The organism is Aquitalea sp. (assembly GCF_030150775.1).
GTDB lineage: Bacteria > Pseudomonadota > Gammaproteobacteria > Burkholderiales > Chromobacteriaceae > Aquitalea > Aquitalea denitrificans.
Window position 1 is genome coordinate 56,973 of sequence record NZ_JASLFG010000042.1, and the last position, 57,671, is coordinate 114,643.

The window sequence follows — 57,671 nt, forward strand, 5'->3', positions numbered from 1 at the left end:
CAGATTGGCTGCCGAGAAGGTGATATGGCGGATATCCAGCGGCAGGCCAAGCATGATGCCAATAGTGCCGGTCAGCCCCAGAAACAGGCCGAAATAGAAATTGCCCGCCAGTGCACCCAGATTGTGTTCCACATAGTGCCCAAGTTTCCAGGCCCGGTGGCGGCCCAGCAGCTTGTTCAGCAAGGGGTGTGCTGCCAGCCGCTCCGGTATGCGGCGGTAGATGGCCTTGTTGTCGTAGTAACCGGCAATCAGCCCCGACAGAAAGAGAAATACACCGGCAATCGCTGCATGCGGCAAGGCCAGGCTGGATGCCGGGTCCAGGTCGTGCAGCAGGTGGCGAGCCTTGTCGGGCGATACCACCGTGCTGCCTGTCAGTGCGTGCCAACCAAAGGCGATGATGGCGGCGGTAGGAATGGCCAGCAGCACATTGCCCAGAATGGCAATGAACTGGGTGCGCAGCACCTTGATCACCAGCTCTGCCAGATCATCCAGTGCTACACGGCTGGCGCTCTTTTCCTGCTGGTGCAGAGCGGCGGCAATGCGGGCGGCGGTCATGGCCGGCTGCTTGGTGGCAATGGTGAAATGTAGCAGCTGCACGATGATGAAGCCGATGGCGTAGTTCATGCCATAGGCCAGCCCTTCCCACAGCAGGGGAAGGTGTGCCTGGGCCAGCAGCAGCTTGATCAGGGCCATGATGCCAACGATGAGGCCCGCGCCCATTGCCGCCCTGGCCATGCTGCCCCATTCCCGGCGTGATTCGGCAATATAGTGTTCGCCATGACGGCCTGCATGTTCGGTTACCTGCAGGGCCAGCAGTTCAGTATTGGATTTGAATACATCACTGACGCTGTACTTGCGGTTTTCTGCACGGGCAAAATCGACCAGCAGATGGAACAGGGCCGGGTTGTGTGCCGGGTCGTGTTCCGGCTCCAGCAAGGCTAGCAGTGCGCGCAGCCGGTTCATGCTTTGCAGCAATCGCAGTGCCTGATAGGTGAGATTGATGGAAATGCCATTGCGGGAAGCATTCTTGCGAATTTTTCCCAGAATCAGCTCGCACTGCTCCAGCAATACCAGAATGTGCTTGTCGTCTTCATGCGGATGCGTGTGTTCGGCCAGTGCCCGCCGGTAGCTGTCGGCATACTTCAGCACTTCGGCATTCAGGTGCAGGAACGGGGATTCGAAACGCTCGATGTCCGGATAGACCCGTACCAGTTCCGGCTCCAGACCAATGGCGGTTACCCGTGCACTGAGTATCTGCACCGACTCCAGCATTTGCAGACGGGTCTGAATCCAGCTGCTGCGGTCTTGCTCTTCATGCCAGGCCATGGCCTGCCACAGTTGCTGCCAGGTTTCATCCGGAATGGCTGCCAGCCAGATGTGATCCTGCTTCCAGCGGAAGAGGCGGCCAAAGCGGTCCTGTAGCGAATCTTCCCGAGTCGGCATGGGCAGCAGCCGCTCGCCGATACGCTTGGATAGCGTGGTGAAAAAGCCGGTATTGGCCAGAATCCCGGATTCGGTATATAGCGGAATCTGTCTGGTTTGGGTCAGCAAGTCGAGAAATGCACTGCGCAGGGCCTGACGGTGGTCGGCGTGATGTTCCAGCAGCCAGGCCAGCGCGCGAAAATTCATGATGGCCTGTTCGTGGTTGTCGGCACTGCTGGGCCGCAGGCTGCGTACCAGGTCTGCCAGTGCGGCAGCTGCTGTGGTTTCACCCTGTTGCAGGCTGAGAAAAATGGCATCAAGCGTGGGATTGGGCAAATGTGGTATCCATTCTGGCGGCAGCACTGATCTGCGCTACCTGTCTATCGACGTCGTATGGTGTGTATGTTCCGGCTTAGTGCTACTTCCATACCATGCGCTGTGGCGGCATGTGCCGGTGCTGCAGATTCGCAGCCAGTGATCATGCAATATACATTAAAAATCAGACTATTCTTATATGTTGTAAGTTCAAACAAACCTGAAATATCGATTCAACTTGATGAGAAATCATCATCAGGATGATTCTGTTTCTGCCTGCTGAATAATCGCCTGAACGGCTTTGTGCTGCAATTTGCGACGGTTGGTAATGGCGTAATAATGTTCTTCCACACCGCTTATCCGGCCTAGCAGGCGCAGCTTGCCACCGCCGGTGATGTCGTCCTCCGAAAAAGCCGGTACCGGAAACAGCCCGGCACCTTGCTCGCCAAAGGTTTGCAACAGTGCGCCGTCCTTGAACTCTCCGACAATTTCCGCGCGTATGCCTTGTTCGTCCAGCCAGTGCTCCAGCTGGCTGCGCAAGACATTGTCACGGCTGGGCAACAGCAGGGGGGCACGCTGCAGGCTGTGCGGGAAGCCATCCTGATAGCGTGCTGCCAGTTGCGGAGTGGCAAAAATCATCACCGGGCAGCGGGCCAGCAGGTGGGACTGCATGGCTTGCTGGCCTGCGGCTGGTGCCGGACGGTCGGCCAGCACCAGGTCCAGGCTGTGGCTGGCCAACTCGTGCAGCAACTGATCGAAAGCGCCTTCAGTGCATTGCAGACGCAGCCGTTGTGGCAGGGCCAGCGCTGGTTTGAGCAGGCGGTAGGCAATGCTCTTGGGCAGCACATCACTGATGCCGCTGCTCAGGCGCAGGGTATGGTCCAGTTGTTCATCCGCCAGCATTTCCTGCAGCTCCTCACCCAGCTGGAAAATTCGGTCGGCGTAGGTCAAGGCCATGCGCCCGGCTTCGGTAAGTATCAGCCCGCGTCCTTGCTGGGTGAACAAGGCGCGGCCAATTTGCTGCTCCAGGCGCGAAATCTGACCGCTCACCGTTTGTGCGCTCATGCCCAGTTGCTGGGCTGCTGCCGTCACACTGCCGGCCCGCGCCACGGCCCAGAAATAATGCAGATGCTTGTAGTTGAGCTGATTGAACATGATTATTCGAAATTTCCGTATGGATATTACTATTTTATTTGATTTTTTCGTGTTCATGAAACATCTATCATGCAGCATCTGAACGTCGTGGCCTGTCTCATGTAATAGGTCATCAACCAACCACCACCGAGGGGATAGATCATGAAACGTGTGATTCTGCTGATCGCCACCAATATTGCGGTGATGCTGGTGCTGAGCATCGCCGCCCAGTTACTGGGCATCAACCGCTTCATCACTGCCGGCGGCCTTAATATGGGCAGCTTGCTGGCCTTTGCCGGTCTGATGGGTTTTGGCGGTGCCTTCATTTCGCTGTGGATGTCCAAGACCATGGCGAAGTGGAGTACCGGTGCCCGTGTGATCGAACAGCCAAGCAACGAAACCGAACGCTGGCTGCTGTTTACCGTGCGCAAACTGGCAGACCGTGCCGGCCTGCCGATGCCGGAAGTTGCGGTGTACGAAGGTGAGCCTAATGCTTTTGCCACTGGTGCCAGCAAATCCAATTCGCTGGTGGCGGTATCCACCGGTCTGCTCTCATCCATGACCGAGCAGGAAGTGGAAGCGGTGCTGGCCCACGAGATTGCCCACATCCAGAATGGCGACATGGTGACGCTGACGCTGATTCAGGGCGTGGTGAACACCTTCGTGTTCTTCCTGGCGCGCGTGGTGGGCTATCTGGTGGACAACTTCCTGCGCCGCAATGACGAGGAATCGTCCAGCGGCACCGGCATTGGCTATTTCATTACGGTGATTGTGTGTGAAATCGTGTTCGGCATTCTGGCGTCCTTCATCGTGATGTACTTCTCGCGTCAGCGTGAATACCGTGCCGATGCCGGTGCGGCGAAACTGCTGGGTAGTCCGCAGCCGATGATTGCCGCGCTGCACCGCCTGGGTGGCGTGCATGCCGGCGAGCTGCCGCAGAACATGGCTGCATCCGGTATTTCCGGTGGTGCCGGCCTGATGGGGCTGATGTCCAGCCACCCTTCACTGGAGTCGCGCATTGCTGCCTTGCAATCAGCACACTAAGTCAGCGCAACTGAAGCTGGTGTGAACGGTGAGCAGGCTGGTCCTGCTCATCTGCGTTTTACCCGGATGGTGCGGCGGGTTTCTACTGAAAGAATCGATTGATGGAATGGCTTAATCTGTTGTTTGTCGGCACGCCGCTATGGATGTGGCTGATGTTCATGGGCATTGTGGCCGCGTTGCTGGTGTTTGATCTGGGCGTACTCAACAAGAATGATCACGAAATCGGTGTAAAGGAAAGCCTGAAACTGTCGGCCTTTTATATTGCCATGGGCCTGGCGTTTGGCGGCTGGGTATGGTGGTACCGTGGCGGTGATGCCGGCATGCAGTACCTCACCGGTTATTTGGTGGAAAAATCCCTGTCCATGGACAACATCTTCGTGATGTCGCTGATTTTCAGCGGCATGGCGGTGCCGCGGCTGTATCAGCACCGGGTATTGTTCTGGGGCATTCTGGGTGTAATTGTGCTGCGGGCTGCCATGATAGGCTTGGGTGCGGTACTGGTAACCGAGTTCAAGTGGGTGCTGGTGCTGTTTGGTCTGTTTTTACTACTGACCGGGGTCAAGATGCTGTTCAGCAAGGAGGAGGGCCACCCGTCGCTGGAAGACAACAAGCTGTACCAGTGGCTGCGCCGTCACCTGCGGCTGACGCCCACCTTGCATGGCCATCATTTTCTGGTGCGTGGAGAGCAGCACGGGCTGAGCCGTGGCTGGTGGGCCACCCCCCTGCTGCTGACGCTGTTGCTGGTGGAAAGTGCTGATCTGGTATTTGCGGTGGACAGCATTCCGGCCATCTTTGCCATCACCCAGGACCCCTTCCTGGTGTACACCTCCAACATCTTTGCCATCCTCGGCCTGCGCGCGCTGTATTTTGCCCTGTCCGCCATGGTGCACCGCTTTGAATACCTCAAGTATTCACTGGCCATCGTGCTGGTGTTCATCGGGGTGAAAGTGGGGCTGGTATACCTGAACGATATCCAGCTGGTGCAGTTCCATATCCCCACCGGTGTGTCGCTGGGGGTGACGCTGGCTCTGCTGGTGAGTGGTGTGCTGTATTCGCTGTACAAGACCCGTAACGACGGGGGTGACAGCCTGTCATGAGGCTGTGCTGACTGCTCCGTTACCGAGCTGACGCTGCTTAGGCCGGGCTGCCCTACATGGGTTGCCCGGCTTTTTGCTTGTCGATTGCCTGCTTTCCCGCTAGCATGGCTTTTCTTCGGGAGATGGCATTCCTCCCGCCTGTCCCTTACTGCCAGCATGGGAGTAAGGGCAGCAAACCGCCCATCCGGGCTGATGATGTCTGCATGATTCCCGTTGCCGGGAGCTGCAGGCGCGTCTGTGCTTTCCGGCCGGGTGGTGATTATGTGTTGTCATTCAGAAGAATTCCATGTCTGCCATTTCCCGTTCCGAAACCCTTGCCATGCTACCGCGCATGAGCAAGCTGCTGTTCCTGGCCTGCCTGGTCGCCTTGCTGGCCGGTTCTGCTTCTGCCTTCTTTCTGCACAGCCTGGTGTGGGCCACGTCCCTGCGCGTAAGCCAGCCCTGGTTGTTGTTTCTGCTGCCGCTGGCCGGTTTTGCCGTTGGCTGGGTCTACCTGCGCTATGGCCGTCAGGTGGAGGCCGGTAATAATCTGCTGATAGACGAAATCCACGACCCCACTCGCATTGTGCCCCTGCGCATGGTGCCGCTGGTGTTGTGGGGCACGGTAATGTCCCATCTGTTTGGTGCATCGGTCGGGCGCGAAGGCACGGCAGTGCAAATGGGCGGCGCGCTGGCTGATCAGGTCACCCATTGGCTGCGGCTGGGCAATGCGGATCGGCGCATCCTGCTGATGTGCGGGATTGCCGCCGGTTTTGCCTCGGTCTTTGGCACCCCGCTGGCCGGGGCGGTGTTTGCGCTGGAAGTGCTGGCCATTGGCCGCATGCGCTATGACGCGCTGTTTCCCTGCCTGCTGGCGGCTATCGTGGCCGATCAGGTGGGCTTGGGCTGGGGCGTGCAGCACACCCATTACGCCATCAGCCAGTTTCCCGTGCTCAGTGCCTGGACCTTGCTGGCCACGCTGGTGGCCGGCGCGCTGTTCGGTCTTACTGGCAAGCTGTTTGCCAACAGCACCCATGCCTTGTCGGCACTGATCAAGCGCCATGTGTCCTATGCGCCGTTGCGGCCCTTGCTGGGCGGTGTGTTGCTGGTGGCCATTGTCTGGTCCAGCGGGGCCGATCGTTTTATCGGGCTGGGCATTCCCACCATTGTGGACGCGTTCACCCAGCCGCTGCCTGTCTATGACTTTGCCGCCAAACTGGGGCTGACCGTGCTGTCGCTGGCCAGCGGCTTCAAGGGCGGGGAAGTGACGCCGCTGTTCTTTATCGGTGCCACCTTGGGCAATGCCTTGTCGCCGCTATTGCATCTGCCGTTCTCCTTGCTGGCCGGGCTGGGCTTTGTGGCGGTGTTTGCCGGAGCGGCCAATACACCATTGGCCTCCACCATCATGGCGATGGAGCTGTTTGGCAGTGAGGTGGGCATTTATGCCGCGCTGGCCTGTGTGGCCAGCTACACCTTCTCTGGTCATACCGGTATTTATCGTTCCCAGCGCATTGCCCATGGCAAGCACCGGCCCTTTCCGCGCGGGCTAAAGTTGAGCGAGTTGGCTGCCTGGCGGCGTCGCCAGGAGTGAATGAGCCTGCTGGGAATGCAGGTTTTTCCTGTTGAGCTGACTGTCCAGTAAGGCAGTAAATTTCATGGGTGAAATTAAATATTCATCTATGGAGTTACTTTGACCTTGGGATGGGTGGCTGGTTTGATGGTGCCAATACTCTAGTCGAGGAATTTGGTCCCATGCAGTGCTATCAGAATTTCATCAACAACAGCTTTATCCAGCCCGAAAACGACGTCAGTTTCATCGTGTCGGACCCTGCCACGGGCCAGCCTCGTGCGCAGGTCTGTGCTGCGACCACTGCCGAGGCGCTGTCGGCAGTCGAATCCGCGACTGCGGCACAAAAAGGCTGGGCTGCCTTACCTGCCTGTGAGCGCGCACAGTATTTGCACAAACTGGCTGATGCCTTGCAGGCAAGATCAGCCGAAATTGGTGCCGCACTGGCGGATGAGTCTGGCAAGAGTCTGAGTGATGCCATGGCCGAAGCAGTCTATGCGGCTGAAATCACCCGCTACCATGCCGAATGGGCCAGACGCATCGAAGGGGAGACCATTCCCAGCGATAACCCGCAGGAAAACCTGCTGCTGATGCGCGAGGCCATCGGTGTGGTGGTCTGCCTCATCCCGTTCAATTTCCCTGTCTACACCTTGCTGCGCAAAATTGCGCCAGCACTGATCACCGGCAATACCGTCGTGGTTCGGCCCAGCAACAACACGCCGTGCTCGGCCTTTGCAATTGCCCAAGCGGTGCTGGATGCCGGCCTGCCTGCCGGGGTGATCAATATCCTGACCATGACGCATGCGGTGGCAGAAACCGTTTGCACCCATCCCAAGGTGGGGATGATTACCCTGACCGGCAGTGTCGGGGCAGGCCGCAAGGTGTTGGAGTACTCCCAGGTGAATATTGCCAAGTCATCACTTGAGTTGGGGGGCAAGACACCGGCGATCATCGAGCCGGATGCCAAGCTGGTGCAGGCAGCCAATGACATTGTGGCATCCGCCCTCAGCCACTGTGGCCAGCTGTGTACCTCGGTGGAACGGGTGTATGTGCAGGACAGCGTGTACGACGATTTTGTGCGCTTGCTCAAGGAGCGCTTTGCGGTACGCCAGTACGGCAACCGAGCCCGGCATCCCAACTATATGGGTCCTTTGGTCAATGCCAGCACCCGGCTCAATATCCAGCAGATGGTAGAGCGGGCTGTCGATGATGGTGCGGTGCTGGAAACCGGCGGTTTCATTCCGGAAGGCCCCGGTTATTTTTACCCGCCTACCTTGCTTACCCAGTGCCGTCAGGACATGGAAATCGTACAGGAAGAAATTTTCGGCCCTGTACTGTGCGTCCTGAAATACAGCACGGCAGAAGAGGCCTTGCAGCTGGCCAACGACCACCAGTTTGGTCTGGCTTCGGTGCTGTATACCGAAAACTACCGAACCGCCATGCGTTTTGCCAACCACATCGAAGCGGGCGAGCTGTATGTCAACCGCACGCCGGCAGACCCCTATCAGGGTTATCACGCCGGCTGGAAACGCTCCGGCCTGGGGGGCGACGATGGCAAGCACGGCATGCTGGAGTTCACCCAGACGCGGCTGGTCGTCCTGAAATACTGAGCTTCCCCTCAGTCACTCATCCGGAATCACAATAAGTCTGCACACGACAGGATGGCCAACGCATAAGGCCTGCCACAAGTCCTGCGGTGCAGCAGGAGACACCATCAAGATGAATCATGCTGACACTCTGGTCGCAGCGTCGCCGCTGCATGCCCGCAATCGTTTGCGCTTTTTCCAGTTTGGCTTGCTGCTGCTGGCCGCGGGTGCCATCTATCCATTGCTGTATCTGCGGCAGAATTTTGAAACCACCATCCTGCAAAGCTTCCAGATCAGCAGCAGCGATCTGGGCGTGTTTTATTCCATGCTGGGCGTCGTCTACGCCGTCAGCTATTTGCCCAGCGGCTGGTTGGCAGACCGCTTTCCGCCGCGTTTGCTGATTGCTTTCTCCTTGTCGGCGGTGGGTAGTCTGGGGCTGTGGTTTGCCACTTTCCCGGCGTATCAGGCTTTGGAAATCATCTTTGTCGGCTGGGGACTGGCTGCCGGGCTTACCTTCTGGGCAGCGCTGCTCAAGGGCGTGAAGATGCTGGCGGCGGCCAATGAGCAAGGGCGCTTCTTTGGCATTCTGGATGGTGGCCGCGGCCTGGTCGAAGCCGTGCTGGCCTCCATTGCGCTGGCCATCTTTGCCTTTCATGTCGAGCAGGGCGGAGAGGCAAAGCTGGCGTTGCGGCAGGTGATTTATCTGTATTCCTTTACCTGCCTGGCCATTGCCGTGCTGATTCTGTTGTTTCTGGACAAGGGCGTGGCAGAGCGCGACAGCGGGGCGGCGCGTCAAAACAGTGTCCTTACTGATTTGCGGCTATTGCTGGGCATCCCGCAAGTCTGGCTGCTGGCCGTCATCATTTTCTGTGGCTATCAGCTGTTCTGGGCTACCTATTCCTTTTCGGCCTATTTGCAGCAGGGCTATGGCATGAGCGCGGTGGCTGCCGGTTTCATTACTGTCACCAAATTGTGGATGCGTCCCATCGGTGGGATTGGCGGCGGTTTCCTGGGCGACCGTTTTTCCAAGGAGGGGATGCTGGGACTGTGCATGCTGCTTGCTTCACTCAGCCTGTTTGGCCTGATTCTTTTCCCCGGCAGCGCAGGTATTTACTTCTTGCTGGCCCTGGTGTTGTTGATCGGCGTGCTCACCTATGCCATTCGCGGCTTGTACTGGTCCTTGCTGGATGCCTGCCGGGTGCCGCTTTCCGTTACCGGCCTGGCCATCGGCCTGATATCGGTCATCGGCTATTTGCCGGACATTTTCCTGCCCATGATCAATACCGCCTTTGCCGCACATTACCCCGGTGTCGATGGTACCCGTTTCTATTTCGCCTATATCGCCTGCTGTGGGCTGCTGGGTACTGCTGCAGTGTTTTATTTCAAACAACTGAATAAACAAGGGGAGTCTGTGTGATGAAAATCATTTCCTTGGAGACCCATGTAGTCGCGGTTCCTCCGCCACACCTTGGCGGTATGTACTGGATTTTTGTCACCCTGAAAACCAACTGCGGTATTGAAGGCGTGGGGGAGGTCTATGCCGCCAGCTTCCATCCCTCGGTGATGGTCCCGGCCATTCAGGATGTATTCGAACGCTATCTGCTTAACCACGATCCGCATCAGGTAGAGCGCTTCTTCCGCGAGTGTTATTCCAGCGGTTTCACCCAGCGCCCCGACCTCACCATGATGGGTATTACCAGCGGCCTGGAAATGGCCTGCTGGGACATCATCGGCAAGGCGGCCAATCAGCCGGTTTACCAGTTGATTGGTGGCAAGGTAAATGAGCGCCTGCGCTCCTACACCTATCTTTATCCCAGGAATGCCCACGGTCAGTACGATTATGACAACCCTGATCTGGCCGCAGAATGTGCCGCACAGTACATGCAGCAAGGCTTCACCGCCCTGAAGTTTGACCCGGCCGGGCCTTATACCGTGTATTCCGGCCATCATCTGTCACTGGAGGCGATGGACCAGTGCGAGTTGTTCTGTCGCAGGATTCGCGAGGCCGTTGGCAGCAAGTGCGATCTCTTGTTCGGCACCCATGGCCAGATGACGCCAGCCTCCGCCATCCGTCTGGCGAAACGGCTGGAAAAATACGACCCGCTATGGTTCGAGGAGCCGGTACCGCCCGGTCAGGCAGATGCCATGGCGCAAGTGGCCAGCAAGACCAGCATCCCGATTGCCACCGGCGAGCGCCTGACCACCAAGTATGAATTCCTGGAGCTGCTGCAAAAAGGCGCGGCGTCGATTTTGCAGATGAATCTGGGACGGGTGGGCGGCATTCTGGAAGCCAAGAAAATTGCCGGCATGGCCGAAGCTTATTACGCCCAGATTGCCCCGCATCTGTATAACGGGCCGGTTGGTGCCGCAGCCAGCATACAACTGGCGGCTGCCACGCCCAATTTTCTGATTCAGGAAAGCATCATGACCTGGGATGGTTTCCATTCCCAGCTGCTCAAGCAGCCTATCCGCTGGGAAGATGGTTTCATCATTCCGCCGACCGCGCCTGGCCTTGGCGTGGAGCTGAACATGGACGTCGTCAGGGCGCACTCGCCCTATGTGGGGGAGCGTTTGCACCTGTTGATGGACCCCAAGCCGTTTGATGTGCGGACGCAGTCATCCGACGCCTGGAAAAACCGCTGGAATACGGATAAAAGCCTATGAGCCAGCAATTCGACTTCATCATCGTGGGGGCGGGTTCTGCCGGATGCATCCTGGCCAGTCGCCTGAGCGAGTCCGGCCAGCATCGCGTGTTGTTGCTGGAAGCCGGCGGCAAGGATGATTCCTTCTGGTTCCGCCTGCCGGTGGGCTACGTCAAGAACTACTACAACCCGCAAACCAACTGGATGTATTACACCGAGCCGGAGGCAAACCTTGCCGGGTGCAAGCTGTATGCTCCGCGCGGCAAGGTGCTGGGTGGTTCCGGTGCCATCAATGCCATGATTTATGTGCGCGGGCAGCCGGCAGATTTTGATGACTGGGAGGCCGCAGGCAATCCGGGCTGGGGCTATCGCGATGTGCTGCCTTACTTCAAGAAGCTGGAAAATCACCCGGCTGGCGAAACCGCATGGCGAAGCAACAAGGGGCTGATCGGCATCACGCCAATGCGGGAGCAGGCGCACCCCATCTGCCAGAACTATCTGGAAGCCTGTCAGCAGCTGGGTTTGCCGCTTAACGACGATTTCAACGCCGCCCGGTTTGAAGGCGCGGGTATTTACGAGGCGAATATCCGGCATGGCGAGCGTGCGTCCAGTGCGGTGGCCTATCTGCACCCGGCCATGGGGCGGGCCAATCTCATGGTGGAGACCAACTGTCAGGCCGAAGCCATCCTGTTTAATGCTGCCGGGCGTGCCAATGGGGTTGCGGTCAGGCAAAACGGCGTGGCACGCCGGTTTTTTGCCAGCAAGGAAGTGATTGTAGCTGCCGGAGCGGTGGACTCACCCAAGCTGTTGCAATTGTCCGGCATTGGCGATGCCGCCTTGCTGCAAGGGCTGGGCATTCCACTGCGCCAGCACCTGCCGGCCGTTGGGCAGAATCTGCAAGACCATCTGTGCGTGTCCTTTTACTACCGCGCCAATTGCAAGACGCTGAATGATGAATTGGGCAGCCTGTGGGGACAGGGGATGGCGGCGCTGCGCTATGGCCTTACTCGCAAGGGGCCATTGGCGCTGAGTGTGAATCAGGCCGGAGGGTTTTTCCGTGGCAGTGAACAGGAGGAGCGGCCGAATCTGCAACTGTATTTCAATCCGCTGTCTTACAGCATTCCCAAGGATGCCGGGGCGGCACTCAAGCCGGAACCTTATTCCGGCTTTCTGGTGTGCTTTAACCCCTGCCGTCCCAGCAGCCGGGGTTCGGTCGCCATCAGCAGTGCCGACCCAGCGCTACCTGCCAGCATCCGTCCCAATTATCTGTCTACCGACAAGGACCGGCGCGAAGCCGTGCAGGGCAGCCACTTCATCCGCCGCCTGATGCAGGCCGAAGCCTTGCGCCGTATTACGGTGGAGGAGGTTTCACCGGCAAGCAGGGTGGATGACGATGACAGCATGCTGCGCTTCTTCCGCGAGGAGTCCGGTTCCATCTATCATCTGTGTGGCAGTTGTGCGATGGGGCCTGATCCGGCCAGCACGGTTGTTTCCCACCGGCTACAAGTACATGGAGTTGCCGGGCTGCGGGTGGTGGATGCCTCCATCTTTCCCAACATCACCTCCGGCAATATCAATGCACCGGTGATGATGGTGGCGGAAAAAGCGGCAGAGATGATTTTGCAGGATTGGCACTGAGCCGTTCCGCTAACTCTTGTTATCAACCAGGCCCTGCGCTGGCTGTATCAGCTGACAGCGCAGGGCTTTGTCACAGGAACCCATCTTGCCTGCACGACCAACCGCCCCCGCTGTTGATGGCTCCATTGCCATTTTGCAGCTGCTGGTGAATGCCGCCTATCCGCTGACCCAGGCTGAGATCAGTGTGCAGACCGGTATTCCTGCCGCCAGCTGTTACCGTATTCTGGGCAGCCTGTTACAGGCCCAACTGGTGGTGATGGATCCGGGACGCAAGAAGTCCTATGCCATCGGCGCGAAGATTTTCCAGATGGCTTCCACCATTTATGGCCGGCAAAGCATCATTCCGTATTTCCACCCGATTGCCGAAATCCTCAAGAACGAAGTACACAAAACCGTGCTGTTGAGCATTCCGGTGGGTAATACCGCAGTGGTGGTGGCCAAGCTGGAGTCTGCACTAAGCCACCGTTTTCATTCCTACATCGGCCAGACCTTGCCATTACACCGTGCCGCCGCTGGCAAGGCCATGCTCAGTCTGCGCAGCAAGGATTATCTGCAAGCATATCTGGATGGCGAGTTCCTGCTTGCGCCGCCGGAGCTGCGCAAGCAGTTGGAACGTGCCCAGCGCCTGGGTTATGCCGTGACGCATGGGGAAATCGAGAGTGGGGTCAGTTGTCTGGCTGCACCAGTGGTCAATCTGAGCCATGAGCCGATTGCTGCCATCAGCATCTGTGTCGCCAGCGATGAACTCAGCGAACAGGCAAGTCGCAGTTACTCCAGCGCCTTGATTCAGGCTGCGCGACAGTTGGCAGCGCGCATAGGCTAAGCGATTGTCTGGCTTGATCTTGCATGCCGCGCGGCGATAGGGTCCCCAACTGATGCAGCTTGCCATGCCGGATGCTATGCTCACCCGAGCTGCAGGTGATGACGTGCAGCGTTTTGTCGAATTGTCGAAAAACGTGCAGTTCAGCCGCTAGCCGCTTGATTGCTTGCGGTAGCTAGCAACATTGCAGACCGCCCACTTAAGCAGTGGGCGGTTTTCTGTTTGCTGCGGCATGAGGGCGGAATGGTGAACGCAGCAGCGTAGCTGTCGTTCGCTGTCGATAGCTGGCGATTTATGGCCAGTCAGGGCTGGGTTTGTCATGGATAATGACATCGTTTTGAAATGGTGTGGCAAGGGGTGGCATGGCAATGGAAGGCGTGATGGTGGTGGAGCGTAGCTGGCGCAGCATGTTGCGGGCGGTGGCCAGCCTGTTGCTGGCCTATGCCTTGCTGGTGGTGGGCAATGCGCTGGGCAGTACCGAAACCTCGCTCAGTCTGCTGGCCAATGGCGTGCCGGTGGCGGTGGCCGGCATGGTGCAGTCGGCCTACTATGCCGGTTTCTTTGCCGGTGGCTTTGTCTGTAGCGGCATGATCCGCCAGTACGGCCACCACCGTGCTTTTGCCGCCTTTACCGCCATGATCTGCGTGCTGACCCTGTGCCAGGCGCTGTTTACCTCTCCCTGGCTGTGGCTGCTGGCGCGGCTGGGCAATGGCCTGGCCATGGTGGGCATCTATATGGTGGTGGAAAGCTGGCTGAACGGCTGTGTCAGCAATAATCAGCGCGGCCAGCTGTTTTCCCTGTACCTGATCATCAGCTATCTGGGGGCCAGCGCCGGCCAGTGGCTGCTCAAGCTGCCATTCAGCCAGCCGGGCTGGGCCTTCATCATCGTGGCCATGCTGTTTGCCCTGGCCATCATTCCGGTCACCCTGACCCAACAGAAGCCGCAGCAGTTGTCCGCGCCCAGTGCCGGCAGTGTGCTGGGCCGTGCCATGCGCACGCTGCGCCTGCTGGGGCGGCGCGCACCGCTCAGCCTAGTGGGGGCGGTGCTGGCCGGCTGTTTCAACAGTGCCTTTTACACCATGTTGCCTGCAATGCTCAGCCAGTTGGGCAAGTCGGCGGCGGATATTGCCGGTTTCATGGGCATGGCCTTGCTGGCTGCGCCCTTGCTGCAATGGCCGATGGGCAAGTGGGCTGACAGCAGTGATCGCGGCCAGTTGCTGGCCTACTCGGCGCTGGTGGTGGCCGGTCTGTCATCCTTACTGATTCTGCTGACCGGCACCAGTTGGATGCTGCCGCTGGTGATGGTGTATGTGGCGATTGCCTTTACCTTTTACGGTACGCTCAGCGGCATTGCCAACGATGCCATGCCGCCGCGCCACCGGGTGGAAATCAGTGCATCCCTGCTGATGGTGTATGCGCTGGGTGGCACGCTGGGGCCGCTGCTGTGTTCGGCGGTGATGGCACAGCTGGGACCGTCCGGCTACTTTGTGGTGTCGCTGGCCTTGTCGGCGGTACTGGGGCTGTACGCGCAGTGGACGGTAAAGCGCTGGCCGCTGCCCAGCCTGCTGCCGCCGCGCTGAGCGACGGTTTGTCACCTGCTTGATTGATCATGCGGTTTTTCCTCTGGCGAAAGCATCACTCCATGACGGTGAAAATCTTCCGCGCCAGTGTCGTGCTGGCGCTGCTTGGCTTGCTGGTGTCGTGGGCGGTGCATGCCGCCAATGCCGATGCCTTGTGGCAAATCGTGCATCAGCAATGTGTGCCGCATTGGCAGCAGGCGCAGGACCCGGCCCCGTGTGCCGCGCTGGACATGTCACAGGGAGAGCCGCAAGGGCATGCCATCCTCAAGGATATCCACGGCGTACTGCAATATCTGCTGATTCCCACTGCGCGGGTCAGTGGCATTGAAAGCCCGCTGCTATTGCAGGCGGATGCGCCAGACTACTGGGCTGCCGCCTGGCGGGCACGGCAGTGGATGGACAGGCTGCATGGCAGTGCGCTGCCACGGGAGGCAGTGGCGCTGACGGTGAACTCGCAATGGGGCCGCAGCCAGAACCAGCTGCACATTCATGTTTCCTGTGTCCGGCCAGAGCTGCCCGCGCGCTTGCAGCAGGCAGGCATTGGTGCGCACTGGCAGCCGCTGCCGGGTGACATCAACGGCCACGCCTATCTGGCGCGCGCGGTGCCGGGCGAAACGCTGGATGACGTGCAGCCTTTTCGCTTGCTGGCCGATGAGGTGGCCGGGGCCAGCGGGCAGATGGGTAGCTACACCCTGGCGGTGATTGCCACCCGTCTTGCCGACGGGCCGGGGTTCTGGCTGTTGGCCAGCAAGGCAGATTTGCTGGCCGGCAACTTTGCCTCTGCCGAAGGCGATGTGCAGGACCACGACTGTCAGGTGCTGCCTCCGCTGGCAGTTACCCAATAGGCGGTCGCTGTCTGCCTGCTTATCTGGACTGGCTCAATTGGGCTGACGCGGTCTGGCCAGCTCCCAGGCGATGACGCCGGTCAGACTGCAGGCTGCCCCCACCATCACGACGCCATTCCAGCCCCAATGACTGTATGCCCAGGCCGAGGCCAGTGATCCGGCAGCGCCACCGATGAAATAGCTGGTCATATAGGCCGAGGTCAGCCGGTTACGCGCTTCCGGGCGGATACGGTAGATCGCCCCCTGATTGCTGACATGACTGCCGGCCACGCCCAGATCCAGCAACAGAATGCCCAATAGCAGAGCAGTCACCGAGTGTGGAGCCAGCGCCAATGGCAGCCAGGCCAGCAGCATTAGCGCCAGACAGAACCGGGTGGCCAGCGCGCCATGCCCCTTGTCGCTGAGCCGGCCCACCACATTGGCCGCCAGAGCCCCGGCAGCCCCGGCCAGGCCGAACAGGCCGATGGTGCTGTTGGAAAAGCCGAAGGGCGGTGCGGCCAGCAAAAAGCCCAGCGAGGTCCACATCACACTGAAGGTGGCAAAGGCCATCGCACCCAGCAGTCCGCGCAAGCGCAAGCTGGGCTCTTCCACCAGCAGCCGCAGCACCGATTGCAGCAGCCTGGCATAGGGCAGCCCGGTGCCGGCATGGCTGGGCGGCAACTGGCGTGCCAACACCAGCGTCATCAGCAGCATGGCTGCCGCACCGCACCAGTAGACGGTGTGCCAGCCACCCAGGTCGGCCAGCAGGCCAGCCACGGTACGGGCCAGCAGAATGCCGGTGAGCAGGCCGCTCATGATGGTACCGACCACGCGCCCGCGTTCAGCCTCTGCTGCCAGGCTGGCACCCAGCGGCAGCAGGATTTGCGCCACCACCGAACACAGCCCAGCCAACGCCGTTCCCAGCAGCAACTGGCTGAAGCTGCCCGCGGTGGCGCTGATGACCAGCCCGGTAGTGGCCAGCAGCATCATCAGGATGATTAGCCGTCGTTTTTCCAGCATGTCGCCCAGCGGGACAATCAGCAGCAGCCCGAATGCATAGCCCAGCTGGGCGGTGGTGACGATGCCGCCTGCATTGGCGGCGGAGATGCCCAGTCCGTGAGTGATTTCCGGTAGCAGCGGCTGAGCGTAATAATTGCCGGCCACGGCCAGGCCGGTGGCCACGGTCATCAGCCACATCAGTAGCGGGCTGAGACCTGGAGACGTGTTTGCCCGGAGGGGCAGGGTGTGGGTGTTATTCATGTGCGGGCTTTCGGTGGGGGAATTTGCCAGTGCTTTATTGAATTACCGCAAAGTATCTACTGGTCTAAAGAATGACTCCAATGTATTGTTTTCATGTTTTTGATCGTAAAACGAGATGATTGGATGAATCTGCGCCAGATCGATTACGTGCTGGCGGTGGCCGAAGAAGAAAACTTCACCCGTGCCGCCGAGCGCTGTCATACCGTGCAATCCGCCCTCAGCCACCAGATCGCACGGCTGGAGCAGGAGTTTGGCACCCGCCTGTTCGAGCGCACCTCGCGCCAGGTCACGCTGACCCCGGCTGGGCATACCTTTGTCAACCACGCCCGCCAGGTGCGCGAAGCTGCGCAGCGGCTGGAGGACGAGATGGCCGCCGCTACCGGTGAAATCCGCGGCAGTCTGCGCATTGGTTGCATTTCCACCCTCAGCCGGCTGGATTTACCCGGCTTGCTGGCTGAATACCATCGGCGTTATCCGCAGGTGGATGTACAGCTGGCCATGCGCATGAGTGATGTGATGATGGAAGAGTTGCGTCTGCAGCAGATAGACGTGGCTTTTCTTGGTGTATGGCCGGGCGAGCCGGTATTGGGGCTGGATGCGCGCCTGCTGTGGGAGGAGCCGCTGCTAGCCTTGCTGCATCCGGGGCACCCGTTGGCCAGTTGTCAGGAATTGACCTTGCAGCAGCTGGCACAGTGCACGCTGGTGGACTGGCCGGCAGGCACCGGCCCGCGCCAGCAGACCGACATAGCCTTTGCCGCCCAGGGCATTCGCCGCCGGGTGGCGTTCGAAGTGAATCACGCCGACATGCTGGTCAGCCTGGTTGGCAGTGGCTGCGCGGTGGGCATGGTGCCGGCATTGGGTGCCGGACAGCATGCCGGATTGACTACGCTGCCGGTGGTGAACGGACCACGCCGTCGTGTCTATCTGGCCTGTCACGATAGTCCAACGCCAGCGGCAGCGGCCTTTTTGGCGCTAGTGGAGCACTTTTTGCAGCCGGTACACGATGAGGGGCAGGCATGCTAGGGTATGGCTTCTGTTTTCCCGAGCTGCAGGATTGCTGCCGATGAGTGCCAGTCTGTTTGCCCTGCTCTTGCTGGGTGCCGCCCTGCATGCCAGCTGGAATGCCATGATCAAGGCGGCGTCCTCGGCCTGGTTTGGCACCGTACTGGTAGCTGGTTTTGCCAGCCTGCTGGCCATGTGCGCCTTACCGTGGCTGCCAGCTCCTGCTGTGGCCAGCTGGCCGTATATTGCGACTTCGGTAGTCTTGCAGGTGCTGTATCTGTGGCTGATTGCCCGCAGCTACCGCGTGGCCGACATGGGCTTGGTCTACCCGCTGATGCGGGGAACGGCTCCCTTGCTGGTGGCGTTGTGCAATGCGGCAGTATTTGGTGAGTCGTTGGGATGGATGGCTGTTGCTGGAATTGCGGTGTTGTGCACCGGTATTCTGAGCATGGCTTGCTCGATGCAGCGTGGGCCGCGTCACGGCGTGCTGCCGGCCTTGCTCAATGCCGTGGTTATTGCTGCATATACCCTGGTGGATGGCCTGGGCGTGCGTTTGTCTGCCGCGCCGGCCAGTTACACCTTATGGATTTTCCTGCTGTGCGGATTACCACTACCCATCTGGGCCTGGCTGCGCCAGCCGGCGGCATTGCGTGCGGCGCTGCGACGCGATTGGTGGCGTGGCCTGTTGGGTGGCGTGGGAACCATTGCGTCCTACGGTATCGCCTTGTGGGCAATGTTGCATGCCCCGGTGGCGGTGGTGGCTGCGCTGCGCGAGACTTCCATCCTGTTTGCCATGTTGCTGGCGCGTCTGTTACTGGGCGAGCACCCCGGACGGCGACGCGTGCTGGCGGCCTTGGTGATGATGGCTGGAGTCATGCTGTTGCGGTTGGCCTGACAGCAGCCAGGAATGCGGCTGATTACCGGCATGCCGCTTGAACCGTAAGTACTTATTTTACCTCCGGCGGTATCAGGCGTGGCCGGAGCAGCCCGTTGACAACCTGCCGCAGCACCGGCTGTTGCAGGCAATAGCCGCCTAGTAGCCCGGTAATGCCGCCAAGTAGCGTGTCATGGAGGCGGGCGGTTATCAGCGGGAAAACTGCAAGATGGCTCAGGCTGGTGGCCTCGCCCAACAGCAGTGCCAGTGGTGTGATGAAAATCATTGCCAGGCCGTAGTGGTGCACCACCAGAGATTCGATCGTGAAGCTGAGCAGGACAACCAATACAGCCAGCAGCCAGGGCGTCAAAGGCAGGCTGAACAGCAGCCAGGTCAGCAGCAGCCCCATGCAAGTTCCTAGCAGCCGCTGCCATTGCCGATGCCAGACTGCTTGCAGCGTTGTTGCCTGCAGGATGGCCAGGCAGGTGGTGGCCGTCCAGTAGGGGCGCTCCATCTGCAAGCAGTCAGCCAGAAATAGCGATAGTCCCACGGCCAGGCCGATGATCAGCGAATCCACCACGATAAAATCAAACTCCGGGGCCGGTAGATCCGGGGCGGGCAGCGGCGGGTGACGGTTCCATGCGTGCAGGCTATAAAGCGCACCCAGTATGCAGGCCAACAGGCTGCCCATGGCAACCAGACCGGCATACCGGGGAATGTCTGCTAAGGGGGTGGGCATGTACATTGCAATGGCGGCCACCAGGATGAAGAAATAACTGCCCGGTGGAGGCAGGCGATAGTAGCGGCACAGCATGCTGGCGAGTACCGTCATCATCATCAGGAGCAGGGGCATGCTTGCAGGCAGCTGCTGGCTCAGCAGGCCCAGCGTAACGGTAGCGACAAGACCAAAGCCACAGCACATGAGGGTAAGTATGCGTTGGGGCAGGTTTGTTGCTGGAAGGTAGAGCAAGGTGAGCGTTCCCAAGGTAGCGACCATGCCGGCACCGACCTGTGCCGTGCCGGCCGCAAGCAGCAAGGGCAGGCCGATGGTCAGGGCTCCGGTCAGGGACAGCAGCCAGGGGCGCCTGCTGGGCTGGAACGTGAGCAGATAACGTCTGGCGGCATGGCGCAGGGTAGCCAGGTACACCTGCCAGCGAAGATCCTGCATCAGCGACTCCAGTCTGTTACGCGTCGGGAAGCAAGACTGGTAAAAAGCCGGCGATTTGGCAAGGGCTCAGCGTATGAGCATGCCTCTTGCCGCGCGATCACGCCTTGGCCACTGGCAGGACAGCAGAAACAGCAGCCCGATACCCCACAGGATGACAACCATCCAGCTCGAACCGGCATATTGCATTACCAGCCCGGTGGCAGCCGGCCCCAGGCTGCTGGATGCATTCCAGCTCAGCGAAATCAGGCCGGAAATGCGTAGCAGAGCCGCACCGCTGAACTGCTCGCCACTGGCTACCATCGACAGGGTGTAGATGGCACCGGCACAGCCCCCCAGCAGGAAAAGATAGCCTTCCCACAGTCCTGGAACATGCATCATCAATGGCATCAGCGGGAGCAATAGGCAGACCAGCATGCCGCACAGCATGTGCACGCGGCGACGGCCAAAGTGGTCGGCCAGCCAGCCGATGCCAAACTGCAAGGCGGCATCACCGGCCAGCAGGATGGATGCCGACGCCAGCGCGCGACTCTGGCTCATGCCCGCCTCCATGGCAACCAGTGGCAGGAAGCTGAGCATGATGGTATCGAATGAGGCAAAGAAGGCAGTCCCCAGCAGAATGGCAGGTGCGGTACGGATGATTCCCAGCCAGCTGGTGCTGTTAGCCTTGTCTGGTGTGCCGGTATGGGCAGGGTCGTGCGGGTGGGCTGCGTTGCCGGACTGTTCCGGCCGGGCCAGCATAATGCCTGGCAGCCCCAGCAGAAACAGCCCGCCGCACCACAGAAAAGCCTGATCGGGCCAGCGTGCCAGCAGGTCGGTGAGCAATGGCCCCAGTACCTGGCAGGCGGTAAAACAGGTGGAGTAGACGGCCACAATGCGGCCACGGGCATGGTCGCCGGCCAGGGTATTGATCCAGCTTTCCCCCAGTACAAACAGCGGTGCCATGGCAGCACCAAACAGGAAGCGTGCCAGCATCCAGCCCGGAATACTGTACAGGTATTGCAATGGCAACACCGAAGCGCAGGCCAGCAGCAGGCAGCCCAGCATCACGTTGCGTCGCCCCAGTCGCAGCGCCAGCGCCGGGGCCGCCATGGTGGCCAGTACGCCGCCCACTGCACCGGCAGCAACCGTCCAGCCAATCACTTCCGGGCTGAAGCCGCGGGTGGTCAGGGTAAGAGCGGTAAGCGGCATAGTGCTGCCCAACCCCAGTCCCAGCAGGGCGACGCTGAATATGACGGCGGTGAAATCACGCCATGTGCTGCGTGGCAGCATGAAAGGCTCCGGTCCGGGTGGGAGTGACAGCCTAGCACAAGGGCATGTTGCTTTGGCACGCCGCATGGGGCGGCATGGACGTAACAAGGCCGGGCATAGCCCGGCCTTGTTACGTCTGCAGAGTGTTTTGGTGGCTCAGTGAGGGATTGCTTCTGAATCCGGATGCCGTGGCTGCAAGGGCTGGGCCAGAACCATGCCGTCATAGTGCTGGCATACCGCCGGAATGCTGTCGCCGTTGAAGAAAATGGTGGTTTTGTGGCCCACCTTCTTGCCAATGCAGGCCTTGACTGCAGCCAAGGGCGGCTCGTGTGGCGGTGGCATGAAGCGGTCGTGCTCGTCTGCGCCGTGCGGACCGTGCTTGGCGCAATGTTCGCCAGCCGGTGCCGAGGTGTCGTGGCGCTCGGCATGGCAGCGGTGTGCTGGCGGGGTATCGCTAGGGGCAGAGGTGTCTGCGGCGTAAATGTGATTGCTTAGCAGCAGGGCCAGCGCGGCGCCGGCAAAGAGTGTGTGTCGCATGATCATTCTGCATTGATGATGAACAATGCGCCTACCTTAATCAGCGGCGTATTGCGTCACAAGCAGGCTGCGTCAGGCTTTACATGGCTTTGAGTGAAGTGAAGTCATTTAGCCCCGTTTAACATGCTTTACATGAAGCGGGGCATGGGGCCGGCAGGTGCAGCTGCACAGGGTGCCCAGCCCGGCGGCCACTCAGAAATTATAGTGGGCAAAAGTGAACAACACATTGCCATTGCCCTTGCCGCCGGGAATGTAGGTGCTGTTGATGGTGAACTTGCCATAGCTTATGCCCACCAGTGGCAGTACACCCGGGAAGGGGAAGGAGTGCAGGGTATCGGTACGCGAAGTGATGAAGGCGGTGTAGCCGATTTCTGCACGCCATTCACCGGCACGGGCAAAGGGATGGGTATAGGCATAACCGACGATGGGCTCCACTTCCTTGTGGGAGTCCAGAAATGCCATGGCATACAGTGCATGCCAGTTGTCGTTGTCATCGCGCAGGCTGCGGCCCAGACCGAAGCCCCATGGATTTTCGTTAAATTCGGCAATCTTCTCTTTGGTGTAGGCCCAGCGCATGTGGTAGGTGTTCAGCGGCAGGTAGGCATCCAGCGTGCCGTCATCCCAAACATGCTGTACCTCGTTACGGGCGCTTTCCCATAGCGAGTCGGCATGCGCGGGGATGGAAAAACTACAGGACAGCACGGTGCCAAGGGCAAGTGCAGTGGTCAGGCGAGTGTGTGAAAACATTAAAATCAACTAGCGGTGTGCTGCAAGCCAGGACCGCAGCACGGTTTGAAAAAAAGTGGTGGCTGCGGATGTTACCCGTCCTGGCCAGCAGGTCAAGCCTGCACGGCAGACCATATCAATGGCCTGGAAGTTCCCGCAACTTGCGCTCGGCGCTGCGCATGTTGCGGCTCAGCTGCATCAGGCCCAAGGCCGCGCTGGGGGAGTGGGCATGCAGGCGCTGGGCCGCGGCTTCCAGCAGGGCGACTGCCTTGTACCATTCGCCAAATTCCAGATAAAGGCAGGCCCGCTCGTACAGATTCATGCTGTCTTCGCTGCGCAGCGACAGTTTGACCGGCACGGTGCCATGTATGGTGTTGAGTCTTTGCTGGCACAGAGACTGCACGTCGGGAAGAAACTGCTGGCACAGTTTGCCAGCGCTGGCTGGATCCAGTGCCGGGAGTACTTTGCGGCGGGAAATAAGGCGGGCAATCAGCTTGAGCATGAAACATCAGTCCTTGCCGGTGCGATGACCGGGCATTCTGCAATTCAGCCTGCAGAATACCCGTCTGACACGTCAACTTACGGCAAGAAACATCAATTCCTGTAATGCCCTGGTGCGGCCTGCCAACGGGCCGAATCAGTCCTGCAGGGCCGGGCTGAGCGCACTGCGTACCGTGCTTTCATCCAGGGCCGCCGAGCATAGTTCGATAAACCGGTAGGCATAGCTGCGCAGATAGTGGCCACGACGGATGGCGATGCGGGTGGTTTGCTGGCCGAACAGTGGCTCTCCTGCAACCACCGCCACCGCCTGGTCGCGTTGCGGGTCCACCGCCATGGAAGCCACAATGCCCACCGCCAGTTCCAGTTCGACGTAAGTCTTGATCACATCGGCATCCAGTGCCGACATCACGATATCCGGTACCAGCCCGGCACGGGCAAAGGCGCGGTCGATCTGGGCCCGCCCGGTAAAACCTTGGTGATAGGTGACAATGGGGTATTCGGCCAGGGTTTCCAGTGACAGCTGCTGCTGGTGTAGCGGGTGATGTGGCGGGGCTATCACGCTGTGATACCAGCCGTAGTAGGGAAATGACACCAGTTCTGCGACTTCGGCCACGGCTTCGGTGGCAATGCCGATATCCGCATCGCCAGACTGCAGCAGGCGTACCAGCTCTTCCGGGCTGGCCTGATGCAGTACCAGGTGCACCTTGGGATAGGCTTTCTTGAACGCGGTAACCACCTGCGGCAGTGCGTAGCGGGCCTGGGTGTGGGTGGTGGCAATGGTGAGCTGGCCTTCATCACGCTGGCTGAATTGCTCGGCCAGACGCTTGATGTTGCCGGCATCCAGCAGCATGCGCTCCACAATGATCAGCAATTCCTTGCCTGGGTCGGTCAGGCCGAGAAAGCGCTTGCCCTTGCGCACGAACAGCTCGACCCCCAGTTCATCTTCCAGATCCTTGATGTGTTTGCTGACCCCGGATTGCGAGGTGTACAGCGCATTGGCGACTTCGGTCAGGTTGAAGTTTTGCCGGACGGTTTCACGAATGATACGCAGTTGCTGAAAGTTCATGCGATTCCCCTCGCGGTGGTCTGCTCATGCAGGGATGGCGGAGGGGTCACACGGTATGTTTGGGCTGCCATGATGCAATCCTGATTTTATATAACTTAAATCAGGATATTTCTGTTTTTTATATAACAAAAATAATATTTACTTGTTTGTATATGCATTCTTGATATCAGCGGTCATGAGGGCGAGCGGGGATCGATTCGGGCAATCATGGCGGCCTGGAATGAAATCGTGCTTGCTGCGACCGTGTCAGTGCAGCTGCCAGATGGCTCGGTAGGCTTGCTGATAAGGCAGGGCAGCGTCTATTTCCTGTTGTCCCAGCTGCTGTAGCAGCTCGCGGGTGATCAGGATGGGTTTGCTCACATAGCCGCTGGGCCTGGCATTGGCAAAGGCACGATTCATTTCATCGGCCAGCTGCCAGCCTTGTACGCCCAGGGGTTCGGCCACGGTGGCCATTTGCTGGGACAAGCCGGCACGGATGCGGTTGATTGCCTTACTGGAGCCGTCACCCGCTGAGACATTGCGGATGTCGGTGCGCCCGGCATGCAGCAAGGGGTAGTTCATTTCGTCGAAATAAACGTCGTTGATGGCCAGGGTATGGGTCCATTGCCGACCATAGCGCTGGTTTAGCTGACGCACTGTGGCTTCCATGCGCTGGTCGGCCCGGTTGATTGGAATGTTCTGGACGGCAAGCAGCTTGCAGCCGCTGCAGTGTTCAATCAGTTCCTGCATGTAGCGGGTCTTGCTATTGGCAATGTCGAAGCGCTCGTCATTGAAAATGACAACGCCAGCCTTACCAGCGCTTTGCTGGATGACATGGTTGGCGGCGCGGCGGGCTACTTCTTGCGGGTCGGTACTGACATTGAAAAACAGACCCGGCACCACGCCAGGCCGGGACGCTGCATGCCAGCCCAGCAGCACGATGTGCTCACGTTGGGCTGCAGCTACTTCCTCTGCCAGCTCGCTTGCTTCAAAACCGCCCAGGATGATGCCGTTGCTGCGGCTGGCAATCGCGCTGGCAAATGCCTTGTGCAGCAGTACATCGCTGCCCTGTGCATCCAGCATCTGAATCTGCCAGCCCAGTACACGGGCTGCACTGGCAAAGGCGCGATAACTACCACCGATACCACCATTGCGCAGATCCTGGGCGATGAAGGTCACCAGATAATGGCCGGGCTGACGCGCTGGGCCATCTCTTGGTCCATCCCAGTTTTGTGTTGCAGGCGCAGCCTGTCCCTGAGTGACAAACAGGAGCAGCAACAGCAGCAGTGCTTTGCGTATTGCCATGGCTACCTTCCGGTATGAGGTCTGTCATGAGCTTGACGGGCGCGTGGCCTATACCGGCTATGGTTTGATTATGCCGGGATAATTATCTGATTTTATATGGAAAGAAAGCAGATTACGGCAGAGATTGCAGCCTAGCTTGCGCTAGCGCAGACGGCACAATGAAAAACCGCCCGGCTGGCGGGCGGTGCAGGCTGATATCTGGTCGGGAGAATCAGAGCCGTTCGAAAATGACGGCAATACCCTGGCCACCGCCAATACACATGGTAGCCAGTGCATAACGTCCATTGATGCGCTGCAACTCGTATAGCGCCTTGGTGGCAATCACACCGCCGCTGGCACCCACCGGGTGGCCAAGTGCGATGGCCCCACCGTTGGTGTTGCAGCGTGCCGGATCCAGCCCCAGCCCCTTGCACACTGCCAGCGATTGCGCAGCAAAGGCTTCGTTGGATTCGATTACGTCCATCTGCTCCAGACTCAGGCCGGCGCGTTGCAGCGCGGCGCGGGTGGCCGGAATCGGGCCTTCGCCCATGATGTGATTGGGAACGCCGCATACCGCATAAGACACAATGCGCGCCATCGGATGGTGACCGGCTGCTGCTGCAGCATCGGCACTGGCCAGTACCAGGAAGGCGGCACCGTCATTGATGCCGGAGGCGTTGCCGGCGGTAACCGAGCCATCCTTTTTGAAGGCCGGTTTCATCTTGGCCAGTGAGTCCGGTGTGGTAGCGCGAGGGTGTTCGTCGGTATCGAATACCACCTCGCCCTTGCGGGTCTGGCTGACGATGGGGACGATTTGCGAGGCAAAGCGACCATCGGCAATTGCCGCCGCGGCACGCTGTTGCGAGACAAGGGCGAACTGATCTTGTTCTTCACGTGTCAGCTGCCATTTTTCCACCAGGTTTTCTGCGGTAATGCCCATGTGGCCGACACCGAAGGGATCAGTGAGCGCCGCGGTCATCATGTCCAGCGCCTTCACGTCGCCCATGCGTGCACCGCTGCGTAGCTGTGGTAGCAGGTAACCGCCACGGGACATGACTTCTACCCCGCCGCCGATGGCATAGTCACAGTCACCCAGCATGATGGCCTGGGCGCTGGAGACAACAGCCTGCAGGCCGGAGCCGCACAGGCGGTTGACTGCCATGGCAACCGATTCCATCGGCAGGCCAGCGGCAATGGAGGCCAGCCGGGCGACGTAGGCGTAGCGGCTTTCGGTAGGGATGCAGTTACCTACCGTGACATGGTGGATCAGGCTGGCATCCACACCCGAGCGGGCAACGGCTTCCTTCATCACCAAGCCACCAAGGTCGGCGGGCTCCAGGTGGCTCAGTGCGCCGCCAAATGCGCCAATAGCCGAGCGCACTGCGCTCAGGACCACGATATCGCGTTGTTTCATCGTCAGTTTCTCCCGTATTGTTCTGCTGATGCGGTGCATCAAATGGTCACAATACCAGCCTCTGCGGCGACATGCCAGCAAGCGGTTGCTAGGTTTTGCGCTGCAGTCACAGCCATGTTTTGTGATCGGTTTCGGGTGCAATTTCCATCAACAACGCAGTACTGCCAGCGTGCAGTCAAGTAAAATGCTGCTTTCAGTTCCATCGACTATCGCCAGAAGGAGTGATCATGAGCGTCTTCATCTTTGCCACGCTGCAATGCAAACCCGAAACCGTGGCTGCCGTACGTGATGCCATGCGCGGCATGCAGCGCGATAGCCTGGCCGAGCCCGGCTGCCAGCTGTATCAGGTGCTGCAGGAAGAGGAGAATGCAGTGATGCTGCATGTGTTTGAACGCTATCAGGACATGGCTGCCGTTGAGGCGCATCGTGCTTCGCAGCACTACCAGGCCTATCGCAACTGGGTGGCAGACAAGCTGGCAGCGCCCGTACAGGTAAAACTGCTGCAGGCGCTGGATTGAACATCAGGCCGCTGCCGAGGGTGTTGCCCGGCAACGGCCTTGGCGATCAGCTTGTTTTCCAGGCGTCGGCATTGCTCAGAATGGTCTGGGCTTTGTCATGCTCGGCGGCTGAACCATGCACTAGCAGAACATATTTGTCTGCCTTGAGTGCAGATTCATATTCCACTGCGTCTTCCTTCCTGACACCAAGCTTGCTCAACGCCGCGGCTAGTGCGGAAATTCCACCCACGACAACGGCCCCCTCCACGGCACTGACCAGTGTGGTGACAATGGGCCCGGCCATGGCCACCAGACCGACACCTGGCAGCAGAAAGACTGCCGGAGCAAACAGCAGGCCCCACAAGCCGCCCCAGAATGCACCAACTCCACCCCAGGTTTTGATTTTTTCACCCGTGGTGTAGAAACCTACCGGGTGTTCTTCGCTGTGATAACCCTTGCCAATAATGGACAGCTGCTTGATGTCGAAACCGGCGCGATCCAGGATGCGGATGGCCTGTTCGGCTTCGGCGTGGGTGTTGTAGATGAAAACGGTAGTTTGATGTTGTTCCATGATGACTCCTTGTTCAGGCTGTGTGTTGCGGGAGTGATTGACTGATCTGGTGGCTGGAATCAGCCCGGTTGAAAGGTCAGTGCCGGCACGATATTTGCAGCCTGCTGGCTTTAAGGAAACTGGCTGCAGAAGCAGGCGGTGACGCCTTGACAGCAAAACGACCCGGCAGGCGGGTCGTTGGCAACACACAATATAGCCGGGCTGTCAGCCTTGCTGTCTTGTTTGGCAGACCGTTTTGGTGGCGGGCTCGGGAATGGCTTCGATACGCCCCAGCAGGAAGACAAAGGCGATCACACCGATGATCAGCATCACCCCGGCTACCAGAAAGGCATTGGTAAACGAGTGGGTGCTGCCGACGATGTAACCGGTGACGATAGGAGCGATGGCTCCCATCATGTTATTGGCAAAATTCATGATGCCACCCACGGTACCGGTGCCACCGCGCGGGGCAATCAAGGAGGGGAGCGACCAGCCAACCGGCGCGGCAGCCGCCAGGCCGCTCAGTGCGATGGTGATCCAGATGATGGCTATGTTCGGGTCCGTAGTGCTTGTTGTGCCGAATACTGCCAGCCCCAGCAGCATGCCACCCAGCAGCACGCCCTTGCGGACACGGGTTTCGTCATGGCCGCGGGCAATCAGGTGGTCGATCAGCCAGCCACCCACCAGCAGATCCGACAGGGTGGCGAATATCCAGGGAATGGCCGCATAGCTGGCCGACTTCAGGATGCTCATGTGCATGGTCTGCACCAGATAGCCGGGCAGCCAGGTCAAAAACAGATAGAACACATAGCCATAGGCGGCAAAGCCAATGGACAAGCCCCACACCTTGCGCTGCTGTAGCAGGTATCCCAGCATGGCCAGAGAACCGGTCTGGCCCATGCCTTCCACTGCGGCACCACCGTCCACGATGTAGCGGTATTCGCTGTCAGACAGTTTGCTGTCCTGGCTGGGGTCCCGATAAATCAGGGTAAAGGCTACGAAGTAAGCCAGGCTGAGCAGGGCGGTGAGGCCAAAACCCCAGCGCCAGCCCAGGTGCACCACGGTAAGGGCTACCAGCGGCACGCCGATGACATTGGAAAACTTGGCCGCGGCATCGAAAATGGCGGTGGCCATGGCGCGCTCGCGGCGCGGAAACCAATAGCCGGTGGCCTTGGCGCTGACGGGAAATCCAGGTGCCTCGGCTACCCCAAGCAGGGCGCGCGCTGCAAAAATGCCGCCAAAGCCGCCGGCACAGGCGGTCAGGGTGGATGCCACACCCCACAGTAATGCTCCCCAGCGCCCCACTCGGGTTACACCGAAGCGGTCCAGAATCAGCCCGGTCGGAATCTGCAGCAGGGCATAGGTCCAGAAAAACGCGCTGAACAACAGCCCAAGATCACTGCTGGAGAGATGAAATTCCTGTTGTAGCTGCGGTGCCGCCACCGACAGGCTGATGCGATCGAAATAATTGACCAGCACACCGATGCCCAGCAGTCCTCCGATGCGCCAGCGCCGTTGCGTGTGATTGCGCTGTTTGTTTTGAGTAGTCACCTGAATTCTCCTCTGTCGGGATGTTGTTGTGTTTAGGACGTGCGTTGTGAAATGTGTTGCAGCACCTGTTGCAGTAAGTCGGGCAAGGGCTGGCTGATATCCAGCGTGATGACGTTTTCGCTAGCGGGGTGTGGTGCTTCCAGATCAGCAAACTGACTGTCCAGCAGTGATGTCGGCATGAAATGCGCGCTGCGCGCCGCCATCCGTCCGGCAATCAGCGGTTTGCTGCCAGCCAGGTGCACAAACAGCAGCTGTGGGTCGCCACGGCGCAAGGTGTCGCGGTAACTTTGCTTGAGTGCTGAGCAGGCCAGTACCACGCTCTGTCCTTGTGCCTTGCCACGGGCTAGCTGATTGGCCAGTACGGTCAACCAGCCGGCACGGTCGGCATCGGTGAGGGGAGTGCCGGCAGCCATGCGTGCAATGTTTTCCGGCGGATGGAAGCTGTCACCTTCGATGTAGACGGAAGACAGGGCCGCCGCCAAGGCCTGGCCAAGGCTGCTTTTGCCGCAGCCGGCCACACCCATGACGACAATATTGGGAATATTCATGTTAGCGCTAACGGAAAGGGATAAATAAAACTGCCTCATGACAAGTGTGCGGATGTTAGCGCTAACAGATATGGTTGAGCAAAGGGTTTTGTTGCTGCAAGGCAGCAAACGACAGCGGGAATACGGCAGGAAAGCGCAGAGCGGTGCAGCTTGGCGCAGTCGTGAAAGGTGTTGCTGATTTTAATGATTACAGATCAATGGCTTGAGTATTTTTTCAGAAGGTGGGCAGGCCGCTGCGGTAAGGCCGGTTGTGGTATTCGCGGCATGATGCTGGCGCTCAGGTACTACTGCGCTGCTGAAGCTGAAAGCCCAGATCAAGCCGGCCATGGCTAAGGGGCTGGCCTTCTATCTGTTGCAGCAACATGCGCGCAGCTGCCTGGCCGATTTCGAAACGCGGGGTGGCAATGCTGCTGAGTGGCGGGGTTGTCCAGGCGGCGGCTTGCAGGTCGTTGAAGCCGCCAATGGCCAGTTGCGCCGGCAGGGCAATGCCGCGCTGCTGGCAACGGGCGATGGCACCGATGGCCAGGTCGTCATTGCAGCAGAACACGGCATCGCAATCGGGGTGGGCGGCCAGCAGGGCATCCAGCATGTCGGCACCCATTTGCATGCTGGATGGTGCCGGGTTCAGCCATTCCAGTGCCGGATCATGGCAGCCGGCCTGCTGCAAGGCCAGCCGGTAGCCGGCCAGCCGCTTCATCACCCGCTCGTCCAGTTGGGCTCCCATGAAGGCGATGCGGCGCTTGCCGCGCGCCAGCAGGTGCTGCGTCATGCAGGTGCCGGCCGCTTCCTGCGAAAACCCCACGCAGGGCCGGCCATCCTCGCTCAAATCCATCATGTACACCGCCGGCAGGGACTGACGCTCCACAATCTGGCGGAAGGCTTCATGCTGAGTCAGCCCGGTCACCAGCAGGCCATCCGGACTGTGCTGCAGATAGGCGCGCAGCAAGGCCAGTTCTTCGTCGCTGCTGTAATGGGTGTTGCCAATCAGCATCTGGTAGCCGGCTGCCTGCAGCACCGCCTCGATGCCGGCCAGCGCATCAATGAACACGGTATTGCTCAGCGACGGAATCAGCACCAGCACGGTGCGGGAGCGGGCCGATGCCAGCTGGCGGGCCGAGCGGTTAGGCACATAGCCCAGTTGTTCCACCACCTGCATGATTTTGTCCCGCAGGGCCGGGGAGACTCTGTCCGGCGTATTGAGTGCGCGGGATACCGTAATGGCGCTGACACCTGCGGCCTGGCCGACATCGTGCATGGTAATTCCGGAGCCGGCGCGCAGGCGGGGTTTTCTCGACATGCTGAACCTGATCTGCTGTAAGAATGCTGGCGACATTGCCGTGGCCGGATTGTAACGCAGCTGGCGCTTTTGCTGCGGACTGGCTGCAGCTCTGCATGGTTTGAAAATACCGATACTGCGGTTATAGTGCCCCTCCCTAAAGTACAGGAGGTGGCAAGACCTGCATCTGGTCTTGCTGCAAGACAGAAATGAGAAAGATGGTATGTGCCTTGTTGCTGCTGGCCATGGCGGGTTGCGACAAGGATGGTGGTGTCAGGCTGCCGCGTGAGGTCAAGATGCTGGCTCAGTTGGGCGAGACGGTGGTACGACAACTGGGGGGTGATGCTGGTCATGCTACAGCGAGAGAGGGCCAGAGTGACAAGGTAGCGCTGTCTGCACTGGTCGGTGGTGACAAGGCAGTAGGGCATCGTGATTTCAATGGTGCCAAGCGTGTTTTGCCCAGAGTGTTTGCCGGCATGCAGGAGGATTTCTACTGTGGCTGTGCTTATCAGGGCAAGGCGGTGGACTGGCTATCTTGTGGCTATGTGCCGCGCAAGAATCCGGAGCGGGCCAAGCGCATAGAATGGGAGCATGTTGTACCGGCCTGGGTACTTGGTCACCAGCGCCAGTGCTGGCAGCATGGCGGCCGCAAGAACTGCACCAGTAGCGATGCAGTGTTCCGTCAGGCGGAGGGGGATCTGAACAATCTGGTGCCTGCAGTGGGCGAAGTGAATGCGGACCGCAGCAATCTTTCCTATGGTGCCTGGGCAAAACAGCCGGCCCGGATCTACGGCCAGTGTGGCACGGTGGTGGATTTTGCTGGCAAGCGGGTACAGCCGCGTGCAGAGGTACGTGGCCGCGCTGCACGCATCACGCTTTACATGCACCAGCGCTACGGGCTGAACATGAGCAGGCAGGACCGGCAGCTGATGTGCGCCTGGGCCCGTCAATATCCGGTAGATGGCTGGGAAACCCGCCGCAATGGCCGGGTAATCAGCTTGCAGGGTGAGGGGAATTATCTGGTCAGCCAGCCGGAGAAGCTGGCTGAAGTCTGTCAGTAAGACGGCAAGGTCAGGCTTGCTTGGCGCTGGCCTTGCTGCTGCGCCGGCTGGCTGCCGGTTTGCTGTTTTCAGCCGCTTCCGGTACTTCTGCCGTGTTGCTATCTGCTGGTGTGCTGACCGCTTCCACCTGTTCGCTAGCGGTGGTTTCGGCGCTGGCATCCACGCGCAGATCGGGGGCTATTTCGGTAAGCAACTGTTCCAGCAGCTTGCTGCGGGCTGCAATATGGTGGTCGAAGCGCCAGTCTTTCAGCAGGTCGAGCGCAACTTCAAAATAGCGCATATCAATCTGGTACAGACTGCCAAGGTCAAACGGACGCCCCATTTCCAGTGCTGCAGCCAGATCCTTGAGTACCCGGACTTGTTCTGGATCCTGGTTTTCTTCAATGAATCGACGGATTTTCTTGGCGGCATTCATGCGGGCATCCCTTGCGTGTACAGCGCCCTAACCATGGAAATTATAGTAAAGCAACTGTACTAAATTGTTTTAAAAACCTGCCATAGTCTGCCACACGCTTTGCGTAAAAATTATTACCGATTTATGACGAAAAGTTTTTTTGTCATTTATTGCTCTGATTTTATATCTTGATGACATGGGTGGACCGGGCCTGTCCTTACGCCTTTTGCCTGCCGGCTGTCATGTATGGCTGCGGTTCGCTTATCATTCTTGGCACTTCGCTTGCAGCCTAGCTGGCATGATTGGCATCAAAGCGTATGTTCAGCACGCCTTCCTGCACATCCAGGCAGTATTGTGGCCAGCGCATGTCCGGCCATAGCAGTTCCGCCATCAGTGTGTGTGGACGATAGGCCGCCGTGTACAGCGTGCCATAGCCACGGCCATAGGCAGTCTGGAACAGTGGCGGTCGCAATAAGGTGCGCACTACATCGTCCGCATGCTCTGCCTTGCGCACCCCCTGGTTCAACATCCATTCGCGTTCTTCCGAGAGGGTGGCCCTGGCATGGGCCTGCCATTCCACCCCATGCTGATGGTTGGCCACCGCCGGGCGATGCACCACTTCGGCTGGCCGGTCCGGTGCGACAAATACGGTGGCCCAGTGACTGTGTTTGTCCAGCAGGCTGATGTTGTAGGTCATGTGTACCGGCAGGCGCTGCAGGATGGCAATGGCCTGGGCGGTAGTGCCGGCCGCTTCCAGCAGGTAGCGCAGCACTAGCGGAATGCCGAAGCCTTCGCCCACTGCCGTGCGCCCGCCAAACGACAGGGAAACGGCAAGGCCGTCTTCGTTGATGCCATCCAGCGCTCCCCACAGGCAATCGCTCATCACCAGCACCTGGCGTCCCAGCCAGCGCGTGGACAGCCAGCTGCCTTCCAGCAGGCCGGGGGCGTAGTCGTAATTGCGTGCCAGCACTGGGCCTTCCTGCCCGGTCGGGTCCAGCCAGATGGCCTGCGAACAGCCGGTGATATACGAGGGCGGGCACCATTGCGACAGGAAGCGGGCTTCCAGATCGCCACCGCCAGCCAGTTCGCAAAGTTGTTGATACAGTTCAGCCAGCTCCGGCATGTGCTGGCGTAGTGCACGCCGTCCTGCCAGGTAAGAGGGCCGTGCCCGGTAGCCATCGCGCAGGAACCACTGTTGATAGGCTGGCCAGCGTAATTGAAACAGCGCTTGCCAGCGTGCTCCTGGCGTATCTTCTCGTATCGCTTCAAATGTACAGCGCATGTGTCTCACTGGGGCTGAGGCCACCGCCGTGCTGCAGGCGACTGCCAGGTTGATAGCGGGGATTACAGGATCTTGAAGGCACCAGGGGCGGGCAGGCTTTCATCGTGTACCGCCATGATGGGTTTGGCCGCATAGTATTTTTTGATGCCGCTGATCCAGTTGCGTGCGCGGGCATTGAGCGCAAAATCGTCGCTCATCGAACGGCCGCGGGTAATCAGGATGCCCAGGTCCGCCCCTTCATAACGATAGTCGCCCGGCCCGCTGATGCGCAGGAAAAAGGCCTCGTTTTCTGATTCGATATCCTGGCGCTTGTAGTCGAAGCGGTGGTAGGACACCGAACCGTCGTCTGCCATGCGGTAGATACCGGTGGCCGGGGCATGGGTGATGATGTCGACATTGTTGGCGGTGTGCTTGAGCACCAGTTGGCTCCAACTGTCGATGAAGGCCGGATTGGCCCAGCGGGCGTTCAGTTCTTCTACATCCAGTTCAAACTCGATGCCGGAGAATTCCAGCAGGTGGAACAGGAAGAGCGGCACATCGGCATAGGCGAAGGCGGCGTGGTTGGTCATTGGGCTGGCACCGCAGATGCGCGGGTTCAGTTCGCCCAGATAGACTTCGTCGCTGTCCTTGTCGATGAGGAAGTCCAGATCGAAATAGCCGCGATAGCCTTCGGCCATCAACTGGTTGCCGAAGCGGTAAGCCATGTCGCGTGCCTTGGCGCGCACTTCTTCGCTAAATGCGCCGGGGAAGATTTCATTGCCACACCAGCCGCCGCGATAGGGCGTCAGTTCCGCCTCGCCCACCACCTCGGTGAGCAAGGGGCCGACCAGGGTGCCGCTGCGGGTGGCACAGGCTTCCAGCGTGGCACCACGGCAGTTGATGCGCTTCATGATCTTGACTTCCGGATCCTGGATGATTTCCTCGGCATGGCGGTCGAAATCCGTCTCGCTGGAAATAAAGAAGGTGGTATGGCCGGAGTCGCCAAAGGCAGTCTGCACCACCAGCTGTTCGCCCAGGCCATGGGCGTCGGCAATCTGGCGCAGATGGGCATAGCTGTCCACCTTGCTCAGGGCATTGGGGACGGAAGGTACGCCCGCCTTGTTGCCGATGCGCACGGTTTCCATCTTGTTGTCGCAGCGTTCGCGCAAGCTGGCGCTGGGAAACCATACTTCGATGCCCAGTTCCTGGCACAGGCGTTCGGTTTCGGCATCGAACATCAGGAAAACCGCCACCGGACGACCTCCGGCGCGCTCGACATAATCCACCACGTCCTTGTGCTGCAGCAGGTAGTTATTGATGTCTTCGATGGACTGGAATTCTTCGTGCGGCAGTTGCGGCGGCACGAAGACATTGGGGTGGCGGCCATCGAAGCAGTCGATGTAGTTGATGTATTTGAAGCGGTTGACCCACTGGTCTATACCCAGCAGGTTGAAGTTGGTGGCGCTGATGAAGTAGATCGGCCTCTCGTTGCGGTGAAACAGCAGGCGCAGATCGGAAATATTGCTGACTTTTTGCATGGAATGCTCTCCCTGAGCGGCTGGCGGAAGGGTGGTGGATGTTTGCAGCTGGGTGCTGGCTTGCCGCCAGCTATGCAGCCATTGCCGGCAATAGCGCAGCCAGCCTGCTGCCAGGCTGCTGATCATGACTGGCCTTGGCTGGCGGTCAGTGCTTCGCTGTCCGCCTTGATTTCCGCCATCGGGCCGCCGGGGCCGGATAGTTCGCCCTGATGGTGGTCTTGTGGTTTGGCCAGCGGCCCCAACTGGTACAGATAGCTGTCCACGCCGCTGTCGCGCTGATACACCGCAAAGTCGCAGCGCCGGTCACGGAAGCTCTTGAGCGGCTGGCCCAGGCCGCGCAGGCCGCGTTCGCGTTCGCGTCGCACCTTGTCAAAGTCGATTTCCACCGGAATGATTTCCGGGCCATTGCCCGCCTGATGCAGTACATAGCCTGCCGGGTCCACCACGATGGAGCGGCCGACACCACCGTCGCCCACCCCGTTGATGTCGAGGAAATACACCTGGTTGGTGACGGCGGAGGCGCGGGCGATTGCCAGTTCCACTTCGCGGTCTATGGTGTCGGTCATGGTGGGGTGCAGGATGACTTCCGCTCCCATCGCTGCCAGCGTGCGCGTGGTTTCCGGGAACCACATGTCGTAGCAGATGGAGATGCCGATGCGACCGGCATCGGGCACATCAAACACCACGAACTGGTCGCCGGCGCTGATGCCTTTTTCGTAGGGCAGGAAGGGAAACAGCTTGCTGAAGCGGGCGATGACCTCGCCGTGCGGATTGATCACCGGGCTGGTGTTGAAAACCTGGCCGTCACGCAGTTCGAACAGGGAGCCGGGGATCAGCCAGATGCCGTGCTGGGCGGCGATCTGGCACAGCCGCTGTTCGGCATCACCCGGCATGGCTTCCGCTTTCAGCGGGCTGGGGCCATACGGGGCCAGCTCGGAAAACAACACCATGTCGACCCAGGGGAAACGGTGTTTGACATGGGCGACGTAATGCCCCATGCGCGTGATGTTTTCTTCAAAGGCGGAAACCGACATCTGGATGCCGGCAATGGCGAAGCGTTTCAAGGTCTCTCCCGTATGAATACACGCGCTGCGGTACGGCCAGGCGTGAAGTACCGGCCTGGCGTGCCATGCAGCGCCAGGCGATGTTGCTGGGAGAGCAGTCTACAAATGAGGGAAGGCGGCCAGAAATAGCCGATTTCTGATTCAGTAGCCAGGAAATGGACTATCCATTTGCCTGGAAATTTCCGGGTTATTCTGGGTGGGAGAGTAGGGCCGCGGTAAAATGCGTTTTGTGGCGTAAAGCCTGTCTGCACAGGTGTTGGGCAGCGGCGTGCCAGGGTGGCTGTCGTGCTCCGTCAAGTGGCTGATGTGCCAGCCGGTTCAGCTTTCCAGCAAGCGGTAGCCCACGCCGGTTTCGGTCAGGATGTGCTGCGGCATGGCCGGCTTGTCTTCCAGCTTTTGCCGCAGATGGCCCATGTAAACGCGCAGATACTGGTTATGCTCGGAGAAAGATGGTCCCCATACCGCCAGCAGCAGTTCGCGGTGGGTGATGACCTTGCCGCTGTTGCGGATCAGGGTAGCCAGCAGGCGGTATTCGATGGGGGTGAGGTGTATGGTGACACCGCCCTTGCTGACGCTACGGGCCACCAGGTCGACCCTGATATCACCAAAGGCAAAAGTCTGGACCGGGGCAGCGCTGCCATTGCCGCGCCGGCGCAGCAGCACACGAATGCGGGCCATGCATTCGGCCACCCCAAACGGTTTGGTCAGGTAGTCATCGGCACCGGCATCCAGTGCCAGCACTTTTTCGGCTTCCTGGGTGCGGGCAGACAGCACCAGGATGGGCAGATCGGTCCATTCGCGCAGTTGGCGGATAACATCGATGCCGTTCATGTCGGGCAGGCCCAGGTCCAGGATCACCATGTCCGGTTTGCGGGTGGCCACTTCGATCAGGCCCTGTTTTCCGGTTTCGGCTTCGTGGATTACCCAGTTGTCACCATCCAGCGCTGAGGCCAGAAAGCGGCGGATCGGCTTTTCATCTTCAATGACCACCAGATTGACGGGGGTTTCACTCATGGTTTGATATCCTCTTCGCCAGGCAGGGCCGGCATGGGGCTGACCGGCAGGGTGAAACAGAATTGTGCTCCGTGGGGCTGGCGATTGCTGGCTTCTATGCGGCCACCATGGGCTTCGACAATGCTGCGGCAGATGGCAAGTCCCAAACCTACACCCGGTGTGGTGGATTCACTGCTGCCGCGGGTGAACTTGTCGAACAGCTTCTGCTCCTGCCCACCAGGCAGTCCGGGGCCGTTGTCCTGTACGCAAACACGTATTGTAGCGCCCTCAGTATCGGCCTTGAGCGTGATCTGGCTATCGGGCGGGGTATATTTGGCGGCGTTTTCCAGCAGGTTCACCAGCACCCGTTCAATCAGCACGGCATCGTACTCCAGTACTGGCAGATCATTGGCCAGCAGCAGCTGCAGCGCATGTCCTTGCAGCGTGCGCTGGCAGGCACGTACCGCGCTGCCGACCACATCGTCCAGCAACTGCCACTCGCGGTTCAGCTTTACCCCGGATTGCAGTCTGGCCATATCCAGCAGATTGGTCACCAGATGGTTCATGCGCAGTGATTCTTCCTGGATGGACTGGGCGATGTCGGCCTGCCTGGTGGCATCGACCTGACCGGTGGCCAGAATGCTGGACAGGCCCACCAGCGTAGTCAGTGGGGTGCGCAGGTCGTGGGAGATGACGGACAGCACGCTGTTGCGCAGCCGTTCCGATTCCATGGCCACGATGGCATCCTGTGCGACTTCAACGTAGTGCACCCGTTCCAGTGCCAGGGCGATCTGCGCGGCACAGGTTTCCAGCAGCCGTTGCTGCTCCGGCAGAAAAACCTGATCCAGTTGCTCCGGCAATATCGCCAGCACGCCACGATTGCGCATCGGGGCCTTTAGCGGCAGATACAGCATGGGGTTGGCGGGCAGGGTCTGGGTGCCAAGGCCGGCGGCTTGCTGCTTGTCATACACCCATTGCGCCACACCCGCATCGGCCTGGACAGGGCTGTCGTTTTCGGCGCGCAGTTCTTCATTGCTGTTGGGGGTAAACAGCACGATGCTGGCATTGAACAAGGGTTGCAGCCGGCTGACGGCGGTATCGATGATCTGGTTGGCGGTGAGTGCACCGGCCAGTTCCCGGCCCAGATCGTACAGTGCCCTGGTACGGCGTTCGCGGTAGGTGGCGATATTGGCTTCGAAGCGCAGCCTGGCAGCCAGCTGGCTGATGATCAGTGCCACGGCAAACATCACGGCGAAGGTAAGCAGGTACTGGGTATCGGAAACAGACAGCGATAGACGCGGCGGCACGAAGAAAAAGTCGAAAGTGGCTACTGCCAGCAAGGATGCCAGCACCCCCGGACCACGGCCAAAGCGGACGGCAACCAGCACCACGGCCAGCAGGTACAGCATCACCACATTGGATAGGTCGAAAAAGGGGGTCAGCAAGCTGACCAGCCCGGTCGTCAGCAGGCAGGCTAGCACTGCGGCCAGATAGCCATGCCCCTGCTTTTGCCGGCTGGCTTCGCCAAACAGCAGGCTGTTGAAGCCATCTGGCCGGGCTGGCGTGTCGTCGTCCAGCTCATGCGATACCACGTATACGTCCACATCATGTGCTTGCAGTGTCAGTTGCTCCAGCAAAGGCCGTTGCACAACCCGGCGCAGCTTGCTGGCGGATGATTTGCCCACCACCAGCTTGGAGACATTGCGAGTGCGGGCGTAGGCCAGCAGGGTGGAGGCCAGATCACTGCCGCCCAGTACGGTGGTTTCTGCACCCAGCTCCTGTGCCAGTTTCAGTCCCTTCATGATACGGGCGCGCTTGTGTTCGGATAGACGCTGCAATTCCGGCGTTTCCACGAATACGGCGATCCAGTCGGCATCCAGGCTGGCGGCCAGTCGCTTGCCGCTGCGCACCAGCTTTTCCGTTCCCGGACCATGCCCCACGCAAATCAACAAGCGTTCGCGGGCATGCCATACCGGTTTGATCGACTGGTCGGCACGGTAGGCGCGCATCTGGGCATCCACCCGGTCGGCGGTGCGGCGCAAGGCCAGTTCGCGCAGGGCCAGCAGATTGCCTTTGCGGAAGAAATTCTTCACCGCACGTTCGGCCTGCTGTGCCAGATACACCTTGCCTGCCGCCAAGCGCGCCAGCAGTTCGTCTGGCGGAAGATCAACCAGTGCCACCTCTTCGGCCTGATCGAATACATGGTCGGGCAGGGTTTCGCGCACCACGATGCCGGTGATCTGGCCCACCACATCGTTCAGGCTTTCCAGATGCTGCACATTCAGTGTGGTGTAGACATCGATGCCGGCGGCCAGCAGTTCTTCCACATCCTGCCAGCGCTTGCTGTGGCGCGAGCCGGGCACATTGGAGTGGGCGAATTCGTCCATCAGGATCAGTTGTGGCTGGCGAGCCAGAGCGCTGTCCAGATCGAATTCGGCCAGGCTGCGACCCTTGTATTCGATCTGGGTGGGCGGTAGCACTTCCAGATCCTGCAGCTGGGCTTCGGTTTCCTTGCGGCCATGGGTTTCCACCACGCCAACCAGCACCTTGCAGCCTTCCTGCTGGCGTTGGCGGGCGGCACTGAGCATGGCATAAGTCTTGCCCACCCCGGCGCAGGCACCAAAAAATATTTTCAGACGGCCACGGTGGGCCGCCAGTTCTTCCTGTTTCAGTTCATCCAGCAGGGCATCTGGATCTGGGCGGGTGTCCGTCATGTTCGGTCCATCGTGGTGTATGGCAGTACAGCGCAATGCCCTGCCGGTGAGGGCAGGGCGATGCCGGGCAAACAGCAAGCGAGTTTACTTCAGCGCATCCAGCGCCAGATTCAGTTCCAGCACGTTGACCCGTGGTTCACCCAGTAGGCCAAAGGTTTCACCAATGATGTGATCATCCACCAGTTGGTGCAGGCGTGCCACCGGCATGCCACGTGCTTGGGCAATGCGATCCAGTTGGTAATAGGCGGCAGCGACCGATATTTCCGGGTCCAGTCCACTGGCGGATGCCGTTACCAGATCAACCGGTACGGTAGCCGTCTGGGTGGGGTGTGCCTTGCGCAGTCGTTCGAGATTGTCTTTGACCGCATCCAGTTGGGCTTTGTTGGTGGGGCCGAGGTTGGAGCCGCTGGACCCAAGTCCATTATAGGTTTGCGGGCTGGTAGCCGACGGACGGCCCCAGAAATGGTTGTTGTCGCTGAAGCTCTGGCCGATCAGATGGGAGCCGATGATCTGGCCCTTGTTTTCGATCAGGCTGCCATTGGCCTGCTGCGGGAACAGTGCCTGAGCCAGCGCGGTGGTTAGCAGCGGATAGGCCAGGCCGGTCAACAGCGACAGGGCGGCAAACAGAACCAGTGCCGGACGTAGGTTTTTTAACATGGTGATTTCCTTGTGTAGTGGCGCGTAGCTCACACCAGCCCCATGCTGCCCAGCAGCATGTCGATCAGCTTGATGCCGGCAAAGGGCAGCAGCAAACCGCCCAGTCCGTAGATCAGCAAATTGCCGCGTAGCAGTTCGGCCGCGCTTCTGGCGTGGTATTTCACCCCTTTGAGGGCCAGCGGAATCAGCACCACGATGATCAGTGCATTGAACACCACCGCCGACATGATGGCCGAGGCCGGGCTGTTCAGGCCCATCACGTTCAGCGCATTCAGCTGTGGATAGGTGCTGGCAAAGGCCGCCGGGATGATGGCGAAGTACTTGGCCACATCGTTGGCGATGGAGAAGGTGGTGAGCGAGCCACGGGTCATCAGCATCTGTTTGCCGATTTCCACGATTTCGATCAGCTTGGTGGGGTTGGAGTCCAGATCCACCATATTGCCGGCCTCTTTGGCCGCCTGGGTGCCGGTGTTCATCGCCACCGCTACATCGGCCTGGGCCAGCGCCGGTGCGTCGTTGGTGCCGTCGCCGGTCATGGCCACCAGCTTGCCTTCGGCCTGATGGCTGCGGATCAGCTTGAGCTTGGCCTCCGGCGTGGCTTCGGCCAGGAAGTCGTCCACGCCGGCTTCGGCGGCGATGGCGGCGGCGGTCAGCGGGTTGTCGCCGGTGATCATCACCGTCTTGATACCCATCTGGCGCAGCTCGGCAAAGCGCTCCTTGATACCGCCCTTCACGATGTCCTTCAGCTCGATCACCCCCAGTGCGCGCTTGCCTTCCGCCACCAACAGCGGGGTGGAGCCACGGCGGGCGACCTCATCGGCTGCCTTGCCAAGTGCGTCGGGGAATTCACTGCCTTGCTCGGCAATATGGCGACGGATGGCGTCAATGGCACCCTTGCGGATCTGCCGGCCATCGTAGTCGATGCCACTCATGCGGGTTTGCGCGGTAAACGGGATGAAGGTGGCTTCGTGGCTGGCCAGTTCGCGTTCACGCAGGGCGAATTTCTGCTTGGCCAATACCACGATGGAACGGCCTTCCGGTGTTTCATCGGCCAAGGATGCCAGTTGGGCGGCATCGGCCAGTTGCTGTTCGCTGATGCCCGGTGCCGGGATAAAGGCCGATGCCTGGCGATTGCCCAGAGTGATGGTGCCGGTCTTGTCCAGCAGCAGCACATCCACATCGCCCGCGGCTTCCACGGCGCGGCCGGAAGTGGCAATCACATTGGCCCCCATCATGCGGCTCATGCCGGCCACGCCGATGGCAGACAGCAGGCCGCCGATGGTGGTGGGAATCAGGCAGACCAACAGCGCCACCAGGGTGGTGATGCTGATGGGCGAGCCGGCCTTGGCGGCTTCCACACTGAACAGCGAGTAGGGCAGCAGGGTGACGGTGACAATCAGGAAGACGATGGTCAGCGCCACCAGCAGGATGGTCAGCGCGATTTCATTGGGTGTCTTCTGGCGTTTGGCACCTTCCACCATGGCAATCATGCGGTCGAGGAAGGTTTCACCCGGATTGGCGGTAATCTTCACCACGATCCAGTCCGACAGCACGCGGGTGCCACCGGTGACCGAGGAAAAATCACCACCGGATTCGCGGATGACTGGTGCCGATTCGCCGGTAATGGCGGATTCGTCCACCGAGGCCACGCCATCCAGTACTTCGCCATCCACCGGGATTACATCACCGGCTTCCACCAGCACGATGTCACCCTTTTTCAGACTGTGGCCATCCACGATGGTGACACCGGCGTCGCGGCGCGGACCGGACAGCTTCTTGGCGAAGACATTTTTCTTGGCCGAGCGCAGGCTGGCCGCCTGTGCCTTGCTGCGGCCTTCAGCCAATGCTTCGGCAAAATTGGCAAACAGCACGGTAAACCACAGCCAGAGCGAGATGGCCAGGATGAAGCCGGCTGCGGCCTCGCCCTTGCCGGCCAGGGCCTGCAGCCACAGGGCAGAGGTCAGGATGCTGCCTACATAGACGACAAACATCACCGGATTACGCCATTGGGTACGCGGTGACAGCTTCTTGAAAGAGTCGATGATGGCCGGTTTGATCAGGGCCGGGTCAAACATGCCCTTACCCGGTTTGCCGTGCTGGCTGGCACTGCTGTTTGCTACAGCCGGCGCTATGGAATGATTGCGATCGTTCATCTTGTTTTCCTTGATCCTGTTTCGTGTCCACGTGCAGGATTAATGTCCACTCACCATTTGCAGATGCTCCACCACCGGGCCCAGTGCCAGCGCCGGTACGTAGTTGAGCGCGCCTACCAGCAGCACCGTGCCGATCAGCAGCACCACGAACAGCGGGCCGTGGGTGGGCAGGGTGCCGCTGGTGACGGCCAGGCGTTTCTTGGCAGACAGGGAACCGGCAATGGCCAGGATGGGCACAATCATCAAAAAGCGGCCAAAGAACATGGCGATGGCGGTCATGATGTTGTAGAACGGCGTGTTGGCCGACAGCCCGGCAAAGGCGCTGCCGTTATTGTTGGCGGCCGAGGTGAAGGCATAGAGGATTTCGCTGAAACCATGCGCGCCGGGGTTGGCAATGCCAGCCTTGCCGGCATCCACGCTAACGGCAATGGCGGTCAGCACCAGTACCAGTACTGGCGTCACCAGAATGGTGATGGCGGTCATCTTCATTTCGTAGGTTTCAATCTTCTTGCCCAGATATTCCGGCGTGCGTCCCACCATCAGGCCGGCAATGAAGACTGCCAGAATGGCGAATACCAGCATGCCGTAAAGCCCAGAGCCCACACCGCCGAACACCACTTCACCCAACTGCATCAGGAAGGTCGGCACCATACCGCCAATAGGGGTGAGCGAGTCATGCATGGCGTTTACCGCACCGCAGGACGCGGAAGTGGTAATCACGGTAAACAAGGCCGTATCGATGATGCCGAAGCGGCTTTCCTTGCCTTCCATATTGCCGCCGGCTTGCAGGCTGCTGGCCTGCTGATCAACCCCCATGGCCGTCAGTTGCGGCACCCCGGCTTGTTCGGCACTGGTTTCCACTGCCACTGCAGTGACGAATAGCAGCAGCATGGCGGCCAGAATGGCCCAACCCTGGCGGCGATCGCCCACCATGCGGCCAAACACGAAGCACAGCGCGGCCGGAATCAGGAAGATGGCCAGCTCTTGCAGGAAGTTGGACAACGGCGTGGGGTTTTCATAGGGATGGGCTGAATTGGCGTTGAAGAAGCCGCCGCCATTGGTGCCCAGCATCTTGATGGCTTCCTGCGAGGCGACCGGGCCCATCGGCAGGGTCTGTTGCTGGGTTTGGCTATCCACCATGATGGGTTTGCCGTCCTTGCCCTTGACCGGATTACCCTTGGCATCCAGTTTGAGCTGCTGGAAGTGCGTGACCTCCACGGTCTGGGCGGTCTGGTAAGGCAGCAGGTTCTGCACCACCCCTTGCTGGGTGAAGGCCAGCGCCAGTACCAGCGACAGCGGAGCCAGCACATACAGGGTGAAGCGCGTTACATCGACCCAGAAATTACCGATGAGGGCTGCACTGTGACGGGCAAACCCACGAATCAGGGCAATCACCACGGCGGCACCGGTGGCGGCTGAGAGGAAGTTCTGTACCGTCAGCCCCAGCATCTGGGTCATATAGCTCATGGTGCTTTCACCACCATAGCCCTGCCAGTTGGTGTTGGTGACAAAGGAAATGGCGGTGTTGAATGCCGAGTCGGGCGTGATGGCGGCCATGGCCTGCGGATTGAAGGGCAGTGCACTTTGCAGACGCTGCAGCCCATACACGGCGAGTACCCCCAGCAGATTGAACACCAACAGGGAAATGGCGTAGGACTTCCAGCCCATTTCCTCTTCCTGGCGGATGCCGGCCAGGCGGTAGATCAGCCGTTCCAGCGGTGCGATAAAGCGTAGCGGACCAGGGTTTTCGCCCTGCATGATGCGGGTAATCCAGCTGGACAGTGGCCATGCCAGTGCCAGCAAAACCAGCAGGAACAAACCGAGTTGGAGAATGGCAGGTGTGCTCATGTCAGAAATTCTCCGGTTTGAACAGGGCGTACAGCAGGTAGGCCAGCAGGCCCAGCGCCAGCGCAGCGCTGATCAGATAGAACAGGTTCATGGCTGTTTGCCCTCCGCGTGCTGGCAAATCCGGACAAAAGCCAGTGTCAGTGCGGCAAAGCCCAGAATCAGCCCCAGATAGACCAAATCCATTTTGCGTTTCCTTTGATGGACGTTATGTGCCAGTGAAAGGTACGCAATTGGCTATCAAAAACCTGCTAAAAAGCGGAGAGGAAAAATAAAGAAACTGTAAAAACGGATGCGGCTGCGCAATGGCAGCTTGCTTTGTGGACGCTATGCGGTGATTTCAGACGACAGGAAAGGAATAAGCGCCATGAGGCTGGCGCTTTGCTGGAGTGTGTGGAAAATGCGGATGCTAGAACAGATCGTCTTCGCTGCGTTCGGCCATGAAGCGGGCATCGTCACGGTCATGGGCACGCTGGCGGACTTTTTGCTGCCGGCAGCGTTCGGTATCGCTCAGCTGTGGCTTGGCCACGGCGTACAGAAAACTTTCGTGCTGATCACGCGCCTGCTTGCGGCGGACGCTGAGAGGAATACGGGAAATCATCCTTGCACCTCCTGATTGGGGTACTACACATGCGGTCGGTTGTGCCAACCATTAAAACTTGACTGTATTTCAAACATTTGTAAAGCCTGAAATGTCATGCAATCCGCAAAATGTTGTGTTATTGCCGCTACAGTTCTCACTACGTATGGTTATTTGTAGCAGATTTGGCTCTTGATTTCCCATGGAATTCTGCTGCGATGCGGTATAGATTTTTATCGAATATTGAGTAAATCAAACAATCTAGTTTGTTATATGTGGAGTGCAGTAGGATAGCGCCAGAACTTAGTCTGGAGCTGTCATGGAGTTGGGATACGCAGTGGCTGGTCTGGTGGTGGGCTTCATCGTTGGACTGACTGGGGTTGGGGGTGGGTCCCTGATGACCCCGATTTTGCTATGGTTCGGCATTGCGCCATCCACTGCAGTAGGCACCGACCTGCTATACGCAGCCATTACCAAGGCTGGCGGTGTGTTTGTCCACAACAAGCAAAAGCATGTGGACTGGAAGCTGACGGGCTGGCTGGCCATGGGCAGCGTACCTGCTTCGCTGCTGACGCTTGGGCTGTTGTCCTGGCTGCATCTGTCCAGCCATGCACTGGATTCGGTATTCAAGCTGGTGTTGGGACTTGCCTTGTTATTGACGGCGGCTTCCATTCTGCTCAAACCCAAACTGATCAAGTTGATCAATCCGCATGGTCATCCTCCGGCGGAATTCGTACTCAAGCCACTACCAACCGTGTTGATCGGTGTGGGGCTGGGCGTGCTGGTTACCCTAAGCTCGATTGGTGCCGGTGCGCTTGGTACACTTGCGCTGTTTGTGCTGTATCCGGCATTGCCGACCACCCGACTGGTGGGTACTGAAATCGCCCATGCCGTTCCGCTTACCCTGGTCGCGGGGCTGGGGCATGCCAGCATGGGCAATCTCAATTACATGCTGTTGCTGAATCTGCTGATGGGTTCACTGCCGGGCATCTGGCTGGGCAGCAAACTGACGCGTAGGCTGACTGATTCCTGGCTGCGTCCTGCGCTGGCGATCATGCTGGCGATTGTCGGGGCCAAGCTGGTGATGTAGGCGCCAGCAGTGGGCAGTCAGAAGCAATAAAGAGCCGCGATTGCGGCTCTTGGCATTTTTGGATTGGCCTGTAGAGATACCGGCGTGGCCATGGTGACCGCAGGCAAAAAACGAGCCCCGGCCTTGGGGGGCGGGGCTCCAGCTTGCACCTTCGCTCAGGGACTGTCAGCCGGATGAGTGCAGGGGGAATCCGACTTTCCGACTGGCAGTCTGTCCATGCGACATCATGACAATGCCAGATGGACTTTCGGATTATCGAGAGCGTTGGCTGGTAGCAGTAGCGTGATTGCATTGTTTTTTTGTGACGGCGTATGACGGGCAGCGTTATGATGCAGCACAGCATGACGTTAACGTAAGGAGTGAAGCCTTGGAGAAGTCTTATCCCGTCATTGATCGCCAGTCCATTACCATGCGCTGGGGTGATATGGATGCAGTCGGCCATCTGAACAATACTTATTACTTTCGCTATCTGGAACAGATCCGCCTGAACTGGCTGGAGGCGCTGGGGCATGGCATCAACCCGCAGAGTACCGGCCCGGTATTGGCCAGCACATCGTGTACTTTCCGCAAGCAGCTTACCTACCCTGCCACGGTGGAAATCACCATCGAACTGGAAAAACTGGGCCGCAGCAGCTTGCAGCTACGCCATCACTTTTATCGCCAGGGCGATCCGGATACCGTGTATGCCTATGCCGACGTGACGCTGGTTTGGGTGGACTACCAGGCTGGGGTAGCGGTAGCCATTCCGGATGATATCCGCCAGGCCGTCGAGCAGGCGGCTGCACAAGGTTAGTTCATGCCAGTTTGCGCACCAGCTTGCGCAGCATGAAACGGCCAGGATGTACCGCCTGCATCAGCCCAACCGGTAATGGTGCAGGCTCGTTGTCCAGATAGGCGGCCAGAATTTCGCCAGACAAGGGGGCGGTAATCATGCCGCGCGAGCCGTGGGCGGTATTGACATACAGGCCGTCAATCCAGGGGGCGGCTGTATCCAGTTTCAAGGTGGCGTCATTGGACAGCTCACGGTAGCAGGCGGCAAATTGTTGCCGGTTTGCCACCGGGCCGATCAGAGGCAGGTAGTCAGGGCTGGTGCAGCGGTATGCCGCACGGCCACCTGTTACCGGGATGTCGCCATTGTTGTGGGCCAGTGTCTGATGAAAGGCGGGTGCCAGTTGCGCCAGCATGGCCAGATTCTCTGCATGTTCCTGATCATTCACCTGCAGATTGTCGGCATCAAACTTGAAGGTGGCACCCATGCAGTGTTGTTGTCCGCGCGCGGGGGAAACATAGCCCTCACCGCATAACACGGTTTTCAGCGCGCTGCTGGTTGCGGTGGCGGCTACCGTGGTGACCTGGCCGCGAATGGCTTTTAACGGCAGATGGCTGGTGCTGTCAAATGCTGCCGTATCCGCAGCGGTGGCCAGGATGACTGTGCTGCCCATGGCTACCGGGCCGTATTCATCACTGGCCAGCCAGCATTGTTCCAGTGGATTCCAGTCCAGCTCTACAACGGTGCTGGCGGTACGCACATTGATATTGGGGTGCTGGCACAGGGTGCGCACCAGCGCCGGCGGGTGTAGCCAGCCGCCTTGCGGGAAAAACAGCCCGCCCTGTTCCAGGGGAATGCCGGCAATCGCGCTGGCTTCCACTGGCCCCACCTGCCGCAGCAGGCTATCAGGCAGGCCGGCCTGGGCCAGCATGGACTGCCGCTCGGCTTCCTTGTGGTCATGGGCCAGTTGCAACACGCCGCAGGCCTGCCAGTTTTCCTCGCTCTGCGGTAGTAATTGGTGCAGTTGGCGCAGGGAGTAGGCGTATCCGGCCAAGACCAGCCGGGTGAGTGGCGTGAAATGGGCGGACAGCTTGGTATAGAGCACGCCCTGCGGGTTGCCAGAGGCTGCTTGCGCCAGCGCCGGCATGCGTTCAACCAGCGTCACCTGCCAGCCACGAATGGCCAGACTATGCGCGGTAGATGCGCCGGCAATGCCGCCACCAACCACGATGGCGCTACGCTCGCGTTCGGGCTGGTGTGCTGGCCGTGCATACCAGGGAGGTATCCATGTCGGCTGTGGTACCGTGGACAGCTGGCCGCAACTCATTTCCCGTTTCTGGCCATGACCGGGGACTTTCTTTACGTTGAAACCTGCTTCTTTCAAGCCGCGGCGAACAAGACCTGCGCTGGTAAAGGTGGCAAAGGTCGCCGCAGGGGCAGATAGGCGTGCCATCTGGGCAAAAAGTGCCGGCTGCCACATGTCGGGATTTCTGGACGGCGCAAATCCATCAAGAAACCAGGCATCGATGCTGGCATCCAGCTGCGGCAGCACTTCCAGCACATCGCCCACCAGCAGGGTCAGCAGAATCCGTCCGTTTTCCAGCACAAAGCGGTGCCAGCCTGGCGTCAGCACGTCGTACTGCTTCAGTAGCTGTCCGGCTTCTCGTGCCAGTTCGGGCCATAGTTCCAGTGCCTGTTCCAGATCGGCCGGAGTAAGCGGGTACTTTTCTGCACTGATGAAGTGCAGCCGTGCCGTTTGTGGCGCATGAGTCAGAAATGCTTGCCAGGCGCATAGGAAGTTCAGGCCGGTGCCAAAACCGGTTTCTCCTATGCTGAACTGCCCGTCTGCGGGCAGGGCGGCAAAGCGTTCTGGCAACTGGTTATGGTGGATGAACACATGGCGGGTTTCATCCAGGCCGCTGTTGCGGGAGAAATAGACATCGCCGAATGCGACCGAGACTGGCTGGCCGTCCAGCCAGTCAAGTTGTGCGTGTGAACTCATGCTTGCGTGCGTGCGAAAGGGCGCGAAGAAGGTCAGTATTCTACCCCTTTCGTCTGTGCGGTATCTGCGTATCAGCCGGGAAATGAGCGCTTTTACTGTTAAAAGCCGTAAGCCCGGTATTTATCGCCATGTCTGATTATGCTTTTGTTATTGAGGCAGATGGCGGGCCACTGTATCCAGCGCGGCCGGTGTCAGGCTTTGGAGGTCAAGCTGTTCGGCCAGGGAAAGACGGCTGTAGTGGCGATTCATGGAGCGGCTGTACAGGGGGTCGTAATGCTGGCCCAGCAGTTCTTCCACCAAGCTGGCAAAATCCCCGCGTTCTATCATTTCCTGCCAGTGCTGCAGTTGTTCGCGGGAATGCACGGCCTTGAGAAAACCCAACTGAGTCACCAGGCGCTCTGGTTGCTGCAGGTAAAACGGATAGTCTTCCAGCAGGAAGCGCACCCGCTCTGCCAGCGGCACGGTCATGGTCAGACAGTCGCTGGCATGCATGCGGCTAAACAAACTGTCCGGCAGCGTGATCTGGCCGATCTTGCGGCTTTCGGATTCGATGTATACCGGGTGCGTGGTATCCAGCTGCTGCATGGCCTGGCGCAGTTTGCTGTCAAACCATTTCTGTGACGGTTGTGGCTGATCAGGCAGACGGCCCAGTACCGAACCGCGGTGGGCCGCCAGTGCTTCCAGGTCCAGCACCTGCCTGCCGGTACGTTGCAGTGCATCGAGTAGCCGGCTCTTGCCCGACCCGGTTGGGCCGCAGATCACTTTAAGCTGCAGTTGCTCGGGCAAGGTGGCCAGATCTTCCAGCACTTGATGGCGATAGCTTTTGTAGCCACCTTCCAGTTGATGAGCCGCCCAGCCTATCTGGCTGAAAATGATGGCCATGGAGGCAGAGCGTTGCCCGCCGCGCCAGCAGTAAATCAGTGGTTTCCAGGATTTGGGCTTGTCATGGAAGCGTTCCTGCAAATGGTGTGCAATATTACGTGCCACCAGTGCCGCTCCCAGCTTGCGGGCTTCAAACGGGCTGACCTGTTTGTACAGCGTTCCCACCTGTATGCGTTCTTCATCATCCAGCACCGGGCAATTGATGGCTCCAGGCAAGTGGTCTTCGGCAAATTCGGCGGGTGAGCGCACGTCGATAATCTCGTCAAACTGACCCAGCTGTGATAGCTTCGCGACCTTGAAATGCATTGTGGGAGTGGCCCTTCAAATGACAGAAATCAGATTGACGCAATTATCCCACGGTGGTGGCTGCGGCTGCAAAATTGCTCCCTCGGTGCTGGAGTCCATCCTGTCTAGCGCCCGTGAAAAAATGGTTTTCCCTCAATTGCTGGTTGGAACAGAAACCAGTGACGATGCCGCGGTCTACCGTCTCAACGACCAGCAGGCCATCGTGGCAACGACCGACTTTTTCATGCCGATTGTCGACGATGCCTTCGATTTTGGCCGCATCGCTGCCACCAATGCCCTGTCTGATATCTATGCCATGGGTGCGACGCCCATCATGGCGCTGGCCATTGTCGGCATGCCGGTGAACGTGCTGCCAGTGGAAACCATTCGTGCCATTCTGGATGGTGGTCAGGCTGTGTGTGCTGATGCCGGCATCCCGATTGCCGGCGGTCATTCCATTGATTCTCCCGAACCGATTTATGGCCTGGTTGCCCTTGGCGTGGTACACCCGGATCAGCTCAAGCGCAATTGCGATGCCCAGAATGGTGATGTGTTGATCATGGGCAAGGGCCTGGGTGTGGGCATTCTGGCGCAGGCCATGAAGAAAGGCGTGCTGAATGAGGCTGGTTATCAGGCATTGATTGACTCCACCACGCAATTGAACAAGGTCGGCTCTGTGCTTGCCGGCATGCCCGGTGTACATGCCCTGACCGATGTCACCGGTTTCGGCCTGCTTGGTCATTTGCTGGAAATCTGCAAGGGTTCCGGTTTGCAGGCGCGGGTGGACATGTCACAGGTTCCGGTGATTCGCGAGGCACAGGCCTTTGCCGAACAGGGATACGGCCCGGGCGCGATTGAGCGTAACCAAGCCAGTTTCGGTCAGCACATCCGGTTTGCCGACGGTATTCCTGACTGGCAGCAGCGTCTGATGGCTGATCCGCAAACCAGCGGCGGCCTGCTGGTTGCCGTGGCACCGGAGCAGGCAGATGCAGTACTGGCGGCATTCCATACCGCTGGCTTCGCTTATGCCCGGGCCATCGGCCATTTAAGCAAGGGCAGTCCGCAGATTCTGGTGGATTGAGTACCACAGCATTCCGCCATAAACCCGGCCTGGAGCCGGGTTTTTTCATGCCGGCATGCGTGGCGGCAGTCCGGTAAAAGCGGCCTATGCTGTTGAAAAGGAGTCTCTGTCCCCAGTACCAGTTGTATTGGCGCGAATCCTGCTAGGTTGGAAACAGGCAAGCAAGTGTAGTCAGATTGACAATTGCATGTTTCTCGCGCATTTTGCTTATTCGCTGATATTAAGCCAGTATTTCAAAAAGATGCTGAATTATAAATAAACAATCCTGTATCACGGGTGCGGCAGTGGGGAGGTGGAAGCAGATGAAGCGAGGCATGAGCATCGGGTCACGACTGGTAACGACCCAGGTTGTTTTGATGATTGTAGTGGCGATGGCACTGATGTTGCCCTTATATCTGTTCACCGGCAGGGTGATGCAGGAGAGGACTGAAAAGGTGCAGGCGCAATTGCTCACCCAGTCCATTAATATGATTGACGCTTTCAACGAGTCGTTGAAAATCACCACCCGCCAGTTTGAAAAAGTGCTGCTGGGTGAAATCGGCGGTGCATTCTCGCTGAATCCTTCCAACCGCATCGATGTGGCTGGTACGCCAACCCCGGCACTGGTGCTGGGCAATATGGCTGTCAATGGCAACAATGATATTGTTGACCGCTTCTCCTCCAAAACCGGCAATGTGGCAACCCTGTTTGTGCGGGATGGTGATGAATTCATCCGTGTTGCCACTTCGGTATTGAAAGAAGATGGTGGTCGTGCGCTGGGCAGCAAGCTTGATCACAACAGTCTTGCCTACACCCAGCTGATGAATGGTGAAAACTATGCTGGCCGGGTGGATCTGTATGGCCGCGATTACATTACCAGCTATAGCCCGATCAAGGATGCGGCCCAGCATGTGATCGGTGCCACCTTTGTCGGCGTTGGCGCTACCGAGGGCATTGCCGGTTTGCTGGTGCGCTTGTCAAAGGTCAAGCTGGGCGAGAGTGGCCATGTGGATATCATTGACATTGACAAGAATTCCAAGACTTACGGTCAGTATGTGCAGCATCCAAAACTGTCAGGAAGGCCGGTTAGCAAGGACGTCGATGCAGCTGGTCAACCCTACGCCAATAACATGATGGCTGCTGGCCAGGGTAGCCAGATCACCAAGCTGCCCGGTGAAGCCGGTCCGGCAGACCACATGCTGTCCTACGCCACTTATAAGCCTTGGGGCTGGATGATAGTCAGCAATGAAACCCGCAGCGAACTGCAACAGGAAAATCGCCAGTTGCTGCTGTGGCTGGCCGGAGGGGCCGGCTTGCTGCTGGTCATTCTTGCTTTGTCCCTTTTGTTGTTTACCCACCGTCTGGTAGCAAAACCGGTTCAGCAACTGGTGAAGGAAGTCGGCAGTATTCGTGACAGCCGCGACCTGACACAACGCCTTGCCGTCAACCGCAAGGACGAGGTGGGGCAGGTTGCAGACGCGATGAACGGTTTGCTGGACAGTTTCCAGCAGGCACTGAACCGGACCAGCTCGCATGCAGTTGATCTGGACCATGCCGCTCAGGAGCTGTCCGACAAAGCGGGCGCGGCTGCGTCCAGCTCCGGCGAGCAACGTATCAGTGCTCAGGCCATGTCAGAGCAAACCGGCATGCTGATTGCCGGTGTGGCACAGATAGAAAAAGTGGCGGGCGAAGCCAGCGATGCCGCCCGTGCATCCAGTGAAGCCGCGATGGAGGGGAGTGAGAGCCTGGTGGCCGCGGTAGATGGTGTCAGCCATATTTCTGCCACGCTGGCCGAGGCTGCCGACAGCCTGACCACGCTGGAAAGCAGTGCCAAGCAGATTACTGCCATCGTCAACGTGATTCACGATATTGCCGATCAGACCAATCTGCTGGCGCTGAATGCAGCCATCGAGGCTGCGCGTGCGGGCGAGATGGGTCGTGGTTTTGCCGTGGTGGCGGACGAAGTGCGCAAGCTGGCGGAGCGCACCAGCGTTTCTACCCAGGAAATCAGCGGCATGATCAGCAAGATTCAGGACGCGACTGATGGCGCGGTCAAATCCATGCGCCAATCCGTGGTGCAGGCATCTGAAGGCGCAGCCATCACCTCGGCTGCGCGGCAGGCCATCGGCTCTATCGTGGAGGACTCGCGCCGTGCCATGGAAGTGGTACAGCGTATCAACCGCGAACTGTCACAGCAGCGCGGCATTGTCGAACAGATGGCCGAGCGGGTGAGTTCTGTGGCCAGCCAGGCGGAAACCAGCAACCAGGCTGCCGAACGCTCCGCCGAGACTGCCCGCCACATGGCAGGACTCGCTGACTCGCTGAAGGAAGAGGTCCGCGCCTTCAGGACCTGACAATCGGCCAGTTCCCGTGTAGAAAGCCGGATCGGATATCCGGCTTTTTCCGTTTATGGCTATTGTGGGTTAAGCCATGAGAAAACCGCATGCCACGACTTGTGGCGGCCAGAACTGCCACCATATCAGGGACAATACAGCTGCATTTTCTGGTCGGGCAGGATGTGTAGCAATGAGCAAATATTGCAAACAGATCAAAATCTTGTTTTGAGGGAGCCTTTTGATGAGATTCGAAAAACTGACCACAAAATTCCAGCAAGCCCTGGGTGATGCACAAAGCATGGCGCTGGCTGAAGACAATGCCTATATCGAGGCGCAACACCTGCTGCTGACCATGATGGATGACAACGACAGCGGCATCGGCGGCCTGCTGGCGCGGGCGGGTGTCAATGCACCGGCCCTCAAGCTGGCGCTGAAGGCGGCCATCCAGCGTCTGCCCAAGGTGCAGGGCGGCAATGGTGAAATTACCGTGTCGCGCGATCTGGGCAATCTGCTCAATGTCACCGACAAAATCGCCACCAAGCAGGGCGATGAATACATCTCCAGCGAGTCCTTCCTGTCCGCCCTGTCGCAGGACAAGGGCGAAACCGGCCGTCTGCTGAAAGAACATGGCGGTAATCACAACGCCATTCAGGCGGCCATCCAGGCGGTGCGTGGCGGCCAGACCGTGGGCAGTCAGGATGCGGAAAGCCAGCGCGAGGCACTGAAAAAGTACACCACCGACCTGACCGAACGCGCCCGTAACGGCAAGCTGGACCCGGTGATTGGCCGCGATGATGAAATCCGCCGCGCCATTCAGGTGCTGCTGCGCCGTACCAAGAACAACCCGGTGCTGATTGGCGAACCGGGCGTGGGCAAGACCGCCATTGTCGAAGGGCTGGCCCAGCGCATCGTCAACGGCGAAGTACCGGACAGCCTGAAGAACAAGCGTCTGCTGGTGCTGGACCTGGCCGCGCTGATTGCCGGTGCCAAATTCCGTGGCGAATTCGAAGAGCGCCTGAAAGCCGTGCTGAATGACTTGTCCAAGGACGACGGCCAGACGCTGATCTTCATCGACGAAATCCACACTCTGGTGGGGGCGGGCAAGGCCGATGGCGCGATGGATGCCGGCAATATGCTCAAACCGGCCCTTGCGCGTGGCGAGCTGCACTGCATTGGTGCCACCACCCTGGACGAATACCGCAAGTACATCGAAAAGGATGCCGCACTGGAGCGCCGCTTCCAGAAGGTGCTGGTGAATGAGCCGACGGTGGAGGACACCATCGCCATTCTGCGTGGCCTGCAGGAGAAGTATGAAATCCACCACGGTGTGGACATTACCGACCCGGCCATCGTGGCAGCAGCCGAGCTGTCCAACCGCTATATCACCGATCGCTTCCTGCCGGACAAGGCCATCGACCTGATCGACGAAGCCGCCAGCCGCATCAAGATGGAGCTGGACTCCAAGCCGGAAGCCATGGACAAGCTGGACCGCCGCCTGATCCAGTTGAAGATCGAACGCGAAGCGGTCAACAAGGAAACCGACGAGGCCAGCCAGAAGCGTCTGCAGTTGATAGAAGACGAAATCCAGCGTTTGCAGCGTGAGTACGCTGACATGGAGGAAATCTGGAAGGCAGAGAAAGCCGCCGCGCAAGGCAGCCAGACCATCAAGGAGGAAATCGACCGCCTCAAGGTGGACATGGAGGACCTCAAGCGCAAGGGTGACTGGCAAAAACTGGCCGAACTGCAATACGGCAAGCTGCCACAGCTGGAAGCCCAGCTGCGCGAAGCCGAAGCGGCTGACGCGGGCGCTGACAACAAGCCCAACCGCCTGCTGCGTACCCAGGTGGGTGCCGAGGAAATTGCCGAAGTCATCAGCCGTGCCACCGGTATTCCGGTATCGAAAATGCTGACCGGCGAGCGGGAAAAACTGCTGCGCATGGAAGATGTCTTGCACCAGCGCGTGGTAGGGCAGGACGAAGCGGTACGTGCGGTGGCGGATGCCATCCGTCGTTCGCGTTCCGGCTTGGCCGATCCGAACAAGCCCTATGGTTCCTTCCTGTTCCTCGGGCCGACCGGTGTGGGCAAGACCGAACTGTGCAAGACGCTGGCCGGCTTCATGTTCGACAGCGAGGAACACCTGATCCGCATCGACATGTCCGAGTACATGGAGAAGCACTCGGTGGCACGGCTGATCGGCGCGCCTCCCGGCTATGTGGGTTATGAGGAGGGCGGTTATCTGACCGAGCAGGTGCGGCGCAAACCGTATAGCGTGATCCTGCTGGACGAGGTGGAAAAAGCACATCCGGATGTGTTCAACATCCTGCTGCAAGTGCTGGATGACGGCCGCCTGACCGATGGCCAGGGCCGTACCGTGGACTTCAAGAACACGGTAGTGGTGATGACCTCGAATATGGGTAGTCAGCAGATCCAGGCGATGGCGACTGATGACTACCAGGTGATCAAGCTGGCGGTGATGGCCGAGGTCAAGTCACACTTCCGCCCGGAGTTCATCAACCGTATCGACGAAGTGGTGGTGTTCCACGGGCTGGACGAGAAGAACATCAAGGCGATTGCCCGCATCCAGCTCAAGGGGCTGGAGAATCGCCTGGCCAAGCTGGAGCTGAACCTGCAAATCAGCGAAGAGGCGTTGTCCTTGTTGTCCGAGGCAGGCTTCGATCCGGTGTATGGCGCACGTCCGCTCAAGCGTGCCATCCAGAACGAGCTGGAAAACCCGCTGGCCAAGAGCATTCTGGCGGGAAAATATCCGCCCAAGGCGACCATCATGGTTGGGGTGCGTAACGGGCAACTCGTCTTTGATTGATTGAGTAAATGCCTGGAGTACAAAAGCCGGCCCATGTGGCCGGCTTTTTGATGGGGATGTAATTTCACAATGGTTGACCAGAAAAGTCTTTGTTATTCCTGCGACTTGGCCCAGTTACTGTACTAAGGGGCAATTACATAATGCTGACTGTTTTGGTCACACAGCGCAGGAAAACTTCATGAAACCATTGAAAATTACCGTTTTGCCCAACGGCCCGTATCGTGTGGTTGGCGCAACGCAAATTACCCAATTGTTTATTCAGCCGAATGAACAAGGTTTGTCCTGGAGCTACCACGAAGGAAAAAGCTTTCCCTTGCAGGAGGAAGGAAGCTCGCTGTGTCGTTGTGGTCACTCAGCCCATAAGCCCTACTGCGATGGTAGTCATCGGCTGATCAATTTCGAGGGCCGGGATGAAGCAACACGCGCTGACTATTTCGAGCAAGCCCAATTGCAAGAAGGGCCGGTTGTTGCTTTGTCGGATGCGGAAAAGCTCTGTGCATTCGCCCGTTTTTGCGATGCAGGCGGCAAGATATGGGGCCTGGTCGAACAGGTAGATGCAGAGTCGGTAGCCCTGGCTGTGCGCGAAGCAGAACACTGTCCGGCCGGACGTTTGAAAGTATGGGACATGCGCTCGCAGCAACAGATCAGCAAAGAACCGGATACCCAGTCCATACATTTGCTGGAAGACCCCAAGCTGGGCTGTTCCGCGGCCTTGTGGGTCAAGGCCGCCGATGCACTTGAAGTAGAGGGCGGGAAATCTTATCCGGCACGGGAGCGCATGACCTTGTGCCGCTGTGGCGCTTCCAGTAACAAGCCTTTCTGCGATGGTTCGCATGCGTCCATTAAATGGCAAGATGGGCTCTGATATTCATCCCGATGCTACAGCAGTCTTGGTATGGCGCTGCTTGGTCACGGATAATGCGCTATTCATTTATTTTTGATAGCGGATGGTGATGACCTCTATTACGCACTTCTCCAAGACTGTTACGCCTGTGGAAGATCGTCCACGGGCGGATCGTTTGTTACAGGGCAACCCT

49 protein-coding genes and 1 riboswitch (2 of these 50 cut by a window edge) are annotated in these 57,671 nt (G+C 59.1%); of the genes, 21 read left to right on the forward strand and 28 right to left on the reverse strand.

What is annotated here, in order from left to right; genetic code table 11:
• Together QVF59_RS15290 and nhaR are read right to left on the reverse strand one after the other, a co-directional pair.
• Positions 1 to 1,758, reverse strand: the 5' portion of a protein-coding gene (locus QVF59_RS15290; protein ID WP_287881074.1) for a site-specific recombinase. 288 nt of this gene lie to the left of the window's left edge; the window shows 1,758 of its 2,046 coding nt (coding positions 1–1,758); its start codon is at positions 1,756 to 1,758; its stop codon lies beyond the left edge, outside the window.
• Positions 1,759 to 1,992: 234 nt separating this feature from the next.
• Positions 1,993 to 2,892, reverse strand: a complete 900-nt coding sequence (nhaR, locus tag QVF59_RS15295; protein ID WP_287881076.1) for a transcriptional activator NhaR — start codon at positions 2,890 to 2,892, stop codon at positions 1,993 to 1,995.
• Positions 2,893 to 3,033: 141 nt separating this feature from the next.
• Between nhaR and htpX the strand changes: the two genes are divergently transcribed.
• From htpX to QVF59_RS15345, 10 genes are all read left to right on the forward strand, one after another.
• A complete protein-coding gene (gene htpX / locus QVF59_RS15300) occupies positions 3,034 to 3,915 on the forward strand; it encodes a protease HtpX (protein ID WP_159878173.1) in 882 nt (293 codons plus the stop codon).
• 101 nt (positions 3,916 to 4,016) lie between these two features.
• Positions 4,017 to 5,012, forward strand: a complete 996-nt coding sequence (locus QVF59_RS15305; RefSeq protein ID WP_287881077.1) for a TerC family protein — start codon at positions 4,017 to 4,019, stop codon at positions 5,010 to 5,012.
• Between the two features lie 109 nt (positions 5,013 to 5,121).
• A riboswitch (Fluoride riboswitch) is annotated at positions 5,122 to 5,221 on the forward strand.
• A gap of 77 nt (positions 5,222 to 5,298) precedes the next feature.
• On the forward strand, positions 5,299 to 6,582 hold the full coding sequence (locus QVF59_RS15310) for a voltage-gated chloride channel family protein (RefSeq protein WP_287881078.1): 1,284 nt from the start codon (positions 5,299 to 5,301) through the stop codon (positions 6,580 to 6,582).
• Positions 6,583 to 6,743: 161 nt separating this feature from the next.
• Positions 6,744 to 8,168, forward strand: coding sequence for an aldehyde dehydrogenase (gene aldA / locus QVF59_RS15315; RefSeq protein ID WP_287881079.1), 1,425 nt, complete (start codon positions 6,744 to 6,746; stop codon positions 8,166 to 8,168).
• 109 nt (positions 8,169 to 8,277) lie between these two features.
• Positions 8,278 to 9,561 carry an MFS transporter gene (locus QVF59_RS15320; RefSeq protein WP_287881081.1) on the forward strand — a complete coding sequence of 428 codons (1,284 nt, stop codon included), beginning with the start codon at positions 8,278 to 8,280 and terminating at the stop codon, positions 9,559 to 9,561.
• Positions 9,561 to 10,808, forward strand: coding sequence for a mandelate racemase/muconate lactonizing enzyme family protein (locus QVF59_RS15325; protein WP_287881082.1), 1,248 nt, complete (start codon positions 9,561 to 9,563; stop codon positions 10,806 to 10,808). Before QVF59_RS15320 ends, QVF59_RS15325 begins: the two co-directional genes overlap by 1 nt.
• The gene (locus QVF59_RS15330; RefSeq protein ID WP_287881084.1) at positions 10,805 to 12,424 is read left to right on the forward strand and encodes a GMC family oxidoreductase; all 1,620 of its coding nucleotides are present in this window, start codon (positions 10,805 to 10,807) and stop codon (positions 12,422 to 12,424) included. Before QVF59_RS15325 ends, QVF59_RS15330 begins: the two co-directional genes overlap by 4 nt.
• An 85-nt stretch (positions 12,425 to 12,509) precedes the next feature.
• Positions 12,510 to 13,247, forward strand: a complete 738-nt coding sequence (locus tag QVF59_RS15335; protein WP_287881086.1) for an IclR family transcriptional regulator — start codon at positions 12,510 to 12,512, stop codon at positions 13,245 to 13,247.
• A gap of 359 nt (positions 13,248 to 13,606) precedes the next feature.
• Positions 13,607 to 14,824, forward strand: a complete 1,218-nt coding sequence (locus QVF59_RS15340) for an MFS transporter (RefSeq protein WP_287881087.1) — start codon at positions 13,607 to 13,609, stop codon at positions 14,822 to 14,824.
• A 62-nt stretch (positions 14,825 to 14,886) separates the two neighbouring features.
• Positions 14,887 to 15,669, forward strand: a complete 783-nt coding sequence (locus QVF59_RS15345; RefSeq protein ID WP_287881089.1) for a CDP-diacylglycerol diphosphatase — start codon at positions 14,887 to 14,889, stop codon at positions 15,667 to 15,669.
• A 33-nt stretch (positions 15,670 to 15,702) separates the two neighbouring features.
• Here the strand turns inward: QVF59_RS15345 and QVF59_RS15350 are convergent, their stop codons facing one another.
• Positions 15,703 to 16,908, reverse strand: a complete 1,206-nt coding sequence (locus QVF59_RS15350) for an MFS transporter (protein WP_159878144.1) — start codon at positions 16,906 to 16,908, stop codon at positions 15,703 to 15,705.
• A 123-nt stretch (positions 16,909 to 17,031) separates the two neighbouring features.
• On the opposite strand from QVF59_RS15350, the gene QVF59_RS15355 reads away from it, so the two are divergent.
• The gene (locus QVF59_RS15355) at positions 17,032 to 17,931 is read left to right on the forward strand and encodes a LysR family transcriptional regulator (RefSeq protein ID WP_287881091.1); all 900 of its coding nucleotides are present in this window, start codon (positions 17,032 to 17,034) and stop codon (positions 17,929 to 17,931) included.
• A 40-nt stretch (positions 17,932 to 17,971) separates the two neighbouring features.
• Positions 17,972 to 18,805, forward strand: a complete 834-nt coding sequence (locus tag QVF59_RS15360) for a DMT family transporter (RefSeq protein WP_287881093.1) — start codon at positions 17,972 to 17,974, stop codon at positions 18,803 to 18,805.
• Positions 18,806 to 18,857: 52 nt separating this feature from the next.
• Here the strand turns inward: QVF59_RS15360 and QVF59_RS15365 are convergent, their stop codons facing one another.
• The 8 genes from QVF59_RS15365 to QVF59_RS15400 form a co-directional block, all read right to left on the reverse strand.
• Positions 18,858 to 19,952, reverse strand: coding sequence for an FUSC family protein (locus QVF59_RS15365; protein WP_287881095.1), 1,095 nt, complete (start codon positions 19,950 to 19,952; stop codon positions 18,858 to 18,860).
• Positions 19,953 to 20,018: 66 nt separating this feature from the next.
• Positions 20,019 to 21,221, reverse strand: coding sequence for an MFS transporter (locus tag QVF59_RS15370; RefSeq protein WP_287881097.1), 1,203 nt, complete (start codon positions 21,219 to 21,221; stop codon positions 20,019 to 20,021).
• Positions 21,222 to 21,356: 135 nt separating this feature from the next.
• Positions 21,357 to 21,737 carry a hypothetical protein gene (locus QVF59_RS15375; RefSeq protein WP_159878136.1) on the reverse strand — a complete coding sequence of 127 codons (381 nt, stop codon included), beginning with the start codon at positions 21,735 to 21,737 and terminating at the stop codon, positions 21,357 to 21,359.
• Positions 21,738 to 21,929: 192 nt separating this feature from the next.
• Positions 21,930 to 22,484: a lipid IV(A) palmitoyltransferase PagP gene (pagP, locus tag QVF59_RS15380; RefSeq protein WP_159878134.1), complete on the reverse strand. Its 555-nt coding sequence runs from the start codon at positions 22,482 to 22,484 to the stop codon at positions 21,930 to 21,932.
• 115 nt (positions 22,485 to 22,599) lie between these two features.
• Positions 22,600 to 22,965, reverse strand: coding sequence for a hypothetical protein (locus tag QVF59_RS15385; protein WP_159878132.1), 366 nt, complete (start codon positions 22,963 to 22,965; stop codon positions 22,600 to 22,602).
• A gap of 135 nt (positions 22,966 to 23,100) precedes the next feature.
• On the reverse strand, positions 23,101 to 24,030 hold the full coding sequence (locus tag QVF59_RS15390) for a CysB family HTH-type transcriptional regulator (RefSeq protein WP_159878130.1): 930 nt from the start codon (positions 24,028 to 24,030) through the stop codon (positions 23,101 to 23,103).
• 246 nt (positions 24,031 to 24,276) lie between these two features.
• Positions 24,277 to 25,314, reverse strand: coding sequence for a substrate-binding domain-containing protein (locus QVF59_RS15395; RefSeq protein ID WP_287881098.1), 1,038 nt, complete (start codon positions 25,312 to 25,314; stop codon positions 24,277 to 24,279).
• Positions 25,315 to 25,525: 211 nt separating this feature from the next.
• On the reverse strand, positions 25,526 to 26,707 hold the full coding sequence (locus QVF59_RS15400) for an acetyl-CoA C-acyltransferase family protein (RefSeq protein ID WP_159878126.1): 1,182 nt from the start codon (positions 26,705 to 26,707) through the stop codon (positions 25,526 to 25,528).
• A 227-nt stretch (positions 26,708 to 26,934) separates the two neighbouring features.
• Between QVF59_RS15400 and QVF59_RS15405 the strand changes: the two genes are divergently transcribed.
• On the forward strand, positions 26,935 to 27,225 hold the full coding sequence (locus QVF59_RS15405; RefSeq protein WP_159878124.1) for a putative quinol monooxygenase: 291 nt from the start codon (positions 26,935 to 26,937) through the stop codon (positions 27,223 to 27,225).
• 46 nt (positions 27,226 to 27,271) lie between these two features.
• On the opposite strand, the gene QVF59_RS15410 is transcribed toward QVF59_RS15405, so the two are convergent.
• The 4 genes from QVF59_RS15410 to gntR all read right to left on the reverse strand — a co-directional run bounded on the left by QVF59_RS15410 (position 27,272) and on the right by gntR (position 31,150).
• Positions 27,272 to 27,775 carry a DUF1269 domain-containing protein gene (locus QVF59_RS15410; RefSeq protein ID WP_159878107.1) on the reverse strand — a complete coding sequence of 168 codons (504 nt, stop codon included), beginning with the start codon at positions 27,773 to 27,775 and terminating at the stop codon, positions 27,272 to 27,274.
• 204 nt (positions 27,776 to 27,979) lie between these two features.
• Positions 27,980 to 29,305, reverse strand: coding sequence for an MFS transporter (locus tag QVF59_RS15415; protein WP_287881117.1), 1,326 nt, complete (start codon positions 29,303 to 29,305; stop codon positions 27,980 to 27,982).
• A gap of 32 nt (positions 29,306 to 29,337) precedes the next feature.
• Complete coding sequence (locus QVF59_RS15420) at positions 29,338 to 29,853, reverse strand: gluconokinase (RefSeq protein ID WP_287881119.1); 516 nt, start codon at positions 29,851 to 29,853, stop codon at positions 29,338 to 29,340.
• A gap of 277 nt (positions 29,854 to 30,130) precedes the next feature.
• Entirely contained in the window at positions 30,131 to 31,150 is a 1,020-nt protein-coding gene (gene gntR, locus QVF59_RS15425) for an HTH-type transcriptional regulator GntR (protein ID WP_287881121.1), read from the reverse strand.
• Between the two features lie 188 nt (positions 31,151 to 31,338).
• On the opposite strand from gntR, the gene QVF59_RS15430 reads away from it, so the two are divergent.
• Entirely contained in the window at positions 31,339 to 32,190 is an 852-nt protein-coding gene (locus tag QVF59_RS15430) for an endonuclease (RefSeq protein WP_287881123.1), read from the forward strand.
• A gap of 10 nt (positions 32,191 to 32,200) precedes the next feature.
• Here QVF59_RS15430 and QVF59_RS15435 read toward each other — a convergent pair whose 3' ends face one another.
• The 11 genes from QVF59_RS15435 to QVF59_RS15485 form a co-directional block, all read right to left on the reverse strand.
• Positions 32,201 to 32,605 carry a hypothetical protein gene (locus QVF59_RS15435; protein WP_159878097.1) on the reverse strand — a complete coding sequence of 135 codons (405 nt, stop codon included), beginning with the start codon at positions 32,603 to 32,605 and terminating at the stop codon, positions 32,201 to 32,203.
• 268 nt (positions 32,606 to 32,873) lie between these two features.
• Complete coding sequence (locus QVF59_RS15440) at positions 32,874 to 33,866, reverse strand: C45 family autoproteolytic acyltransferase/hydrolase (protein WP_287881125.1); 993 nt, start codon at positions 33,864 to 33,866, stop codon at positions 32,874 to 32,876.
• A 62-nt stretch (positions 33,867 to 33,928) separates the two neighbouring features.
• Positions 33,929 to 35,509 (reverse strand): biotin carboxylase, encoded by a 1,581-nt coding sequence (locus tag QVF59_RS15445; protein WP_205677434.1) that lies wholly within the window; start codon positions 35,507 to 35,509, stop codon positions 33,929 to 33,931.
• A complete protein-coding gene (locus QVF59_RS15450) occupies positions 35,506 to 36,447 on the reverse strand; it encodes a carbon-nitrogen hydrolase family protein (protein ID WP_197715506.1) in 942 nt (313 codons plus the stop codon). Before QVF59_RS15450 ends, QVF59_RS15445 begins: the two co-directional genes overlap by 4 nt.
• Positions 36,448 to 36,765: 318 nt before the next feature.
• Positions 36,766 to 37,461: a response regulator gene (locus QVF59_RS15455; protein WP_287881126.1), complete on the reverse strand. Its 696-nt coding sequence runs from the start codon at positions 37,459 to 37,461 to the stop codon at positions 36,766 to 36,768.
• Positions 37,458 to 40,154 (reverse strand): DUF4118 domain-containing protein, encoded by a 2,697-nt coding sequence (locus QVF59_RS15460; protein ID WP_287881128.1) that lies wholly within the window; start codon positions 40,152 to 40,154, stop codon positions 37,458 to 37,460. Before QVF59_RS15460 ends, QVF59_RS15455 begins: the two co-directional genes overlap by 4 nt.
• A gap of 84 nt (positions 40,155 to 40,238) precedes the next feature.
• Positions 40,239 to 40,811 (reverse strand): potassium-transporting ATPase subunit KdpC, encoded by a 573-nt coding sequence (gene kdpC, locus QVF59_RS15465; RefSeq protein WP_159878089.1) that lies wholly within the window; start codon positions 40,809 to 40,811, stop codon positions 40,239 to 40,241.
• Between the two features lie 29 nt (positions 40,812 to 40,840).
• The gene (gene kdpB, locus QVF59_RS15470; RefSeq protein ID WP_502866812.1) at positions 40,841 to 42,964 is read right to left on the reverse strand and encodes a potassium-transporting ATPase subunit KdpB; all 2,124 of its coding nucleotides are present in this window, start codon (positions 42,962 to 42,964) and stop codon (positions 40,841 to 40,843) included.
• 39 nt (positions 42,965 to 43,003) lie between these two features.
• On the reverse strand, positions 43,004 to 44,812 hold the full coding sequence (gene kdpA / locus QVF59_RS15475; RefSeq protein ID WP_287881130.1) for a potassium-transporting ATPase subunit KdpA: 1,809 nt from the start codon (positions 44,810 to 44,812) through the stop codon (positions 43,004 to 43,006).
• Between the two features lies 1 nt (position 44,813).
• The gene (kdpF, locus tag QVF59_RS15480) at positions 44,814 to 44,903 is read right to left on the reverse strand and encodes a K(+)-transporting ATPase subunit F (RefSeq protein ID WP_159878085.1); all 90 of its coding nucleotides are present in this window, start codon (positions 44,901 to 44,903) and stop codon (positions 44,814 to 44,816) included.
• Positions 44,904 to 45,218: 315 nt separating this feature from the next.
• Entirely contained in the window at positions 45,219 to 45,410 is a 192-nt protein-coding gene (locus QVF59_RS15485; protein ID WP_059285177.1) for a hypothetical protein, read from the reverse strand.
• A gap of 298 nt (positions 45,411 to 45,708) precedes the next feature.
• On the opposite strand from QVF59_RS15485, the gene QVF59_RS15490 reads away from it, so the two are divergent.
• Both QVF59_RS15490 and QVF59_RS15495 read left to right on the forward strand, forming a co-directional pair.
• Entirely contained in the window at positions 45,709 to 46,479 is a 771-nt protein-coding gene (locus tag QVF59_RS15490; RefSeq protein ID WP_287881134.1) for a sulfite exporter TauE/SafE family protein, read from the forward strand.
• Positions 46,480 to 46,846: 367 nt separating this feature from the next.
• Positions 46,847 to 47,272 (forward strand): acyl-CoA thioesterase, encoded by a 426-nt coding sequence (locus QVF59_RS15495; protein WP_287881136.1) that lies wholly within the window; start codon positions 46,847 to 46,849, stop codon positions 47,270 to 47,272.
• Between the two features lies 1 nt (position 47,273).
• Here QVF59_RS15495 and mnmC read toward each other — a convergent pair whose 3' ends face one another.
• Positions 47,274 to 49,250 (reverse strand): bifunctional tRNA (5-methylaminomethyl-2-thiouridine)(34)-methyltransferase MnmC2/FAD-dependent 5-carboxymethylaminomethyl-2-thiouridine(34) oxidoreductase MnmC1, encoded by a 1,977-nt coding sequence (gene mnmC, locus QVF59_RS15500; protein WP_287881137.1) that lies wholly within the window; start codon positions 49,248 to 49,250, stop codon positions 47,274 to 47,276.
• A 147-nt stretch (positions 49,251 to 49,397) separates the two neighbouring features.
• On the reverse strand, positions 49,398 to 50,438 hold the full coding sequence (gene mnmH / locus QVF59_RS15505; protein WP_287881139.1) for a tRNA 2-selenouridine(34) synthase MnmH: 1,041 nt from the start codon (positions 50,436 to 50,438) through the stop codon (positions 49,398 to 49,400).
• Positions 50,439 to 50,457: 19 nt separating this feature from the next.
• Between mnmH and selD the strand changes: the two genes are divergently transcribed.
• The 5 genes from selD to QVF59_RS15530 all read left to right on the forward strand — a co-directional run.
• Positions 50,458 to 51,498, forward strand: a complete 1,041-nt coding sequence (gene selD / locus QVF59_RS15510; protein ID WP_287881141.1) for a selenide, water dikinase SelD — start codon at positions 50,458 to 50,460, stop codon at positions 51,496 to 51,498.
• Between the two features lie 314 nt (positions 51,499 to 51,812).
• Positions 51,813 to 53,831 carry a methyl-accepting chemotaxis protein gene (locus QVF59_RS15515; protein WP_287881143.1) on the forward strand — a complete coding sequence of 673 codons (2,019 nt, stop codon included), beginning with the start codon at positions 51,813 to 51,815 and terminating at the stop codon, positions 53,829 to 53,831.
• Positions 53,832 to 54,054: 223 nt separating this feature from the next.
• Positions 54,055 to 56,634 (forward strand): ATP-dependent chaperone ClpB, encoded by a 2,580-nt coding sequence (gene clpB, locus QVF59_RS15520; RefSeq protein ID WP_287881144.1) that lies wholly within the window; start codon positions 54,055 to 54,057, stop codon positions 56,632 to 56,634.
• A gap of 178 nt (positions 56,635 to 56,812) precedes the next feature.
• Positions 56,813 to 57,499, forward strand: coding sequence for a CDGSH iron-sulfur domain-containing protein (locus tag QVF59_RS15525; protein ID WP_159878069.1), 687 nt, complete (start codon positions 56,813 to 56,815; stop codon positions 57,497 to 57,499).
• Between the two features lie 88 nt (positions 57,500 to 57,587).
• Positions 57,588 to 57,671: the 5' portion of a cupin domain-containing protein gene (locus QVF59_RS15530; protein WP_287881145.1), read on the forward strand. Its footprint extends 288 nt past the window's final position; only the first 84 of its 372 coding nucleotides appear in the window; its start codon is at positions 57,588 to 57,590; its stop codon lies off the right edge, out of view.

What these genes read in the sequence shown, in the direction of transcription:
- nhaR (WP_287881076.1), bottom strand. Translation starts at nt 2,892, where the DNA reads ATGTTCAATCAGCTCAACTACAAGCATCTGCATTATTTCTGGGCCGTG.
- htpX (WP_159878173.1), top strand. Translation starts at nt 3,034, where the DNA reads ATGAAACGTGTGATTCTGCTGATCGCCACCAATATTGCGGTGATGCTG.
- QVF59_RS15305 (WP_287881077.1), top strand. Translation starts at nt 4,017, where the DNA reads ATGGAATGGCTTAATCTGTTGTTTGTCGGCACGCCGCTATGGATGTGG.
- QVF59_RS15310 (WP_287881078.1), top strand. Translation starts at nt 5,299, where the DNA reads ATGTCTGCCATTTCCCGTTCCGAAACCCTTGCCATGCTACCGCGCATG.
- aldA (WP_287881079.1), top strand. Translation starts at nt 6,744, where the DNA reads ATGCAGTGCTATCAGAATTTCATCAACAACAGCTTTATCCAGCCCGAA.
- QVF59_RS15320 (WP_287881081.1), top strand. Translation starts at nt 8,278, where the DNA reads ATGAATCATGCTGACACTCTGGTCGCAGCGTCGCCGCTGCATGCCCGC.
- QVF59_RS15325 (WP_287881082.1), top strand. Translation starts at nt 9,561, where the DNA reads ATGAAAATCATTTCCTTGGAGACCCATGTAGTCGCGGTTCCTCCGCCA.
- QVF59_RS15330 (WP_287881084.1), top strand. Translation starts at nt 10,805, where the DNA reads ATGAGCCAGCAATTCGACTTCATCATCGTGGGGGCGGGTTCTGCCGGA.
- QVF59_RS15340 (WP_287881087.1), top strand. Translation starts at nt 13,607, where the DNA reads ATGGCAATGGAAGGCGTGATGGTGGTGGAGCGTAGCTGGCGCAGCATG.
- QVF59_RS15345 (WP_287881089.1), top strand. Translation starts at nt 14,887, where the DNA reads ATGACGGTGAAAATCTTCCGCGCCAGTGTCGTGCTGGCGCTGCTTGGC.
- QVF59_RS15350 (WP_159878144.1), bottom strand. Translation starts at nt 16,908, where the DNA reads ATGAATAACACCCACACCCTGCCCCTCCGGGCAAACACGTCTCCAGGT.
- QVF59_RS15355 (WP_287881091.1), top strand. Translation starts at nt 17,032, where the DNA reads ATGAATCTGCGCCAGATCGATTACGTGCTGGCGGTGGCCGAAGAAGAA.
- QVF59_RS15360 (WP_287881093.1), top strand. Translation starts at nt 17,972, where the DNA reads ATGAGTGCCAGTCTGTTTGCCCTGCTCTTGCTGGGTGCCGCCCTGCAT.
- QVF59_RS15365 (WP_287881095.1), bottom strand. Translation starts at nt 19,952, where the DNA reads ATGCAGGATCTTCGCTGGCAGGTGTACCTGGCTACCCTGCGCCATGCC.
- QVF59_RS15370 (WP_287881097.1), bottom strand. Translation starts at nt 21,221, where the DNA reads ATGCTGCCACGCAGCACATGGCGTGATTTCACCGCCGTCATATTCAGC.
- QVF59_RS15375 (WP_159878136.1), bottom strand. Translation starts at nt 21,737, where the DNA reads ATGCGACACACACTCTTTGCCGGCGCCGCGCTGGCCCTGCTGCTAAGC.
- pagP (WP_159878134.1), bottom strand. Translation starts at nt 22,484, where the DNA reads ATGTTTTCACACACTCGCCTGACCACTGCACTTGCCCTTGGCACCGTG.
- QVF59_RS15385 (WP_159878132.1), bottom strand. Translation starts at nt 22,965, where the DNA reads ATGCTCAAGCTGATTGCCCGCCTTATTTCCCGCCGCAAAGTACTCCCG.
- QVF59_RS15390 (WP_159878130.1), bottom strand. Translation starts at nt 24,030, where the DNA reads ATGAACTTTCAGCAACTGCGTATCATTCGTGAAACCGTCCGGCAAAAC.
- QVF59_RS15395 (WP_287881098.1), bottom strand. Translation starts at nt 25,314, where the DNA reads ATGGCAATACGCAAAGCACTGCTGCTGTTGCTGCTCCTGTTTGTCACT.
- QVF59_RS15400 (WP_159878126.1), bottom strand. Translation starts at nt 26,707, where the DNA reads ATGAAACAACGCGATATCGTGGTCCTGAGCGCAGTGCGCTCGGCTATT.
- QVF59_RS15405 (WP_159878124.1), top strand. Translation starts at nt 26,935, where the DNA reads ATGAGCGTCTTCATCTTTGCCACGCTGCAATGCAAACCCGAAACCGTG.
- QVF59_RS15410 (WP_159878107.1), bottom strand. Translation starts at nt 27,775, where the DNA reads ATGGAACAACATCAAACTACCGTTTTCATCTACAACACCCACGCCGAA.
- QVF59_RS15420 (WP_287881119.1), bottom strand. Translation starts at nt 29,853, where the DNA reads ATGAATATTCCCAATATTGTCGTCATGGGTGTGGCCGGCTGCGGCAAA.
- gntR (WP_287881121.1), bottom strand. Translation starts at nt 31,150, where the DNA reads ATGTCGAGAAAACCCCGCCTGCGCGCCGGCTCCGGAATTACCATGCAC.
- QVF59_RS15430 (WP_287881123.1), top strand. Translation starts at nt 31,339, where the DNA reads ATGAGAAAGATGGTATGTGCCTTGTTGCTGCTGGCCATGGCGGGTTGC.
- QVF59_RS15435 (WP_159878097.1), bottom strand. Translation starts at nt 32,605, where the DNA reads ATGAATGCCGCCAAGAAAATCCGTCGATTCATTGAAGAAAACCAGGAT.
- QVF59_RS15440 (WP_287881125.1), bottom strand. Translation starts at nt 33,866, where the DNA reads ATGCGCTGTACATTTGAAGCGATACGAGAAGATACGCCAGGAGCACGC.
- QVF59_RS15445 (WP_205677434.1), bottom strand. Translation starts at nt 35,509, where the DNA reads ATGATCAGCAGCCTGGCAGCAGGCTGGCTGCGCTATTGCCGGCAATGG.
- QVF59_RS15455 (WP_287881126.1), bottom strand. Translation starts at nt 37,461, where the DNA reads ATGAGTGAAACCCCCGTCAATCTGGTGGTCATTGAAGATGAAAAGCCG.
- QVF59_RS15460 (WP_287881128.1), bottom strand. Translation starts at nt 40,154, where the DNA reads ATGACGGACACCCGCCCAGATCCAGATGCCCTGCTGGATGAACTGAAA.
- kdpC (WP_159878089.1), bottom strand. Translation starts at nt 40,811, where the DNA reads ATGTTAAAAAACCTACGTCCGGCACTGGTTCTGTTTGCCGCCCTGTCG.
- kdpB (WP_502866812.1), bottom strand. Translation starts at nt 42,964, where the DNA reads ATGAACGATCGCAATCATTCCATAGCGCCGGCTGTAGCAAACAGCAGT.
- kdpA (WP_287881130.1), bottom strand. Translation starts at nt 44,812, where the DNA reads ATGAGCACACCTGCCATTCTCCAACTCGGTTTGTTCCTGCTGGTTTTG.
- kdpF (WP_159878085.1), bottom strand. Translation starts at nt 44,903, where the DNA reads ATGAACCTGTTCTATCTGATCAGCGCTGCGCTGGCGCTGGGCCTGCTG.
- QVF59_RS15485 (WP_059285177.1), bottom strand. Translation starts at nt 45,410, where the DNA reads ATGATTTCCCGTATTCCTCTCAGCGTCCGCCGCAAGCAGGCGCGTGAT.
- QVF59_RS15490 (WP_287881134.1), top strand. Translation starts at nt 45,709, where the DNA reads ATGGAGTTGGGATACGCAGTGGCTGGTCTGGTGGTGGGCTTCATCGTT.
- mnmC (WP_287881137.1), bottom strand. Translation starts at nt 49,250, where the DNA reads ATGAGTTCACACGCACAACTTGACTGGCTGGACGGCCAGCCAGTCTCG.
- mnmH (WP_287881139.1), bottom strand. Translation starts at nt 50,438, where the DNA reads ATGCATTTCAAGGTCGCGAAGCTATCACAGCTGGGTCAGTTTGACGAG.
- selD (WP_287881141.1), top strand. Translation starts at nt 50,458, where the DNA reads ATGACAGAAATCAGATTGACGCAATTATCCCACGGTGGTGGCTGCGGC.
- QVF59_RS15515 (WP_287881143.1), top strand. Translation starts at nt 51,813, where the DNA reads ATGAGCATCGGGTCACGACTGGTAACGACCCAGGTTGTTTTGATGATT.
- clpB (WP_287881144.1), top strand. Translation starts at nt 54,055, where the DNA reads ATGAGATTCGAAAAACTGACCACAAAATTCCAGCAAGCCCTGGGTGAT.
- QVF59_RS15525 (WP_159878069.1), top strand. Translation starts at nt 56,813, where the DNA reads ATGAAACCATTGAAAATTACCGTTTTGCCCAACGGCCCGTATCGTGTG.